Genomic DNA, 57,671 nt, shown 5'->3' with positions numbered 1-57,671 from the left:
CTGCCGCCCTGGTTCTGGAAGGTGCCGGCGGCCAGGCTCAAGTCGGCATTGGCCGCTTCCAGCTTGCCGCCGCTGTTGTCCAAGGTACCGCCAATCGCCAGACGGCTTTTGCCCGTGCTCCCCAGGGCGCGCAATTGCCCGCCCTGGTTGTTCAGGCTGACGGCAGCGATGTCCAGGGTGCTGGCGCTTTCGATCAAGCCACGGTTGTTGAGGGCGCCCAGTAGGCTGAGGTCGACTTGCTGACCGGCGATCTGCCCGGCGTTATCGACGCTGCCGCCACTGAGGCGCACGCGCTGGCCGGCGAATACACCGCCGTTGCCGTTGTTGAAAACATCGGCGTTGATCAGCGCGTCACCCGCCTTGGCCGAGAGCTTGCCCCCGGCGTTGTTCAGGCTGCCGACGGTGAGGTTCAGGCCGGCGTTTTCGCTGTGGATCAGGCCATCGTTGTCGTTTTGCACCAGGCCGCTGGCGTTCAGGGTCAGCCCAGCGTTTGCCGCCAGGGTGCCGCTGTTGCGGTTGTCCAGGCTGGCCGCCAATACCGTCAGCAAGGTTTGGCTGGTGAGTTTGCCACCCTGGTTGTCGAGGGCGGCGACACGCTCGATCGACAGCGGGCCGGCGCTGGCCAGCTTGCCGTTGCGGTTGATCAGGTCGGCCAGCAGGTCGAGGGTCAGCGCGCCGTTGCCGGTGAGGCTGCCGGCGCTGTTGTCCAGGCTGTTGCCGCGCAGGGTGAATGCGGCGGCGCTGTCGATGGCGCCGCCCTGGCTGTTGTTGAGCGCGCCGCTGAGGGTCAGGGTTTGCGCTCCGGCGCTGGAGATCACGCCTTTGTTGCTGTTATCGAGGTTGTCGCCGGTGACGCTGAGGGTGTCGTGGCTGACCACCGCGCCACCCTGGTTATTGACCTGCGCGACGTTGGCCTGCAACGCGCCGTCGCTGATGATTTCGCCCTGACTGTTATGCAGCGCAGCGGCAGTCAACTGGGTGCTGCCGCTGGTCAGCAGGCGGCCTTTGTTGCGGTTATCCACAGTGCTGGCGGTGATGTCCAGGGCCTTTCTGGCACTGATGACGCCGCCCTGGTTATCCACGGTCTGGCTGGCCTTGACGGTGGCGGTACGGCTGGCAACCACACTGGCGTTATTGCGAATATCGCGGGCGTCGAGGCTGACGTCGCCGGTGGTGGTGCGGGTGTTATCGGGATTCACGCCGGCTTCGATGATGCCGTTGTTGGTCAACTGCCCGCCGCTGCTCAGGCGCACCGTGTCGCGGGCGGCGAGGCTTTTCTGGGTGTTCAGGTCGCCGCTGGTTTTCACCGTCAGGGCGGTGCCGGCGTAGGCCGGACCCTGGGCGTCGAGGCTTGCCGCCTTGACGTCAATCGCGCCACTGGCCGCCGCTTGCGCCATGCTCAGGTGCCCATTGGCATCGAGTTGGATATCGCCCGCGCTGGCCGCCAACGTGCCGTCCAGTTTCACCCCGACACCGGCCTCGGTGCCCACCAGCTTGATCGCGCCGGCATACATGCCGCCCAGGGCCGAGGAGTCAATCGCCAACTCCGGCTTGGCGCTGCCATCGTCGGCGCGCGCGGTGGCATTCAAGGTCTGTGCATTGACGTCGTTGCGCCCGGCAATCACGGTCAGGTTGCGGGCATTGATCTGCGCGTTGATCTTGGCCGTGCGGGTGATGATTTCGAAGCGGTCGACATTGCTCGCGTTCAAGCCCTGGCCATCGATGGTCACCGCACCACCATCGACCTGGTAGCGGTCCAGGCGGCCGTTATCGAGGATCGGTTTGCCGGTGGTCAGGGTCACGTTGGGCGTATTGATAAAGCCGCAGCCGTTGCAGGTCACGCCATAGGGGTTGGCGACGATAACCTTGGCCGATTGGCCCGCCACCTCGGTGTAGCCGCGCAGTTGGCTGGGGCTGCCGCCGTTGACTTCATTGAGGATGACATTCGCCGAGCCACCCTTGAGGTTGGGGTTGCCGACGATAATCCCGCCCAGTTGGGTGGACTGCAACGGGCCGCCGGCGTTGTTGAGGATCACGCCATTGGGGCCGACGTTGTAGTCCTTGAAGTGGTTGTGGGACAGGCCGCTGCCATTGGGCGTGGCGATGTTCACCACCGGCACCCCATTGCCCGCCGCGCCCACCGTCGTGCCGGGGCCGCTGACCACAATGCCGTCGGCCTGGGCCAGCAGCGGCTGCCAGAACAGCGCGTTGGCCAGGATCAGCACCAGGCCGCGCTTGGGCAGGCCGCAGAACGCGTCACGACGCTTCAAGGCAGCAGAAGGCAGGCGGGCGAGGAAGGCAAACTGGCGGACGTCCATGTCAAATTCTCGATGCGGCTAGGCGTTGAATTACAGGTAGAAATCCATCCGGAAGTAGATCGGCGCTTCGCGCTCGCTCATCACTGCCGGACGTTCCAAAGAATGGGCAAAGGTCACGCTGGTGCTGACATTCTTGCCACGGGCGAACAGCTCCACGGAGTTGCTGGAAACCCGGCCGTGGACAGTGTCGTTGTAGCGGTCATTGCGGATCACGCCCTGGTCGTAACCCAGGCTCACGCCGTACTCGCCGAAGGCCGGGCGCAACCAATCCACCAGCACCGGCCGCGCCCAGCGCAGGTCGTTGCGCCAGTAGCCGCCGCTGTCACCGTTGAGTTGCTGGTCCTTGAAGCCGCGCACCGAGGATGAGCCACCCAGGCTCATGCGCTGCGGGCTGAACAGTATGTCTTCGCTGCGTTGGCCGGTGGCCAGGCTGGTGAAACTGAACGACTCGCCCCACAAGGTGAACGGCTGCAGGTAGCTGACGGTGGCGGTGTATTTGCGGTAGCGCGAATTGGGCTGACGACTGCCAAACTCGCCGCGTTCGTCCTGGGACTGGGCATCGAGCAGGCCAATGCCATTCTGCATGCCCAAATCCATGTTGACGAAGGCACTGCCGACCCGCCGACCGTGGTTGATGCCGACCTGCATTTCACTCAGGCGAGTGCTGCTGTCCAGGCGGGTGGTGAACACATAGTTATTGGTGCGCAGGTGAGCCAGGCCGACGTTGACCGAGGTCTTGCTCACGTCATCACGATGCACCACGCGCTCGGCGCGCAGTTGGTGGTTCTGGCTGTCACCCGATTGCTTGAAGCTGAACGTATCGGCCTGGCCCAACGCGCGGTAATCGCTCTCGCTGTAGGTGTAGCTGAAGTTCCACCAGCCCCACGGCACGTTGTAATAGAACATGCCGTTTTTCGAAGTTTTCTGGTGATCGCTGATCGCATCATGGCCGCCGCGCAACACCAACTGGTCCGCCAGGCCCAGGGGGCTGTCCCACTCAAGGCCGGCGCCCCACTGCTGCTCGCCAGTGCTTTTTTGCCCGTCGTTATTGCGCGACAAGCTGGCGCGCCAGGGCTTTTGCGGGTTGTTTTTCACCAACACCGAACTGCCGCCGACGGCTTCGCCGGGGGCCAGTTCCATTTGGGCCTGGTTGGATGGCAAGCGGTTGAGCTGGTCGATGGCCTGCTCGATTTCCCGCAGGTTGAGCAGGTCGCCGTTTTGGCCAGGAAAGGCCATGGCCAACTCGCGTGCCGAGAGCTTGCTGTTATCCGCGCCTTGCAAACTTTCGAGCTTGCCTTCGACCACCAGCACCTGCAGATGCCCTTTGGACAAATCCTGCTGCGGCAAGTAGGCACGGCTGGTGACCATGCCCTTGTCGATGTAGTGATCGGTGACGGCCTTGAGCAGTTGATTGAGCTGGGAAACGCCCAGACACTGGTCGATGTAAGGCTTGATCAAGCGCTCACGCTCGGTGGCGGACAGGCTGTCAGCGCCCTTGAGTTCAATGGTCTTGATCGGGAAACAACGGTTATCCACCGGGGCGGTGGGCGCTGTGGGTTTGACTTCCTTGCCGGGCAATTCCTTGAGGTCTTCGAGGCGCCGGCGCTGCTCTTCGAGCAGGCGGTTTTGCCGCTCGCGGATCAGGTCCTGATCGCCAGGCGAAGTCGCGGCCACTGCGCTGTTTGACCCACAGAGGGCGAACAGGGCAATACACAGGGAATACCGAATCCGTGGCAATAACGAAGGCATGTTCGATCCATCGAGTAACAAGGGGCGGCAAACTAACATCGAACTTCCACCCAGCCAAAACTCCCGGCCAGTTGAAGCTAGAAATTAAATCACCCGTAAGCTGCTGATTAATAACGATAAAAACTATCAGCAACAATTAAATGCTTGTATTCGGAATTTTTATTCCGACAAGCGGTATCAGTTTTGATACAGCTTTCGGCACAACTTGAAAGTTGCCATTAGTTAGCCATCAATGTTGTGCCGAGATGGGTTAGTAGCCAAATAAGCGGAAAAGTTCGCGGCTATTGTGTGAATTGGATCCCATTTCTGACGACAGGCATCGCAGCCCCCCCCCTGACACCACCTCCTCACGTGGAACTGGCTTGCCAGCGATAACGGCCGTTACAGCGCCGCCGACTGTCAGTTGCCCAGCGTCATCGCTAACGACCACCGCCGGGTCGGCTCCTAGAGGGTCGCGCACGGGAATGGCATCACAGATCTGCCTTCGCGGCTGTGCCGCCCTCACGAACGCCAAAAATAGCCCCCTTCAACTGTCATGGTCGCAGCACCAGACAGTTTGCTGCCCCCCCTCATCGCCGTACCGGTACATCGCCTGGGATGCTTTCTAATCTGCGGGAGCTCACTAGGCACCGACGCGTCTGCTCTCCAGTTATCCATAAAAACCACAATCAAAAGGGGCTTCAATTGAACAGTGACGTGACGGTTGTCGTAACGGGGGTGACATCTGGCATTGGGCTGGCATGTGCCAGAAAGTTGATCGCGCAGGGCAACAAGGTCGTTGGCATCGGGCGTCGTACCGAACGGCTATCTGCAATAGCCGATGAGCTGCGCGAAAACTTCTATCCGTTGACCAATGATGTTCGGGACAGTGCACAGCTCAAGACTTGCCTGAAAGGCCTTCCTGCTGAATTTGCAGACATTAGCAAACTTATCAATTGTGCAGGCTTGATCCAGGGTCAGGGCACACTGTTGGATGTCTCGGACGAGCATGTATCAACCATGTTGGATACCAACATTCACGGCTTGATCAATGTCACGCGGGCCGTATTGCCAGCACTTATAAAAAGTGGCTGCGGGCATGTGATCAACCTGACTTCGATCGGTGCTCATTATCACTATAAAGGCGGGCACGTTTATGCCGCCTCCAAAGCATTTGTCGATCACTTTGGCCGGTGCCTGCGTACGGAGTTGGTCGGTACTAAAGTGCGCCTGACCAACATCGCGCCCGGCAAAACCCGCTCGGAGTTTGCCCTGGTTCAATGTGCAGGCGACCAGTCCCTGGCTGACCGGGCGTATAGCTCCCTGACGCCACTTGAGCCAATGGATGTTGCAAATTCTGTTCTTTGGGCCCTGCAGCAGCCGCAACACGTCAACATCAACAGTATTGAACTAATGCCTGCCGACCAGGAACTTTCGTACCGGTGAACCTATGAGCCAATCTCTCGCGCACTATTACGTCAGAAACAAACTTACGCATAAACTTATCAGCAAGCGTGTGTTGTCGCCGATATCGCTTTCTCAAATGCCGCCATCCGACTTGGTCAAGGCACTTTGCATCGAAGAAGAAGTTACAAAACTGTCGGCCGTATATGCACAGTTTCAACATTCGGATGATGTGGTTACGGGGCTTCCTCGCTACATGCCCTTTTATCGTTTTATCCAGTCAAAGTTTCCTGGCTTCCAGTGGGAAGTGCGCACACATCAAAACAAGAAAACGCTGGTTCTGAACAAGCCGTATATCAATCAAAGCCGCCCGTCGCTGTTGAACTTGCTGCTCTGTGCGGTAAACGACAACACCGCGACAACGCCAGCCTTGAAAGTACGTTATCCGGCCATGCGAGCGCTGCCAGATGCTCTGGTGGTGGACCTGGAGCAGGCGTTTAAACGGCTGTCATTCGCCCAATCGGCGCCTCACTTTATCGCGCGTTTCGCCGAGACCCTGGCCAAGGGGCTTGCCGGAGAAATCGTCACGCTGGTTTCCCCCGTATGCCCTGATTATGGCTACGAGAACAAAAACGGGCGACTTCGCTACACCTTCGATTATTTGGGCGAAGGCATCGGGCTGGTGGCCGGACGTGTAGTCAAGACCCTGCCCGACTTACAGGCAGTGTTGCAAAAACACGGCATTGAGACACGCATCGCCATCGCAGCCGGGGATTTTGAAGGGTTCGACGAGCGTACGTTGAGCCGCCTCAAGGAAACACGCGAAGGTTTCGCCCACAAACTGCGAGTCAGCCAGCAGAAAATCCTCGACCGCCTGGGGCGGGACACCGAGACGATCATGATCGCCGAGGCAGCGGGTGGGGAGGACATCTGGAACGCGCTGACAGCGCAGGCCCAGCAACGCCTGGCGATCGGAGATAACGGTTGCATCGTCGACAACGATCTGGACTACGCCGCGATCTTGAATGCGAGGCTGGCGCTCTATCAGGCCTGGCATCAGCAGCGCAGTAATGAAGAGTTGATGCAGGTGCTATATGCCCAGGGAGCGGAGTACGCCGCGATTGGCAAAGTGTTTGCCCAGCAGTGGACCAACCCCATAGTAATCGGCGCCGATCACAATCGCATGCAGCCATTCTATTGGCTGTACAGCACCATCCCCGTCCTCTACTTGACCAGGGTCTACTGATGAGTCCGGGGCAAGGTGCACGTCACCACACTCACTACTGTCAGTACGGGCCACGGGGCGATGTTCGAGCGGCCTATGCCCACCTGCCCTTTCAGGGGCTCTGGACGTGGCTGACCGGTAAGGGTCAGGCGCGGACAGCGCAGGTGTTGCAGCGTGAAATGGAGAAGACCGGGGAATGCTACCTGGTGGTTCATCTGTGCTTTACATGGGCCGTGATGATCGCCTTGGTGATGCTCGGCCAGGCCGTTCTGCAGGGTGCTTTTCAACCCGCTACTGCGGTGCTGCTGGTACTGATGGCCTGGGTCTTGATGGTCAATCGCCTGCGTAGCATGCAAGCCACCTTTCACTACCTTACCCACGGTGCCGTACTCAAGGACAAGACACGGGCGCAGCGCTACGCCAGGTTATTTCTGACCACACCGCTGCTCTATCAGGACTGGGACACCTACAACCAGAGCCATGTGCGCGAGCACCACAACATCCGCGTGCTGTGTTCTGACGAGGACCCCGACCAACGCTTTATCCGGGCGCAAGGGTTCTACCCGGGAATGCCTGAAACAGCGTACTGGTTGCGAGTGTGCTGCACCCCGTTTCGCCCTACTTATCTGCTGCGTCAATGGCGGGAGACATGGCTTGACTGCTTCGTGCGTCTTGACCGCCGCGCAGCGCTGTTTCGCTGGTGCTTCTGGGGGGTGGTGCTGGTGCTTTTGTGGGCGACGGGCGGGTTACCTGCTTTCGCATTGATGTACGTGATTCCTCGCGCCGTGCTGTTTGAACACTCCATGTGGCTGCAATTGTTTACCGAGCACCTTTGGTTTTATCAACGGGACGCCCGGCGCAGCGAAAAAGACCACTACGGCCGCCTGACCTGGGGTCGCTACCAGGGCCGCAAACCGCCGGAGCGCGGCATCATCGCCCATCTGATCTGGGGTTTGCAGTGCGTGTGCCTGGACATCCCCGTGCGGATGTATGTGTACCCGCAAGACTTGCCGAACCATGACGCGCATCACCGCCGCCCCAACGTGCACTTCCGGCACATCGCCAACTATCGCGCCAGTCTCGAGCAACAACCCTCGCCCTATGGCCCGTTCCTGGAAGTCTGGGGGTTCATGGCCGGGTTGTATCTGATTCGCGACCACTTGTGCCGAGGTGTGCAGGAGCCTTTCGGCCCTCTCGAAACCACTGTCTCGGACACTCATAACTGCCCGTTCCCCACTTCCACCTCTCAAGGAGCCTGACCATGCAAGAGACGATTCAAGCAGCCAATCAACAGTTGCACACCGACGCCTACGCACGCCTCAAGGCTTCACAACTGTTCTCAGATGAAGATATCGACTACTTGGAGACCGCGTGCCAGGTCATCCCCAAAACCATCATTAAAATCGGCGATGTGGGCGAAGAAAACTTTTTGGCGGTTGGGCGCTTCATGGAAGACCAAAAAGGCCAGTTGCCCGTGTACCGGAACACACCGTATGGCGAACGGGTGGTGGAAATTCTCTCGTCAGGTAAAAGCCGTGAGTTTTTCAACGGCATCATGGAGGGAGAGTGTTTTATCCGCCGTTGCCAATCCAACCTGCTGGAGGCTGGCAACTATATCGGTAAGCACATTGATACCTACAGCAACCTGGAATATCGCTACTCGGTGGTCATTCAGTTCGGCAGGCAATACGAAGGCGGTGAGTTCTTTATCGAGCATGAAGGCCAGGAGTCGCAGTTTAAAACCGGCTATGCCGATGTGCTGATCAATCGCTGCGAAATCCCCCATGGGGTACGCAAGGTACAAAGTGGCACACGTTCATCGTTGGTATTTTTCCTGAGTACCAGCCCCCTGGATAAACCCAACCTCAATAACAAACAGATCTGACCGGCCTGCGCATCCACCCGCATGGGCGGATGCACCACCGGCGAAACCAAAGGAAACGTCCCATGACGCAAACCAATATCGCCAGCTTTCAAGAATCAAAAAACCAGGACTTGCAAGCCTACTTCCTAGGGCTCATTTCGGTCGCAGCTTTCGCGATGACCCTACCGGCGGCCAAGATACTCGCGGGCGATCTGAGCGCCCTGCAAGTCGGTTTTTTCCGGTCGGTGCTGGCAGCGTTTGCGGCAATTCCATTTCTGATTCTCGGCCGAGCCAAGCTGCCCACTCGATCGCAAATCAAACGAATGCTGCTGACATCCACCGGGATCGTTTACGGCTTTCCAATCCTTACCGCCCTTGGCATGCAATACGTTCCCGTGAGCCATGGCGGCGTGGTGCTCGCGGCGCTGCCACTGTCTACGGCTATCTTCGGCACGCTGATCACAGGTACCCGCCCCTCCAAAATGTTCTGGGTGGTGTCGAGCCTGGGTTTCCTGGTGGTCATGACCTATACCGTGATCAACTCGAATGTCTCGGATATCTACATCGGTGACTTGGCACTACTGGGTGCCGTCATGCTGGCCGGCTTTGGCTACGCCCAAGGCGGCGCGCTGTCCAAGGAACTGCCGGGCTGGCAGGTCATGTGCTGGACCCTAGTCATCAGCCTGCCTGTGTTACTTCCGGTCAGCCTCTGGCTGTATGACGGCGAAGCTATTGCCAACCTGCCTGGCCAAGGGGTAGCAGCCCTGCTCTTCCTGGCGCTGGTCAACTCGCTGCTGGGCTTCTTTTCATGGAACCGTGCACTGGCACTGGGGGGCATCCAACGCATTAGCCAGTTGCAGTTGCTACAGCCGTTCTTCACGTTTGCCTTTTCGATCTGGCTGATGGGTGAGCTCTGGAACTGGTTGACCCCGGCCGCATGCGTCGTGGTAATCGTGCTGGTCTGGTTGTCCAAGCGCATCTGAACAGAAGCGTGCGCCGGGCAACCGGCGCGCCCTTTTTCACCTCGCCCAAGGTGATGCTTAGAGGGGCTTGCAGCCCGACAGCCACATCACCTCCCCTAAACGGAGACCTCCCGATGACTGCCTCAAGCTTTTTCCAACCCTTTTTCGAGTTGCAGGAAAGGAACGCCCTGCCTTATGAAACCAACCCGTGTTCGCAGATTCACCGGGCCAACGGTGCGATCGAGTTGCTGGCAATCAAAACGGGGGAGCGGGTGCTGGATATCGGCTGCGGTGATGGCTATTGGAGTGAACAACTCGCTCGCCAGGGTGCGGAGGTGGTGGGGTTCGACTCCAGCCCCGAGAAGGTGAACGCCGCACGCTCGCGCAACCTTGAGGTGAAACTGGGCAATGCCGAAGAGCTCTACTTCCACCAGGAATTCGATGCGGTATTCAGCCATGCCGCCCTACATTGGATGCGTCATGCTGATCAAGTAGCCCGTGGCGCCTTCATGGCACTCAAACCCGGCGGGCGGTTTGTAGGTGAGTTTGCCGGTGCGAAGAATGCCCTGTTGATCCGGCGGGCCATCCATGAGGCCCTGGAACGCAGGTCCGTCGATGCGCAGGACATTGACCCTTGGTATCTGCCCTCCGCCCATGAGTACCAACAGGTGTTGGAGCAGGTGGGGTTCCACGTCACGTTCATCAGTTGGTTCGAGAGCCCGATGGTGCTGGATTACCCCGTCAGCGAATGGATAAAAACCTATGGCAGCCCCTATTTGGCCGCTTTACCGGTAGATGCACACGCGCAGTTTCTGGAGGAGGTCACGGAGGAACTGGCCAGCGACCTGCTGGACTCCAGCGGACATTGGACGGTGGACTACACACGGCTGCGCTTCAGGGCTGAAAAAAAACTGACCCACGGGGTCTGATCTAACCGAGTGCGGCTGATGTCATCCATCAGCAGGCGCCAAGAACACTCCCAGCCGTAAACGGGGTTAACGCTATGCCCATGAAAACCAACGGATTGGCCCTGAAGTCGTTTTACGCAGACGCTCAGGTCTGGTCCGGCCAGGACGGGAAACCGTTGTACTGGATCGACAACATCAGCTTGGCTGTCAATGGATTGGAAATCGCTGAGGATTCATCCATCCAAATGCTCCACGACGATGATGACGTGCAGATCCTTACCGGCAACATCTACTCTTATGAAGACCTGGGAGAGGTAGCAACCCTGGCGGAGTACTTCAAACGCTGGCAACGAAACCTCGACCCGGCGCAACACTCACCGCACGATGCCGGGTCACGCATCAAGCCTTGAGGGTCAGGCGTCTTGTTCAGTCTTGCCTGTGAGCGCAGTTTCACAGTCCAGTTGGGCATCGATGAAGTGCTTGAACCGGATATCGTTGCAATGACTGACATTCAAGCGAATGTACTGATCATAATTGTGCGTGTTACTGAACAGTGATCCAGGCGCCAGGAAAATGCGGGCATCGTGTGCCCGCTCAATCAGGCGGCGTAGATCCACGTGCTGAGGAAACCGCGCCCACAAAAACACCCCCTGCGCACTGGCATCGTCAAACACCACCCCCTTGTTCCCCAACCACTCCCGCGCCCGGACACGCTCCTGCGTCACCCGCTGGCGCAAACCATCCAAATGGTGTCGATAGCGGCCGGACTCCAGGGTGTAGGTCACGATCGTCTCGTCCAGTGATGAACCGCACAACAAGTTGTACATTTTCTGTTCGATCAGCCCCTCGACAAACTTCGCCGGCGCCACCACATACCCAAGGCGCAATGCCGGGCTAAGTACCTTGCTGAATCCGCTGATATAGAAGGTGCGGTTCCATTCATCCAGGCTGCTCAAGCGCAGGGTTTGCCGGGCACATAACGAACCGAAGATATCGTCCTCGACAATATGAAAGTCATACTTCTGCGCCAACGAAAGAATCTTGAAGCCCTTGGCCGGCGAGGTATTGCCCCCGGTAGGGTTGTGGATCAGGGTCTGGGTAAGAAACAGTTTTGGTCGATACTGGATCAACATGGCCTCCATGGCCTCCAAGTCCGGGCCATCTGCCATGCGGGGGACGGTGATGATGTTGAAATCCCGGTCTTTGATCAGCCGCAACTGCAGCAGCAGGTAACTTGGATCCTCGACCAACAGGTAATCACCAGGCTCAAGCATGACACTGCGAATCAGCGAGAACGCATGGGTAGCCCCCACAGTCACCACAATCTGGCTGCTGGAGGCATTGATCTGTATTTCCCGCAGCTGTCGCGCAATCACCGAACGCAACTCCTGCTTGCCCGCAGCAGGCGCCGGGGCACTACAAGACAGCGTGCTGCGAATCAGCCGGCCGGTCACTGATGCCGGAACGGCGTCCGCCAACCAGGCAGGTGGAAAATACCCTGAACTGACAGGAATATCGTATTGGGAAGGATCCAGCGCCCGGTAAAGAAACCCCGCGTGCAAACTGGATGGCGCAATGATCTTGTCCAGATCCTTGGAAACGTCCGGAGCAGTGGGCGCAAGAATGTAGTAACCCGCACCAGGCCGGGACTCGATGACCTGTTGGGCAACGAGATCCTCGTAGGCGCTGCTCACCGTAAAAATACTCACGCCCAATTGTTTGGAAAGCGCCCTGACTGACGGTAAACGGCTGCCTTGCACCCATTGAAAAGATTCGATGCGGCGGATGATTTCGCTGCGAATCTGGTCCACCAACAGTACTTTGCTGCCGCGATCTATCTCGAACATCTCAATCCTTTATAGAAATAATCGCCATTGGTGGTAACTGGCCATCGTAAAGACTGTGATCAACAGTCTCCCTGACAGCACATGCCTGCCCAGCAAACTCTTGGGGCCTTTTAAAGTGGAGTTTTCACCAAATGCACAGAGCTGGCAAATTGTCACAACCTGCTCTCGTTGTGTCAGGTGACGCACCCGCCTTTTTTGATGAAAGAAGAAGCAAATAGGGGGCCAGACAATCAGTAGCGGTTGAATCGTGGTTTAAGCCTGTTTTCCCCAACGGCTGGAAAACCTAGCCTTACGCAATGGCTACGATTTGATTGGGCGACGGTTGAGTCTGCAAAGCACATAAAACGAGCAATAAAAAAGGGCCAGACCCCGATTAAAAATTCAATCGTGGTCTGGCCCCCGGTTTTTTCTACTTAAAACGCGTACCGCGCCTTAACCATCACCCCATCGGCATCAAACCCACTGCGAGCCTGACGGGTGTAGCTGGCGCCGACGCTGAACGCCGAGACCTGATAGTTCACGCCCACGCTGGCCTCATAGCTGTCACGCGCCACCGATGCGCCGGTCACGCTGAACGTCGAACCACCGTTCACAAAACTGGAAGTCTGCGCCACGCGATCCCCCATCAGGTCGTGATAGGCCATCACGGTCGCTTCCGATTGCAGAGTGCCGGCACCCAGCGCCAGGTTGCCTGCCACACGCAGGCCGGCGCCCAGCTCACCGACTTCGTAACGTTGGGAACCGGTGTTCAGCGCCGCCGAAGAGCCCTTCTCATGCAGGCTGTCCATGTGCACGCTGGAGTAACGCGCGGCGACACGCGGTTCGATCAGCACGCTGTCCGACGCTTTGAAGCTGTAGCCGCCGATCACGCTGGCCGACAACGCCTGGCTGTCGTAGCTGCCCTTGGCCGTGGTGCCGGCGATGTGGCGCTTGCTGTCGTTGTCGTTGACGCCATAGCTCAGGCTGCCATCGACAAACCAGTTCTGCAGCGACCAGTTGCCATACAGCGACAGCGCGTTGCCCTGCACCTCAGTCTTGTTGCCCAGGTCCGAATGGATATTGGAGTTGAGGTAGCTGTACGCCACACCCACACGGGTGCTGTCGTTCAAACGCCCGTCCACGCCGACGGCCACGCCGCTGCTGTTGGCCGAGTAACCGTTATCGCCACCGCGACCGTCCTGGTCCATGTTGCTGCTCAGGCCTTGCACCCACACGCCGCCACGCTCGCTGCCATCGCGCTGGCCGGCCAGGCGGTTGAGGATCGCGCCGTTGATCACGGTCTGCCCGGACAAGGCCACGTCCAGCGCGCCACGGTTTACGTCAGGCTTGAGCTGTTCGCCAATCTGCGCCAGTTGCTGGGCGCTGCTGGCGTTGGCCACGGCCTGGAACACCGGATCACTCTCATCCAGTTGCCCAAGCACGTCATTTTTCACTTCGTTAACGGCGGTGATAACCGGCTCAGTGGCGCCGACATTGGTCAGCTCCTCTTGCACCTGCTGATTACTCTTCAAGCCCACCACAGCCTTGACCGTTTGCGCATCAGCCGAGTAACTGAACACGTCCAGCAGCGACGACGTACTGCCGACCGTCAGGCCGTTGTTCTGCACGCTGCTGGCTTGCAGCAAGGTGTATTCGGTGCCGCTGGGCGCTGCGGTGAAATCACCGGGCTTGGCGCTCAAGGTCACCTTCGAAGCCTGGGCAAAATTCGCGGCGCCGCTGACCGTCAGGTAAGGCGTGGTCGGCACCACGCTGTTGGACAGGCGCATATCAACCCCGGCGCCGCTGGCTACATTCAGGTCGCCAGTGATGGTGGTGCCGGCGTCCGACAGGTTTAACGAGCCCGAGTTGATCGATACCGGGCTCTGGATGTACTTACCGGTGAAATCGGCCTGGCCTGCGATGTTCACGCCAGTGACGTTGAGTACATCACCGACGATTTTGCCGCCAGTCCAGTTCAGGCTTGCCAGGTTGGCCGCGTCGATGGCGGTGCCGGAGTTGCTGCGGATTTCGCCGGCTTGCTGGTTGATTTCGAAGGGGGAGGTTTGCTCGTCGATATCTGCATAAATGGCTACGCCATCGGCACTGATGGTGCCTCGGTTGACGATGCCGCGAGAGCCGGGCGCACTGTTCTGAGCGAAAGTTGCTCCGTGGAAGTCAAAAGCATCAGCCTTTTCGCCTTTTGCTTCGATCGTGCCGGTATTGAGGATGTAATCGACAGTGCCGTCATGAAACACCACGCCAGCGGAAGCAGCGCCGTTCGCGGAAATCAGGCCACTGTTTTCGATCCTCAAGGGAGATGTGGAGGTTTCCACCTCGAAAGCCCAGGAGTCGTCGCCCGTCACAGACAACGTACCGGAGTTGAGAATCTTGCCACCTATGCTGATCGGGAAGACGCCGCCTCGGTCAAGCAGCATAGCAAGCGAGTTGACGCCCATCATCCGTATCACGCCAGTGTTGGAAACATCCCCCGCCACCGTGGTGCCATGCAACCGGATGCCATCGCGAAAAGTCCAGGGATTGGATACTGGGGCCGTGGATTGAATGGTCCCGGAGTTGATCACGCTCCCGCCAACATTGGTAGCGCCGATCTCAAAGGCTTGAAACGCCCCGTTACTCTGGGTGATGTCGGCTGCCTGGATAACATCCCCCGTGATGGTGCTACTTCCTGGATTAGCGGTCAGTTGCAGAGATGGGTCCACGGCGAACCCGTGAATGTCGAGCCCTTGACCATCCAAATTAATATTTGCACGATTGATCAACGAGCCCTGAATGCTCGTATCAGCGACACTCACCCCCATCCAATTGCTAATGCCTCGGCTAGCGGTCACATTCGTGGGTTGAGTCACCGTTCCGGTGAGGGTCCGTGATTCACTAAACTTCTCACCGCTCCAGGTGCTCTTGCCTTGACCAACATCCACTTCAACGGCCAGCACTTGAGTGCTGATTGCCCCAACGATTAAAGCCAGCAGGCTTTTTTTAAACGGCTTTGGCTTCATGTAAAACTCCATGTATGACTGGGGCTCCGCTCACGATCTCGCGGCAGCAGGTATAAAACCGAAACAGCCTGTTGAGCCCGTGCACTGAGCGACGACCTGCATCATTTGAGCTGATCAATGGCCTGCTCAATTTCCCGCAGATTGAGCAAGCGTTCGCGGTCATCGCCGAACAGGTTGTCGGCACACAGGCTCTCAAATTGAGCGAGGACCTCATTTTGATTAACAGCCAACCCATTGATTTATAACGAACAACTACTCATCAAACGTTTAAAGGCGCGCAACTCCGTGATTGTCAGTGGGCCGCCGAGGCGAGATAAATAGGAGTATTCCTAAATCTATTGGCGAATTTTCCTACAATAAAAGGTCGCCTTCCCTACGCGCCTAGTTTTCCTGCCCCACCACCAGTTTTAACCCTGGCCGCCGCACCTCACGGGAGTGATGCGCCGTCACCGCCTGCACCCCGCCCTCCTGATCGTTATGAATCACCAACACCCCCGGCCGGCGCAGTTGCTCAAGTTCGCCCGCCGCCAGGCGGAAGCTCTCGCTCAAGCCGTGGTCGCTCAACGCCTTGGTCGCCGCGCGCCGCTGGGCGAATTGCTTGCCGCGTCGTTGTTGGTAGCGCGCCCAGACGATCAGCAACACCGCGTTGAACAAGGCGATCCACAGGTAGATCTGCAAGGTGTTCAGCGCGGCAAAAATCGGTGCATCGATGCGTGGGCCACCATTGCTATCGAGCATCGGCACTAGGCCGCGCACCAGCAGGATCACCAGGCCGGCCCAGGCCATCAGGGTCAGGAAAATATCAATGGCCTGCATCACAGGCCGCTGTGGGGTACGGATCAGGTTCATGGCTTAACTTCCTTGGCAGGTGCCTTGATGCCGCGATCCGGGCTGACCCAGCGCGCGCGTTTTTGATGTTGGCGGAACAGGACTTTGGGGAAGCTGACCAGGGTGGTGAACAGGCTCACCAGCCAGAACACCAGCGGGTACCAGACGGTCCAGAACAGGGTTTTCCACAGGCCGCGCTCGTAGCGCCGGTCAATCATGATGCTCACGGCAAATTGCACCAGGCACACCACCGCCAGCAGCAAGCCGGTGAAGGCCGGCGGCATCAGCGAGCCGACGGCAATCGCCTCGGGCAACGGCACGACTTTCCCTACGCCCCAGAAGATCACCGACAGCAGGAAAGTGAAGGCCCAGCCGGTGGACAGGCAGTACTCGAACAGCAGCGGCCACAGGTAGCGATGGCGCCATTGCCAGATCCCGCGAATATTCTTGAACAGCACTTCGGCGCCACCCTGGGCCCAGCGCAGACGCTGTTTCCACAGGCCGCCGAGGGTTTCCGGCATGAGGATCCAGCACAGCGCACGCGGCTCGTAGAAGATGCTCCAGTGGTCCAGTTGCAGCTTCCAGCTCACGTCGATGTCTTCGGTGATCATGTCGGTGCTCCAGTAGTCGACCCGGTCCAGGGCCGCCCGCCGAAACGCCACCACCACGCCGGACACGGTGAAGATCCGCCCGAAAACCCGCTGGGTACGCTTGATCAAACCAATGATCGAAGAGAACTCGCCCACCTGTACCCGACCAATCAAGGTCGAGCGCGTGCGGATGCGCGGGTTGCCGGTGACCGCGCCAAGCCGTGGGTTGTCGAGCATCGGCGCCACCAGGTAGGCGGCGGCATTGCGGTCGAGCAAGGCGTCGCCGTCGATGCACACCAGGTATTCGCTGCGCGCCGCCACGGCGCCCATGCGCAAGGCCACGGCCTTGCCCTGGTTTTGCGCCAAGTGCAGCACGCGCAAGCGTGGCTCCTGCAGCGCCAGGGCGTCGAGCACAGCGGCGGTGTTGTCGCTGGAGCCGTCGTTGATCGCAATCACTTCCAGGTTGCGATAGCGCTGGGCCAACGCCGCGCCGATGGTCTCGGCGGCGTTGTCGCCTTCGTTGTAGCAAGGGATCAGGATCGAGATCAGCGGCTCGCCTTTGAGCACCGGCGCCGGGGTGTCATCGGACCACGGCCAGTGGCGCTCCCAGTGCAGCCAGAAGTACAGGCCGCCGGCAATCCACAGCCCGGACATGAACAACGGGTAGAAAAACACGAACTCCATCAGGAACTGCCCGGTGACCAGGAAGATCAGGCCCAGGGGCACACCCAACACCAATGCCAACACGAGAAGAGCAAGGATTCTGTCGAACATGAGTCAAGGATTCCATTTGTTGGAAAGGGCCGGACGCACGGTGTTCAGATCCGGCGAATTCTCCAGGAAGTTGTCGGGGTAGTAGCCAAAACTGCTGGCACCCTGGCGCTTGAGCACACCCATCCACTCGGCCATTTGCACGCCGGAAATGTCCGGGGCGGCTGGAGTGCGCCAATCCTTGGCCTGTAGCTCGAAGACCGTGCGCTGCATCGCACCGGGCCGGGCCTTGACCGTGGCCACGAGCTTTTCCAGCCAGGCGTTGGAGTTCTTCAGTGACTGACCTTCCATCAATGGCATCGCCATCGGCGCAGTCCAGTCGTAGTGCTGGAGGAAGTCGTCGAGGTTCTGCGCAAACCAGGCTTCGCTGGCCGGGTTGAGCATCGGCTCGGCGAAGATATTGCGCGCGGTGAGCACTTCCGGGCCGCGCAGGGCGCGGACCTTGGCGGTCAGTTCATGGGTGAAGTCGATCAGGTAGCGGCTCTTGAAACGGGTCCAGCGCTGCATCACTTCAGGGTCGGCGCGCAGCGCCTGGATGCTGCCCGGCAGGCCGTTGGCGGCGTAGGTTTTCAGGGCTTGGGGGCTGGCGTCTTCAAAGTCCGAGAGCACGGCGTCATCGTGGAACAACACACCGTGGATAGCGCTGGTACGGGCCAGGTCTTCGTAGATCTCACCGATGACTTTGCGCACCTGGGGATCGAACGGCGACAGGCGCTGGTACTGTTTCGGGTCGACGGCCACCTTGCCGGTGGCCGGGTCCCAGCGGCTGACGCGGGGTAGCTTGGCATCCAGGGCAAAGCTCAGCACGGGCATCCAGGCGTAGACTTTGACCAGGCCGGCACGGGTATGCAGCTGCCAACTGACACGGTTGAACAGGTCGGCACGCATCGGCAGATGGCGGTTGGGGAAGTACAGCGAACGCGCCAGGCCATCACCCTTGGGGTCGGCGAACGCCTGGAGGAATACAGTGTCGACGCCCATGTCCAGCACACGCTGGACCAGCGCGTCGAGGTTGCGCACCTCCTGCGCCTTGTCCGGGTCGTAGACATGATCGAGGTCCACATGCAGCACCCGCATCGGTGCTTTGACCTGCGCCGAGACCATGCTGTTGGCGAAGTCCTCACCGTACGGGTCGTTGTCCACCAGAAAGCGCGGGCTGCTCATCAAGTTGCCGAGGTTGTCGAGGCCGTCCTCCAGGGTCAGGGCCATCTGGTAACCCTGCTCACCCACCACCGCCAGAGCAGTGCCATCCGCCGCCCCATACGGCCATACCCACACACGCGGGGCCTTGCCGGTAACGGCGCGGATCTTATTGGAAATCGCCGCGACGTCGGCGAGCATCCGCGCCCGGAACTGCGCTTCGGACTCATAACTGCGGGTGACCGGGTCATAGCGCCGGGTGGCGGCGGCCGGTTCCTGGTTGCCCTGGGGGTTGGCCAGCACGCCCTTGTGGCTGGCGTCGGTGTGGGCGGCGATTTCCACCAGGCCCGATTGCGCCACTTCGCGCACTTGTTGCCAGGTCAGAAACTCCCCGCGGTTACGCGGCACGCCGGCAAAATCCACCGGCTGGTTCAACGGCGTGTCGACCCAACTGCCCACTGGCGCCAGCACGGCCGGCCACCGGTAGGCACGCAGGATCGGCATAACGCGGGTGTAAAAGCTCGAATAACCGTCGTCGAAGCTGAGCATGACGGCTTTGGGCGGCAGCTCTGGCCCGCCGGCACGGGCAGCGAGGACCTGGTCGACGCTGACCGCCTGGTAGCCGTTCTCGCGCAGCCAGGACAACTGTTCGATCAGGCGTTCGGTACGCACCGCCACCACTCTCTGGTCGGGGTCACGGTCGTTGACATCGTGGTAGGCAATGCCCAGGAAATGGTTTTTCGGCCACGGCGCTTCGTTGACCGGTTTGAGTCGTTCAGCAGGTGGCGTAAAAGGCGCGGGGGACTGGGCACAGGCACTGCTCAGCAAAAAACCCAGGGCCAGCAGGCAACGGGAAACAAGGGTCATGATCGGACTCTTCTAGAAACGGTAAGTGAGGTCGACGATCAGGCGCACATCGCTTTCGCGCTCACCGTCATAAGGTCGGTTGATCCAGCTCAGGTTGGCGCCGGTTTCCAGTACGTCGTTCCAGCGATAACGCTGGCCGTAACTGAGCAAACCAATGGCACCGGTGGAGTAATCGCGCTGGCTGTAAGTGCCCGCACCGGCCTGGAACTGCTGACTCCACTGGGTTTCGTAGCGGTGATAAAGCACATGGTTGACGCTCACCGTGGGCAGCACGCTGAAGTCTGAGCGCGGGTTGAAATACGCGGCCTCTTCCTTACTGTTGCGGCTGGCGGCGACTTCCAGGCCAAGGTCTACTTGCACGCCCGGCGAGCGGTAGACACCCTCACGGCCGATGAGCGACGCTTCGACACGGTCGTTACCGTCACTGAAGTGGGACGGGCTCAGCGCCAGTTTCCACTCACGGCTCTCGTTGGCGCTCCAGCGGATAAACCCGCTGCCGCCGTTGGCGGTGACGTTGGCATTGAGCGCGCGCAACGGCGTGCTGGCGGCCAGGTAGTCAAGACTGCCCCCGTACTGCCAGTGGTCGTTGATGTCGCGGGCAATCGCCAGGCGTGCGCCCTGCTTGGTGCCTTTGCCGTAGGAGTGATTGGAGACTTCGGCCTCCAGGGTCATATCACGGGTACGCCGCTCCACACCCAGGCGCTGCCAGCGGTGGTGGCCCGTGCCTTCTTCAAAGTCGGCGGTGGCGTAGCCGATACCGCCGAATATCCGCCAGTCTTCATCGATGGGCGGGCTGTAGAGCAGGGTTTCGATCCCCCAGTCACGGCTACCGGCAACCGCCCCGCCGCCATGGCTTTTACCGGTCTCGGCTTCGATACGCAGCTCGGCCATCTCATGCACTTTGCGCAGGCGCTGGAGGCGTTGGACCTGGCGATTGTCCGGGGCGCGGGCGACCACGTCATCGGCGAGCATATCGAGCTGGCGCCACTCCTGCAGATCCAGCGCGTTGTAGCCTTGGGAGACTTCCAGGTCGATATGGCGCGGGTTCTGGTTTTCGGCGTTCTTGAGGGCAATTTCGGCACGTCGCGGCCAGGCGCGGGCGCGGAACATGTCCGCCTGGGCCACGCGCATGCCGACATTGCCGGGCGAGGTGCGCACCAGAGTTTCCAGGCTTTTTTCACTGGTCGGCAGATCGGCGCCGTAGGTCGCGGCCTGGGCCGCCAGTTGCTGGGCGGCCAGCCACGCGTCGTTGGGGTTACCGAGGGGCAGCCCCTTGAGTTCAACCCGAGGCCTTTGCGTGCTCGCCAGGTCGTTTGCGACGGCGCGAGCTTCGCGGGTCTGGTCGTTTTCCAGCAGGGAGTAGTACAGCGCGGTGCTGTCGACCACTTGGTTGCTGGGGTCGGCATCCGACGCGGTCACTGCCTGGCGATACAGCGGCGCGGCCTTCTCGGGCAAACGCTGGTCGAGGTAGGCGGCGGCCACCCAGCGCAGGGCGTAGTTGGGCAGTTGCACGCCTTGAGCTTGCAAGGCTTCGTAGTCGTGGAGCACCTCGGCGGTACGTGCGCGGGCCTTGAGCGCGCCCAGGCGGTCGATGCGCCAGCGCACCACATCGTCATGGGCACTGGCGTCCGGGGTCCAGGTGGCGAGCAATTGGTCGTAATTCTTGAGGGCGCGGTCGGCGATCACAAAGCGTTCGCTTTCACTGCGCGTCGGGAATTCAGCCAGGCGCACGCGTTCGGCAGCCAGGTCGCCTTCCAGGCGGCGCTGGGTCACCGGGTCCAGCAAGCCGGGGTGGCGGGCGCTCAGGCGCAGGGCCGGTTCCGGCATACGTGCACGTTGCAGGGCGATCAGGTATTCGCGCACCACCTCGGGCTGGTTACCGGCGCGGATAAACGCCTGGTCGAATTCGAACAGCGAATCATAGGGCTGCCCGGCACGGGACAACGCATAGCCCAGGGCCATACGCCGCTCGACATTCTCGGGCTTGGCCGCCACCAGGGTGCGGGCACGCTGCACGGCTTCGGCGGTTTTGCCGCCATCGGCCAGGGTCATGGCCAGGCCCAGTTGCAGGTCCGGGTTGCTCGGTTCGCGCAGCAAGGCCTGGCGATACACCGCCTCGGCGGGGGCCCAGCGCTGTTGATTGCGGTAGGTGCGGGCCACGATGGTCAACGCTTGGGTGGTCAGTTGGCGCTGGTGCCCCTGGGCCTCATAGACCTTGAGTACTTCGTCATCCTGGCGCGCCCAACTGGCGATCAACAGGTGATCGCTGACCTGGCCAGAGGTCTGGCGCTCGGCAGGCAATTGGCGCAACAGGTTGAGCGCTGGCGTGTAGTTGCCGGTACGGGCCTGGCGAATCAGGGAATCATAGGCAGGATCGGCCACGGCCAGGGTCGGCAGCAACAAGGCAGCACCGATCAGTAGACGCAGGCGGCTAGGGCCAGAGGGAGAGAAATTACGCAACATGTCGTCAGCTTCCTTACTCGGAAAGCTGTAGCGATAGGTTCGCCTGTACAACACGCATCAGGCCGCCGGTGTCTGATGACCCGGCCAAGCTTTCCTGGGCGCAATATCCCTGAGAGGGATATGGAATAGGACAAATTAGGACAATTGTTCAGAATCGTCCTAAAAGCCAGTGGAGATCAAACGTGGGGCTTGTGTGGGAGCTGGCCTCTGTGGGAGCCGGCTTGCCTGCGATGGCATCACCTCTGTTTCACTGACACACCGAGGTGATGCTATCGCAGGCAAGCCAGCGCCTACACAAACCGTATTCCTACACGGGTCGGGCAGCCTTATTGCGCGCCGCTGACCGCACCCAGCTTGCCCAGTACGCCGCCGATAAACTGCTCGACGGTCATTTTCTGGCCATTGAAGGTCACTTCATTGTTGGCGTAGTGCAGCTTGGCCAGGATGTCGTTGCCTTCCAGGGTCGCCAGTTGCGTGCCCACGGCCATGCCGCTGACCATCTCGCTGGCCATCTGGGCCTGCTGCTCGATGGCTTTGGGGTCAGTCACACCACCGATCTGCGCTTGCAGGGCGGCCACGTCAGCGATCATCGGCTTGGACAGGGTCAGGTTGGCATCCAGCAGCGTGATCATCTGCTTGGCCAGTTCAACCGGCGGCAGCTCCATGGTGGACGGCTTGGTCAGGTCTACCACCAGGTTGAAGCGGCTTTCGCCATTGGCGGTCTTCAGGGACAGATTTTCCAGGGCCACTTGCGGCTTGGCGGCCAGCAGCAGATCAACGTTGGCCTGGGCCAGCACTTGCTCGGCTTCGCTCAGTTGCAGCTCAGGAATCGGTTGGCCGGCAGCCTGGGCAGCCTGCACCGGTTGCATCTTGTCCTGATACAGCTTGGTCAGCACCATGGTCGATGGCACATCGATGTTCTTGACGCTCACGGCCATGGCCGCCGAACCCACGGGTTTACCCTGGTAACCGATCTCGGTGATTTTGTAGTCGACGCGACCGTCCAGGTTGTTGTCCTTGGTATCGCTGCTGTCTTTCTGCTCGAACCCTTTGACGGTCAGCACGGCTTGTTCCGGGCCAAAGGTGAACGTGCTGTTGCTCAACACGACGGTATTCTGGCCGACATAAAAACCAAAGCTGCTCTTGGTCAAGTTACTGGCGAGGGTCAAGCCATTGAGCTCTGCCTGGAACGGTGCCCCCTTGGGGTCGACCAGGGAGACCTTGAGGGCGTCCATGTAACCGTCGACCTTGATCTCTGTCGCCTTTTCGGTGTTGAAGTAGTCCATATTCAGGCCGGAGAAGGTGACGCTGGTGGTGCCGTCCTTGTACTCCAGGGGCAGCAGCTCCAGGTTGCCCGTGACCGAACGGTTGAAACCGATGTTGGCGACGCCTTTGACCGGCGAAACGTCCTTAGTGGCGGCGAACCATTTTTCGGTGGTCGGGTTCTTCTCGAGGGCCAGGTGACTGGTAGCCAGCACTGGCCACCACTTCAGGGTGACCAGGCGCGAGACCGGCAGCGGACCGTGTTCGATACGGTCGACAAACAGCAGTTCGCTGTCTTTGAACTGTTCACCGAACACCGCGCCTTCAGCCTTGAGACGGAAGTGGCCGGTGCTGCTGAACCAGCCGCGATCCAGGGAGACCATCTCCAGGGTCATACGGCCATCGACACCGGCCAGGGAGCGCTCCATCTCCTTGTTGGCGTCTTCGATCGTGGTTTTAAGCACACCTTCCAATTGGCTGCCGGTGTACCAGGCACCGCCGGCACTGACTACGCCGACGGCGGCAACAAAACCCAAAAGTACAACGGCTGATTTATTCATGAAGTGTCCTGATCCAATCCTGTGCGAAGTGGGCTGTCTTCCCTGAACCCCGAAGTGGGGCGTCGGCTCAAGCCCGCCGAAAATCGGGGCAAGGTTAGCACTGGCGGGGGGGCTCGTTGCAATCTCTTGTGGCGAACAACGCGGCCCAGGGGATGGAAATGGAACATTGTGGCGAGGGGGCTTGCCCCCGTTGGGCCGCGTAGCAGCCCCAATAAGACTCACTGAGTTTTATCAGGTCCACCGGACTCAGCCCTGGGTCAGGAGTATTCCATCTCGATTTCGTCGAGCTGGTGATCAAAACTCTTCAGCCGCGCCGTCCAGGTGTACACCAGCACTTCAAACTCGCGGTGAATCACCGCATTGCCCGGCGTATCCGCCTTGGGGTCGTAGAAGTCCAGTTGGTAACGCTCGCGGGCCATGGCGGTGGCGACGTCGGACAGTTCCCGGGCGTTGTTCAGCCAGTGCCGCCCTTCGGCCACTTGTCGGTCGAGTACCACGCATTGTTGCTTCAAGGCTTCGAGGCTTTTTTCCAGGGGCGTGCCGGTCAGTTCGCCCATGACTTCCTGGAAGGTGCGCCCAGGCTGCCAGTAGCTGCCCCAGAAATAGCGGTCGAACACGGTTTCGACCCGGCGCAGGGCCACCTTGGTGTCCCAGATCGCCACCCGCGTCTTGCCTTGTTCGAGGATTTTTTTCTGGGTGCGCTGGCCCTGGTAGGAGGCCCAGGCCACCACGCCAATGGACAACGCGGCGATCAACGCACAGGCGCTGTCGAGGAACACCATGGCCTTATCCAGTTGATGGGCCAACATGACGCCGTAAAAGTAAGTCGCCGATAACAACACCAGTGCGAAGAGCACGCACCAGAACGCGGGAGCATAAGGGTTTTTCATTATTGGAATCCCCATGAGCAACGCAGGCAGTGATCAGCGGGCCATCACGCAAGCCCGTCTGATCAAAGCATAGCAACCGCCTCAGGGTTTGCCGGGTTGTGTGCCTTGCGTTCGTCCGCTTTCCCAGCCGCCGCCCAGGGCCAGGAACAGGTCGATCTGGCTCATCGCCACCTGGGTGTTGGCCTGAGCCAGTTGCGCACGCATATCGGTGTAGGTGCGCGTGGCTTGCAGGTCGGCGAGGAACGACTCGCGCCCGGCCTGGAAGAAGCGGTGCGTCTGGTCGGCGGCCTGTTGCGCCGACTGCTCGGCCTCGGCCAGGGCATCGCGGCGCTGCAGTTGGGCGGTGTATTGCGCAAGCCCGGTCTGGGTCTCACGGATGGCGTTGAGCACCACCCCATCGAAGTGCGCCAAGGCGCCCTGGGTCGCGGCTTCGGCTTCATGGATGCGCGCACGCGAGCCGTTGGACGGCACCGTCCAGCTCAACAGCGGGCCGAAGCCCCAGCGGTTGGCGGCCGGTTTGCCGAGGTTGTCGATAATGCCCACGGTGCCGATGGAGGCGCCGATGCTGATATCCGGGTACAACTCGCCGGTGGCCACGCCAATGCCCGCCGTCGCCGCCGCCAGTCGGCGTTCGGCCTGGCGCACGTCAGGGCGGCGCTTGAGCAGGGTGGCGCCGTCGCCCACCGGCAGCAACTGGGCAATCTGCGGCAACTCGGCGCAATCGCGGGTGCCGGCCGGCAATTGGTCCAGGGGTTTGGCCAGGAGCATCGACAGGCGGAACAAACCGGCCTGGCGCGCCGCCTCAAAGCGCGGCAGTTCAGCGCGCAAAGACTTGAATTGGGTTTGTGAGCGGGTGACCTGGGTTTCATCGCCACGCCCCGCATCGCGCAGGCGCTGGGTCAGGCGCGTGCTCTGGGCTTGCAGGTCCAGAGACTGGCGGGCGATGTGCAGCTCTTCATTGGCCGCACACACCTGGGTGTAGGAGCGCACCACGTCCGCCACCAGGGTGATGCGTGCGGTATCCACCGCGGCTTGGGTCGCGTCGGCATTGGCCTGGGCGCCTTCGATGCCGCGCTGCAAGGTGCCGAACAGGTCGAACTGATAGGAGGTGGTGATGCCGATATCACCGACATTCGCCACCGGCACTTTATTCGCCTGCAAAAAAGCCTCGCCGGACTCCTGCAAACGCTGGGCGCCGAGCTTGACCCCGCCGCTCCAGCCGCCCGCCGATTGCGCTTCCTGCACCTGGAAGCGCGCCCGTTGCAGGTTGGCCGCCGCCACGCGCAGGTCGGTGTTGGAGGCCATGGCCTGGCGCACCAGTTCATCCAGGCGCGGGTCCTGGTACAACTTCCACCAGTCGGCGGGCACCGGCGCCGAGACTACATTATTGCCCTGCCCGGCCAGTTGGCCCTGCAGGTCGCCACGGTTGACGGCGGCTGCATCCGGCAACTGGTAATCCGGGCCCACTACCTGGCAGGCCGACAACAGCAGCCCCAGCCCTGCGGTCGCCAGCAGTTGCTTCATGGCTGGTCTCCGGACTTGGGCTGGTCATCCATGATCGACACGGTGGCCGTGCGCCCGGCAATCATGCGGAAGTCCGCCGGCACATCATCAAAGGCGATACGCACCGGGATCCGCTGGGCCAGGCGCACCCAGCTGAACGCCGGGTTGACGTTGGGCAGCAGGTTGGAGCCGCTGGTGCGGTCGCGGTCTTCGATGCCGGCGACGATGCTTTGTACATGCCCGCGCAAGCGCGCGTTGTCGCCAATCACACGGATATCCACGCTCTGGCCGACATGGATGCCGTCCAGTTTGGTCTCTTCAAAGTAGCCGTCGATGTGGAAGGAATTGCTGTCCACCACCGACAACACCGGGCGCCCGGCGGTCACGAACTCCTGGGCCCGAGGCGCACGGTCGTTGACGTAGCCGTCCACCGGGCTGCGGATCACCGAGCGGTCGAGGTTGAGCTGGGCGCTGTCCACCGTCACCTGCGCCTCGGCCAGGGCCGACTGGGCGCGGGCCACGCGGGACTGGCTTTCTTCCAGTTGCTCGCTGGCCACCAGGTTGCCCAGGCCGCGGTTGCGCCTGGCTTCGCGCTGGGCCTGGGCCAGGGTTTCCTGGCGGTCGGCCACGGCCGCCTGGGCCTGGCGCAGGGCGAGCTTGAAACGGTCCTGGTCCACGGAGAACAGCACCTGGCCCCGGGTCACCAGTTGGTTATCGCGCACATCCACTTGCTGGATCAGCCCGGACACGTCCGGGGCGATCTGCACGATGTCGGCGCGGATATGCCCGTCGCGGGTCCAGGGGGCGAACATGTAGTACATGACCATGCGCCAGACCACGACGCAGGCAAAGGTCACTACCAGCAACGTCAGGACCACACGGCCGATCGTCAAAAAAGGTTTTTTCATGTCATCAGGTATCGACTGAGTGAGTCCACAGCGCCCAGCAACAGCGCGTAGAGAGCCACATTGAATAATGCCCGGTGCCAGACCAGGCGGTAGAAGTGGACGCGGGTCAACAACCCGTGCACCACCAGGTAAAAGCCATACGTAATGCCCATCAGCACCAGCAGCGTGGGCAGGAACACCCCGCTGATATCCAGGTCACCGATCATAGAGGCGCTCCATCGGGTAACGGCGCGTCCATCTCGCCTGTACTGACAAACTCCACGCCGGGCAACAGCGCCAGGCGCAAACCGCTGAGGGCGTGCAGCAGGTGCAGGCGGGTTTCGCCCTCGCCTTGCAGGCCCTGGCCGTTGAGGGCGCGGCGGGTGCGGTCCAGGGTCATCAGCAGACCGCTGGGGGCCGGCAGGCGCTCACCGGCCTTCAGGCACGCTTTGAAGTACTCGCCGACCTCGGCCACCACCTGGTCGAGCAACACTCGCGGCACGCCGAGGATGCGGGGTGCGTAGGCCAGCAGGTCGAGCAGGTTCAGCGCCACGCGCAGCTCGCGCAGGGCGACGCCGGTGTCCTGGCCGGTCATGGCCAGGCGCGGCAGGTGCTGCATCAGGCGGTCGAGCATTTGCACGCCCAGGCGCCGGTGCTCGGCGAGGGTGGCCGGCTGCGTGAGGCCGACAATATCGCGCCAGCTGAAACGGGTCAGGCGCTTGGCCGCCAGCTCAGCACCAAAGGGCCGCGCGATCAGGGTCCAGACAAAGGCAAACAGCAAGCCCACCGGGCCGGCGAGGTTGGAGTTGGCGAAGCTCAGAAAATCCGCGTCGTAGGCGCCCTGGATGCTGATAAAGGACGAGGTGTTGACGATGGTCAGCAGCATGCCCAGGTAGAAACGCGGTTGCACCGTCAGGGTGCCGACCCAGATAAAGGGCACCGCAAACGCCAGCACCAGCATCGGGAAATCATGCAGGTTGGGCAGGATCAGGAATAAGTAGAGGCTGGCGAACAGCACCGACATCGCCGTCCAGAAAAAGAACCGGTAGATCTGCGGCGCCGGGTCGTCCATCGAGGCGAAGAAACTGCACGCCACCGCCGCGAGGATCACTGCGCTGCCACCGTCGGTCCAGCCCAGCAGAATCCACAGCACCGAGGCGACGATGATCGCGCTGACCGTGGAAAACGCAGAGTAGAGCATCAGGCCGCGATCAAGGAACGGCGTCAGCCGGCCCAGGCGCCAGTGGCGATAGACCGCGCGCCACGGGGCCTGGCTTTCACTGTGGATGGCGGCTTGCAGGCTGCGGCAGTCTTGCCACAGGTCGATCCACTCGCCGAGGCGATACAGCGCGTTGGAAAACAGCAACTGATGACGGTCGTCCAGGGCCTCGGCGTCGGGTTGCAGGGCTTCGAGCTGGTCACGCAGGACGCGCCAGCGTTCGACCGGCGCCTCATCAGTGGTGCTTTGCAGCCACTCGGTGGTGGCCGCCAGCAGCGGCGCGAACTTGCCGACCAACTCCGGGGTGCGGCGCTCCAGGGCATACAGCGCGTCATCCAGGGCATCCACCACCGGCAACAGATGGATCATGCGCCCGCGCAGCTCCTTGGTGTTGCGCACCGTTTGCGGCCGCGCGCCTTCGTGGGGCAGTTGGCCGATCATCAATTCCAGGGTGTTAAAAGTCGCGACCATGCCGCCGCGCAGGCTGCTGACTTCCTCGGGCTGTACGTTGCGATTGAGGAAGCGCTGGCTGTAGATCGTCGCGTCGGCAAACCATTTGCGCACCGAGTCATCGAACACCGGTGCCAGGCGCCGTGGCCAGAACATCGCGCCGACCACCGCCGCCACGGCGATGCCAAGGAAGATTTCTTCGGTACGCGCCTCGGCCACATCCCACACCGCCAGGGGGTTATCCACCACCGGCAAGGCGATCAACGGCAAGGTGTAGCCCGCCAGCATCAAGGCGTAGCTGTTGGCGGTACGCAAATGCAGGGACAGAAACAGCAAAATGCCAGTCCACAACGCAATCACCACCACCAGCAGGAACGGTGTCTGCACAAACAGCGGCACGAAAAACACCGCGGCCATCGCCCCGAGAAAGGTGCCGATGGCACGGTACAAGGCCTTGGAACTGGTGGGCCCGACAAACGGGCTGGAGACGATATACACCGTGGCCATCGCCCAATACGGACGCGGCATTTGCATCAGCATGGCGATATACAGGGCAATCATCGACGCCGCGAAAGTGCGCACACCGTAGAACCAATCCCGGGCCGGCGGCATGCCGGTAAAAAATCCGTTCAAGAAGCCACGACCAACGGTGGGTGGTTGGCTGCTTCAAAAGCATGCAGCACGCGCAACGCGGCTTCCAGATCGGCAGGGGCCATGTCTGCCAGCACTTCATGGCGCAAGCGCACCAGCTGGGCTTCGACCGCCTGCACCAACTCGCGGCCGCGCTCGGTCAGGCTCAACGCCTTGGCGCGGCGGTCGTGCAGGTCTTCGCTGCGGCACACCAGGCCGGCACTGCACAGTTGGTCGAGCAGGCGTACCAGGGACGGGCTTTCCATCCCCGAAGCCTGGGCCACCTTGACTTGATGCACGCCGTCGCCGAGACGGCCGATCATCAGTAAAGGCACCGCACAGGCTTCGGAAATACCGTAGCTCACCAGCGTGGCCTGGCAGATTTTGCGCCAGTTACGGGCGCCCGCCACCATGCTGCTGCTGAGGCTCATATGAAGGGTTTCGAGGGTTTGAGGCACGAGGTCATTCGCATACAGTTAGTTTGCTAACTATCAATATGGTGGAGGAATGGAATCTCGTCAAGTTTTGATACAAATTCACAGATAGGCGGTGGGCCCCCTATAACGCGCCGCCTCTGTGGGAGCTGTCGAGCCTTGGCGAGGCTGCGATGGCGGTAGCACTGCTGGCATTGATGTTGGCTGATCCACCGCTATCGCAGCCTCGCTCGGGCTCGACAGCTGCCACATTCGAATGAGTTCACTTAAGCACGGCTGCTGCGCAACAGCACATTCAACTCATCCACCACTTCCGCCCAATCCGCATCCTCCAGAATTTCTTCGCGTAGAAACGCCTTCTGGCTACCCGTCCAGAAAAACGCATCTTCGAGTTTCAACTCCGGCTTGAGCGGCGAATGCACCGCAACAAAACGCTCAATGCTGGTGGCGTCATCGGGCAGCCCGAGCTGTTTGAACAACGACGGCAGGCTGTGAACAGGCGATTGCATGGCAGCTCCAAAAAATAAGGGATTGCCCTCAGTCTAGACCGATAAAACCCACAGATTGGCAGCCATTCGTGCAACATTTTGCAATGTTCACGCTATCATCTTCACCTTTCGCCCAGCGGCATTCACGGACTCCCGGAATAAGGACAATTCATGCGCATCGGTCTTCTGTCATCCCTGACCCTGGCACTGTGTGCCGCCTTTTCCCTGCAGGCCCAGGCCAGCGGCGACGACTCGTGCTACCCCGACTGGCGCGTGTCCCAGGATTCGCTGACCGCCTGCAGCAATATGCCATTCCTGAGCCCCGGCAATGACAGCCGGACCAACCTGCGCCTGTTGCTCGCGGCAAAAAAGAACGCGCCCCTGACCCCTAATGCGCTGGGTGAAGATGACCTGGCCCAGGGCTTCGGCCCGGTGCCGTTCCCGGTGTATCGCCTGGTGCCGCACCCGCCCGAAGGGCAGACAGGCGAAGAGCAAGGCACGGAGCTTGCGCAACTGTTGGCCTCGCTGGGCATCCAGCGCGAGGCCACGGCGGCGGCAGGCGATCAGTTTTTGTGGGGCGAAGGCAGCCGCTGCCGCAGCAACAATGTGCAGAGTGCCACCGACTTTGTGCGCCAAGTGATCAAGGCCGACGTGCCGGCGAATGAGCGAGTGCTGCTGGCCAATGCGCGCCTGAAATTGCTCGGCACCTGCGACTGGCAGGGGGAAGTGCTGCTGGAGCCGCAGTTGATCACTTCCACCCAGGGTCGCGAGCTGACCACCTACCTGCTCGCCGCTTCCGACTTTTACAGCGGGCGCTTTGTGTATGCCGAGCGCGGGTTTGCTGCGGTGACCCTGACCACACTGCCATGGCTCAAAGAAACGGCGGTGTACATGATCGCCCGCGCGTCGCTCAACCATGCCCAGGAAAACGCCTTCGATGAATACGGCCTACCCCAGCGCCAGGCTGTGGATAAGTCCGCGCTGGACGAAGCCGAGCACAGTTTCCTCAGCTACCTGAAAACTTATCCACAGGGTGAGTACGCCCCTTCCGCCCGTGGCCTGTTGCGCCGGGTGCACTGGTTGGCGGGCGATGCGAGCAAGCTGGCGGACGATTATGCCTGGCAACTGACCGAGGCCAGCGATGCCGAGCGCAATGGCTCCATTGATGAGCTAGTGGAAGAAACCGACAACAAGCTGCTGACCAGCTACGCCGAGACCATCCGCAACCCATTGTTGCTGGCGATCAACGACCTGATGTGGATGCGCGCCAACAACCCGCCCAAGCTGACCCGCGCCACCCTCGACGGGCAAAAGGCCGCGTTTGCCAACGAGCCGGCGCTGTACGACTACTTGCAGGCGGCGTTCGCCCTGTATGTCGAGCACCAGCCAGACAACGCGTTGAAACATCTGCCACAAGAGCTGCCGTCGAGCCTGGATTACTTGGCCTTCAGCCAGCAAACCCTGCGCGGCCTGGCCCTGGAAGCCAAGCAGGACTGGAAAGGCGCCGAGGCGCTGTGGCTGCAACTGCTGCCCCTGGCCAAGCAGCCCTTGCAGCGCGACCAACTGGAACTGGCCCTGGCGATGAACTACGAACGCAGCGGCCAATTGGCCAAGGTGTTCGCCGCCGACTCGCCGATCCAGACCAAGCAAGTGCGCTATATCCTGCTGCGCAGCGTGGCCGGGCCCGAGTTGCTGCGCCAGCAGATCAGCCAGGCCAGTGACCCGCTGGAGCGCAGTACCGCGCAATTTGTCTTGCTCTACAAAGACCTGCTGCGCGGCCAGTTCGCGACCTTTGCCGAGGACTTGCAGCAACTGCCGGCCTCGCCTGCCGCCGACAAGATCGGCACCAGCCTGGGCTATGTGTACAACGGCGGTCAGGCACTGACGTTGTTCCGCTGGAGCGGCGACAAGGCCGCCTCCGGCTACACCTGCCCGACCATCGCGCAAACCGCCAGCACCTTGCAGAGCGAGCCGAAAAACCCCCACGGCCTCAACTGCCTGGGTGAGTTCATCCTGCGCAACGGCCTGGATGGCATGCCCCTGGAAGAAGTGCGCTCGGCCGGTAGCCTGGGCAGCACCGCATCGGCCTTCAAAGGCGAAACCTTCTCCCGGCTCGAGGGTTACAAACAAGTAATCGCCAACCCCAAGGCGCCCCGTGACGACAAGGCCTATGCACTGTTCCGGGCGATCAACTGCTATGCGCCGTCGGGCTACAACAGCTGCGGCGGCGAAGATGTGGACAAGGCGGTGCGCAAGGGCTGGTTCCGCCAGTTGAAAACCGGGTTTGCCGACACCCAGTGGGGCAAGTCGCTGCAGTACTACTGGTAAGCCGGTGAAAGGTTTCTGGCTGGCGCTGCTGGTACTGGCGAGCCCGGCCTTCGGCGCGGTCGATGCCCGCGACTATGAGGCCTTCTGGCTGTGGAGCGGGGTCGCGCCACAGCCGGTGCTCAAGCAGGCCAAGACGCTGTACATCCTCCAGGGCCAGATCAACTCGACCCGCCGCCAGCCCTCACGCGGCGTGCAGTTCATCGCCCAGGGCATGAGCGTGCCGCGCATCCGCCAGGGCGAAGTGTGGATTGTCTACCGCGCCCACACCTTGCGCTGGCCAGAGCCGGTCTACACAAAAATGCTCGGCCAGGTGCAACGCTGGCGCGCAGCGGGCAACCCGGTGGTGGGCATCCAGATCGACTTCGACGCCCGCACCCAGTACCTGCATGAATACGCCGACTTCCTCAAAGACCTGCGCCAGCGCCTGCCAAAGGATTTGCGCCTGAGCATCACCGGCCTGATGGACTGGAGCAGCAACGCCGACCCGGCCGCCATCGCCCAGCTCAAGGGCGTGGTGGATGAAGTGGTGGTGCAGACCTATCAGGGCCGCCACAGCATCCCCGATTACGCGGCGTACCTGCCACGGATGAACCGGCTGGGAATGCCGTTCAAGATTGGCTTGATCCAGGGCGGGCAGTGGCAGGAGCCGGGGTATTTGCAAGGAAATGAGTGGTTTCGGGGGTATGTGGTGTTTTTGCAGAATCCGGGTTGACCCCCTGTAGGAGCCGGCTTGCCGGTTCCTACAGGGGGTAGCGTCTTACCAGTCGTAAGTCAGGCTCGACACCACCGTACGCCCTTCGCCGTAGTAGCAATCCAGATCGCTGGTGCACTGCGACACATAGGTTTTATTGGCAAGGTTCTGCACATTCATCGCCAACTTCACGCCTTTAAGCTTGAGAGCCGAGGCGCCCAGGTCGTAGCTCAGGCTGGCATCGTAGACGGTGTAGGACGGCACCGTGAACGCGCCGGCAACGTAGTCACCCATGCTGCTGCGCGTGTAGCGGGCCCCCAGGCCTGCGCCGAGACCAGCCAGCGGGGTGTCACCGATCACGGTGTAGTTGACCCACAACGCGGCCGTCAGGGGTGAGATACCGGCCGGGTGGCGGCCTTCGCGACCTTCGTTGTCCTTGGTGTACTTGATGTCGTTGCGCGCCGCCGAAGCGACCACATCCCAGGAATCGTTCAGCACCGCCTTGGCTTCGAACTCGACGCCGCGCGAACGCATGGCGCCGCTCTGGCTGCTGAAGTTACTCGGCGGGTTGGCCGTCAGGATGTTTTCCTGGTCCAGTTGATAGACCGAGACCTGCACAAAACTTTCCTGGCCCGGTGGCTGGTACTTCACCCCGACTTCGTACTGGTTGCCGGTGGACGGGTCGAAAGGCTTATGGTTTACATCGGTGCCGGACAGCGGCAGGAAGGACTCCGAGTAACTGATAAACGGCGCCAGGCCGTTATCGAACAGGTACACCAGGCCCGCACGGCCGGTGAAGGCCTGATCCTTGCTGCTGGTGCGATCGTCGCTCAGCGGCGCCTTGTTGACCACATTGGCCCAGTCATAGCGCCCACCCAGCACCAGTGCCCATTTGTCCCACTTGATCTGGTCCTGCACGTACAGGCCGGTCTGGGTGATGGTGTTGTCCCAGCGATACGGCTGGCCGAAATTCAGCGGCTGGCCATACACCGGGTTGAATAGATCAATGATCGGTGGGGTGCGGTCGTAGAGGCCGAGGAACCTGGAGTTGAAGTGGTAGTAATCCAGGCCCACGATCAGGGTGTGGGAGAACTCGCCAGTGGTGAATTCGGCCTGGGCGATGTTATCCACGCCAATCACTTTGTTGTTCTGCCTCCAGTCCACGCCGAAACGTTGCAGGTAGCGTTGATCCATGGCGCCAGTGGTCGGGTTGGCGACAAAGCGGTAGCCGTGCAACGGCGCCACATAGCGGTCGTCCACTTCGGCATAGCGCGCGTTTTGCTTGAGGGTCCAGGTGTCGTTCAAGCGATGGGACAACTCGTAGCCGAAGGCGAATTGTTCGCGGTTGTACTTGTTGACGCCCGGCTCGCCGATAAAAACATCACGGTCGATCTTGCCGTTGGGGTTGCGCCAGACCGTGCCGGACGCGGGCAGGCCCTGGGCCTCGGGCAAGCCCTTGTCTTTCTGGTACTGGGCGAACAGGGTCAGGCTGGTGTCGTCGTTGGGCCGCCAGGTCAGGCTTGGCGCAATGAATTGGCGGCGGTTTTCGAAGTAGTCGATCTCGCCTTGCTCGTCCTTGAGGCGCCCGGTAAGGCGATAGAAAAACTGCCCTTGATCATCCAGCGGACCACTGAGGTCGATGGCCGCGCTTTTGTGCTCGTAGGTGCCGGCTTCGAGTACCACCTGGCGCACCGGGGTCTCGCTGGGACGCTTGCTGACCATATTGACGATGCCGCCGGGCTGGTTGTGCCCGTACAGCACCGACGCCGGGCCTTTGAGCACCTCGATGCGCTCCAGGGAATAGGGCTCGATCTGCAACGCTCCGCCGGTACTGCCGCCGCCATAAGGCAGGTGTAGACCATCGAGGTACAAGGGTGTCGGCGAGAAGCCACGGGATGTCGGTTCGTCGAACAGCTTCACCCGGTCGGAGAAGCCGCCGGCACTCATGCCAGGGGTGTAGAGCAGCGCCTGGGTCACGCTTTGCGCGCCGCGCGCCTTGATTTCGGCGGCGCTGATCACGTTGATGGTCTGGGGGATTTCCACCAGCGCCGCATCAGTCTTGCTGCCGGTGGCGCTGCGGGTGGCGACGATGCCGTCGACCGGGCCCCAGGCGTTTTCCTGGTGCTGCTGGGCGCTGATCTGGGTCGCCCCCAGTTGCATCGCGCCGTCCCCCGCGAGGGCCTGCACCGACCAACCGCTCCCCGCCTGCATCGCCACCAGGCCGCTGCCGGCCAACAAGCGCTCCAAGCCCGGCCCGGTGGCATAGCGCCCCTGCAAGCCAGAGCTGCGCTTGCCGGACGTCAGTGACGCATCCACCGAGAGCAAAATCCCCGAAGCGCTGGCGAAACGGTTCAACACCTGGTCCAGGCTGCCGGCAGGGATGTTGTATTGGCGCAAGGCTTCGCCGGCGCTCTCCTGGGCCTGGACCAGGGTCGGGACAAGCGGCACAGTCGCCAGCACACTGACAAACAGGCCACGACGCAGGGCGCGGGCCAGGGGTTGGATTGGATGGTGCGGCATTGCAGGACTCCCCGTGAGAACGCTTCTTGATTGGCTTTCAAGAGGTAACCCGGACGGGATTGGAAAACCGACAAAGAAAAATGGAAAAAAATGCGGCCACTGACTTTCCACACCAAAACACCCATCAATGTAGGAGCTGGCTTGCCTGCGATAGCGGCGTATCAGTGACAGATGGGCCAACTGACCCACCGCTATCCCAGGCAAGCCAGCGCCCAAAGTTGATCGAGTCAAACCCTGGCTTTGAGGGTGACCCAATAGCGGGTCACCGCCTGTACCCGCACCGGCAGTGAGCGCTCAAGGGCGGCGAGGATCGCGTCGGTGTCATTCAGCGGAAACACGCCGGTCAGTAACAAGCCGGAGATGGCCTCGTCACAGCGCAACAACCCCGGGCGATAGCGACTCAGCTCAGCCACAAACCGCCCCAGTGGCTGGCGTTCGGCAATCAGACGGTGCTGGGTCCAACTGCTGGCGTTGGCATCCAGCGCGGTCACTGCCGAGGTCTGTGTCGCACTGAACCACAGTCTGTCACCCGCCTTCATCAGCACCGGCACACCCTGCACCGGGCGGACCTGTAAGCGCCCTTCATAGAGGTCGACGCGGCTGCCGTCGTGCAGTTCGCGCACGGCAAAGCGGGTGCCCAGGGCCTGGATATCGCCCGCGGTGGTTTCGACGATCAGCGGCCGGGATGGGTCGTGGCCGCTGGTCAGCAGGATCTCGCCGCGAATCAAGCGGATGCGCCGCTCAGTGGCACTGAAGCGCAGGTCGACGGCGCTGTCGCTGTTGAGGTCCATCTGGGTGCCGTCGCTCAGGGTCAGGTGGCGAATCTCGCCGGTGGCGGTGCGATGCTCGGCAAACGCCGCCTGCCACGGCTGGCTGCCCTGGACCAGGTAGCCGCTGCCGCCGGCCACCAGCAACAGCCCAAGCAGTTTCAACGCCGCCCGACGCTGGGGGTCCGGCGCGTCACGCAACACCGCGCGGGCGCTGTCGGCGGGGACGCCGCCCAAGGTCTGCTGCAACTGCTGCAAACGCTGCCAGGCACGACGATGCTCCGGGTCGGCGGCCTGCCAACGGGCAAAGGCCTGGCGCTGGGCCCCGTCGAGTTCGCCGCCCCATTGCAGCATCAACCACTCGCTGGCCTGCTCGACCACAGCCTGGGCAATCGGCGCGTCATGGCGGGCTCTCATTCTTCGTAGACCACCTGGTAGCAGGCGATGATCGCGCGGGTCATGTACTTCTGCACCGAGCTGACCGTCACCCCCAGGCGTTCGGCGATCTGCGCGTAGGTCAGGCCTTCGAACTGCGACAGCAGGAACGTGCGGCGCACGTTCTCGGGCATGCGGTCGAGCATGGCGTCGATCTGCATCAGGGTTTCGAGGATCAACGCGCGGGTTTCCAGGCTCGGCGACTCGGGTTCCGGCAAGTGGGCAATGCTTTGCAGGTAGGCGCGCTCGATGCGCAAGCGGCGCCATTGGTCGATCACCAGGTTGCGGGCGATCTGCGTCAGGTAGCTGCGGCTTTCTTGGGCACCGGGAAAACGCCCCGACACCAGCAGGCGCAGGAAGGTGTCTTGCGCCACGTCGGCGGCGTGCTCGCGGTCGCCCAGGCGCTTGCGCAACCAGCCTTGCAGCCAGCCATGATGGTCGCGGTACAGGAGATGAAGCTGTTGCTGGCCGTCAGTCGCGGTGTCCATGAATTGCTCGGATACACTATTGAGAGCAATTATCATTACAGCTTGTATCGCGACTGGCAAAAAACTTTATCTGTTACCGCCCGGCGGTCTGCACCGGATACACCGACTCCCAGCCCCCGCCCAGCGCCTTGTACAAGCCGACCATGGCCAGGGACACGCCGGTGGAGCTTTCCACCCATTGCTCCTGGGTCGCCAGCAACGCGCTCTGCACCGTGAGGACGTTGACGAAATCCACCACCCCTTCGACGTATTGGTGCTGGGCGGTGTCCAGGGCGATCTGGTTCTGGCGCACCGCTTCGGCCAGGCTGTCACGGCGCAGTTGGCTGGCGTTGTAGCGGGTCAACTGGTCGTCGATTTCATGCCAGGCGCGCAGCACAGTCTGCTGGTACGCCAAGGCCGCTTCCTGCTGCTGGGCTTCGCGCAGGTCGAGCATGCCCTGCAGGCGGCCACCGTTGAACAGCGGCAGGCTCAGCGACGGGCCGAAAGCAAAGGTGCGCGAGCCCCAGGAGCCCAGATCCGACAATTGCATGGCTTGGGAACCGAGGCTGCCCGACAGGGTGATCCGTGGGTAGAAGTCACCTTTGGCCACACCGATGCTGGCGGTCGCCGCATGCAGGCGCGCCTCGGCCTGGCGGATATCCGGGCGGCGCTGTGCCAGTTGCGACGGCAGGCCAATCGCAACCTGGCGCTGGGTCTGGGGCACCGCGGCGTCCGGCGACAGCTGCGCATGCAAGGCTTGCGGAGCCTGGCCCATCAAAAGGCTCAGGGCATTGATCAACTGGTCCTGGCGCTGTTGCAAATCCGGCAGGCGCGCTTCGATGGCGGCTACTTGCGCAGCGGCTTCAGCGACATCCAGGTGAGTGGCCACGCCATCGGCCAAACGCAGTTGCGAGAGCTTCAGGCTACGGCGCGCCACGTCGAGGTTTTGCTCGGTGACCGCACGGGTGCTTTGCACGCCGCGCAGTTGGATGTAGTCCTGGGCGGTCTCGGCCAGCACCGATAGCAGCACCGTGCGGCGGTCGTTTTCCGCCACTTGCAGGGTGGCGTCGGCGGCTTCGGTTTCACGCCGTACCCGGCCCCAGAAGTCCAGTTCCCAGGAGGCGGCGAAACCGGCGTCCCACAGGTTGAAGGCCGAACGGCCGTTGTTGCCGGATGGATCGCTCAGGCCGTTGGCGCTATTGCGTTTGCGCCCGTAGTTGCCATCGGCGCTGAGCTCTGGATAGCGCCCGGCGGTCGTCACCTGGCGTACTGCGCGGCTCTGTTGCAAGCGGCTGCTGGCCAGTTTCAGGTCGAGGTTGTCGGTCAATGCCCGGCGCACCAGGGCTGACAGTTGCGGGTCGTGGAACACATCCCACCACTGTTCTTCCAACGGGTCGCTGACCGCGCGGCTGGCGGCCTGGCGGCCCTGGGGCTCGGCCCATTGCGTCGCTGGCTGGGCATCGGGCCGTTTAAAATCTGGGCCGACGGTGCAGGCACCCAAGCTAATCAGGCTGAGAGTAAGCAGCGCGAGTTTTCTCATTGCTGCGCCACCTCACGTTGCTGCGCAGTGGGATGGGTATTGACGCTGGCCTCCACCGACATCCCGACCCGCAGGCGATGGACCTGTGCCTGACCCGGCTCCAGGATGATTTTCACCGGGATGCGCTGCACCACCTTGGTGAAGTTGCCGGTGGCGTTGTCTGGTTTGACCGAGGCGAAGGTCACGCCCGTGGCCGGCGCCAGGCTTTCCAGGTGGCCGTTGAGGACTTCACCGTCGAGGCTGTCGACCCGCACTTCAACCGCCTGGCCGGCGTGCATATGGGACAGTTGGTTTTCCTGGAAATTGGCCACCACATAGGCGTCGGCCAACGGCACCACGGCGAGGATCTTGCTTCCCGGGGTGACAAAGGCGCCGACCCGTACCGCCCGCTCGCCGACCATGCCATCCACCGGCGCGACAATGCGCGTGTACGACAGTTGATAGCTGGCCATTTCCAGCGCCGCCTGGGCGCGTTTCAAGCCACCTTCGGCGGCATCGCGCTGGGCGCTGAGAATCTCCACCTGCTTGCGTTCGGCGGCCAACACCGCCGTGGCGTTGGCCAGGCGTGCGGTGGCCTGGTCGATGCGGGTCCTGGCTTGCTGGGCGTTCTGCACCGTACCGGCGCCGACACCGGCGAGGTGGTTGTAGCGGTTCAATTCGTGCTCGGCAAAGGCCACTTCGGCGCGATCGGCGGCCACCGTGGCCTGGGCCTGGGCGATCACCGAGCTTTGTCGCTCAAGGGTGGCCACCGCATTTTTCAGCTGGGCCTGGGCCATCAGGGTCTCGGCATCGGCGGCCTGGGCGGCGGCGCGCAAGTCACGGTCGTCGATCAGCGCCAGCAACTGCCCGGCCTTGACCTGTTGGTTGTCTTCCACCAACACCTCTTTGATAAACCCGGCGACCCGTGGCGCCACCAGGGTGTAGTCGGCGGCGACGAAGGCGTCGTTGGTGGTCTGGCGCTTACTGCCAAACACACCCGGCGCCAGCAGGTACACCAGCACGCCCACGGCGAATAGGCTGATAACAGTCACGGCAATCTGGTCTTTGCGTTTCATAAAAATCCTTGGTCTGCGTCAGCAATCAAGCGGGTGCGCGCGGCGGAAAAATCCGCGTCGGCATCCAGAAAATCAGGAGGATCAACGCCACCGCGACACCGGCCATGACGTAATAAAGATCCGAAGAAGTCAGCACTACGGCCTGCTGGTGCAGCCGGTGGGCCAGGCCCGTGGCGTCGCTGTCGGCCAGGGGCGAGTTGCCCAGGGCGTCCACCAGCATGGTCGAGTGGAAATGCAGGCGGTGGGTGGTCAGCACCTCGATCACCCCGGTGGCGACCACCGCCGCCAGGCCCTTGACCGTGTTGAACCAGGCCGAGGCAAACGGCCCGTCGGCGGGCACGATGCTGCCGGTGGACAACATCAACAGCGGCAACACCGCCATCGGCTGCCCGAAGATTTGCAGCAGTTGCAGCACGTAGAACTCATCACGAATCCACGCCGAGGTCAGTTGCGCGCCGCCGATGCACGACAAGGTCAGCATGCCCAGGCCAATCCCCAGCACCCAGCGGCAGTCGACCCAGCGCAGGTTGCACAGGGCAGCCACCAGGGGCAGCGCGATCAGTTGCGGCAGGGCCATGATCAGCATCACCGGCGCGGTTTGCAGCGGCCGGTAGCCCTGCACCTGCGCCAGGTAGCTGGACGGCAGGATGATCACCGCCTGCAACACCACCAGCACCCCGGCCAGCACGATCAGGGCAAAGGCCAGGTTGCGCAGGCCAAGCATCTGCAGCTTGAAGAACGGCATCGGGTGTGACCACTCATTGAGCATGAACAGCACCAACAACAGCACCCCGCCTATCAGCAGCGTGGTGATCAGCGGCGACTCGAACCAGTCCAGGCGGTTGCCCTGCAAGATGCCGATCACCAGCATGCAGATCGCCGGGAAGCCCAGCAGCAGGCCGCGCCAGTTGAACTGCTTGAGGCGCTCCAGGCGCAACGGGTCCTGGGGCAAGCCATAGGCCACGGCGGCCATGGCCAGCAGGCACGGCGCGACGATCTGCCAGAACGCCCACTGCCAGCCGACGTATTCGGTCCAGAGTGCTGCCAACGGCGTGCCGAGGCTGGGGCCGAAGGTGGCGGTCAGGGCGTAGCCGGCCAGGCCGTAGAGTTTGACGTTGGCCGGCAAAAACCGCAGGGCCACGGTCATCAGCATCGGCGGCAACGCGCCGCCGGCCAGGCCTTGCAGGGTGCGCAGCACCAGCAGGCTTTCGTAGTTCGGCGCCAGCGGGCAAAGCACCCCCAGCAGGGTAAACAGGCCGATGGCCCACAGGGTGAAACGGCGCAGCGAAAACGTCACCGAACACCATGGGGCAAAGGCCATGGCCGAGACGGAGGTGGCGGTGTAGGCCGCGACCAGCCAGGTGCCTTCGTCAAACCCGATGTACAGCGCACCGCGAATATCGGCGAGGGCGACCTTGGTCACCATTTCGTTCAGGCCCGAGACCAGCACCGCCAGCAGCACGCCGACCAGGCCGATGATGATCCGTGGGCCGAACACAGGGGGGCTGACGGCGGCGGGTTTGGCGGTGGCCAAGGGCGCGGGGGCAGCGAGGGACGTCATGAAAGTACAACTCGGCAATAGAATACCCGAGCAGTTTAATAAGGCTTAGACATGACGAAAACTGACTTATCGGAAGGTTATAACTGCACCAGGCGCAATGATTGAATGTGGGAGGTGGCTTGCCTGCGATAGCGGTGTGTCAGCTAAGGCATCTGTCACTGACACACCGCTATCGCAGGCAAGCCAGCTCCCACACAAGCCAGGCTAGCTCCACACATTTTGATCGTGGTCGTCAGGTGGGTTGGGCTTCGCGCCAGGTCGCGGCGCAGCTTTCGCGCATGGTTTCGCGCAGCCATTTGTGCGCCGGGTCTTTGTCGAAACGCGGGTGCCAGGCCTGGGTCAGGACCAGGGTCGGCAGGGAAATCGGCAGGGTAAATGCGCGCAGTGGCAGTTTCAGGCGATTGGCGCTGTAGAGCGCTTCCTTGGGCACCGGCAGTATCAGGTCGGAGTCAGGCAGCATAAACATCGCACCGTGAAAACCCGGCGCGATCATCGCCACCCGGCGTTCCAGGCCCTGGGCGCTGAGGGCGGTGTCGATCGGTCCTCGGGCGATACCGCGCCGCGAGATGCTGATATGGGAATAGCTGGCAAAGCGCGCAGCGGTGATTTCTTCGTCGAACAACGGGTGGCCTTCGCGGGCCAGGCCGACGAAGGTGGTGGAGAACAGGTTCTGCACCTTCACTTCCGGGGTAATCGGCATGGTGTTGCCGACGCGCAGGTCCAGGCGCCCTTCGCGCAAGGCTTCGTCATCGCTGTCGCCTTCCGGGACAAAGCGCAGCTCGCAATGGGGCGCCACCCGCTCCATGGTGTCGAATAAACGACCACCATACACGCCGACAAAAAAGTCATTGGCGCGCACGCTGAACCGCCGGCGCAAGGTGCTCAGGTCGACCTCGTCCGCCGAGCGGAACAACAACGCCGCCTGCTCCACCACGTTGCGCACCTGGCCTTGCAACTCCAGGGCCTTGGGCGTGGGCACCAGACCGCGACCGGCGCGCACCAGGATCGGATCGCCCACCGCTTCGCGAATGCGCGTCAGGGTGCGGCTCATCGCCGCCGGGCTCAGGTTCATCCGCCGCGCGGCACCCACCACGCTGCCCTCGTCGAGCAAGGCGTCGAGGGCCACCAGCAGGTTCATATCCGGTAATTGCATGCCAAGCACTCGTGATGGGTTTGGAGTACAGCGCACGCAATCGTAGCAGGCTTTTTAGCGCTGCATGCCCCAGCGCTTCACGGTGACGCGCTCGAGGGTATCGAACACCAGGTTTTCCACGAGCAGGCCGATCAGGATCACCACCGCCAGCCCGGCAAATACCTTGTCGGTGTACAGCTCGTTACGGTTCTGGAAGATGTACCAGCCCAGGCCGCCTTTGCCGCTGGTGGCGCCGAACACCAATTCGGCAGCGATCAACGTGCGCCAGGCAAAGGCCCAGCCGATCTTCAAACCGGCGAGGATCGACGGCAGCGCCGCCGGGATCAGGATAAACAGCACAAAGCGCATGCCCTTGAGACCGTAATTGCGCCCGGCCATGCGCAGGGTTTCCGACACCCCCATAAACCCCGAGTAGGTGTTGAGCGCCAAGGCCCACAGCACCGAGTGCACCAGCACAAAGATCAGGCTGTTCTGCCCCAGGCCAAACCACAGCAACGCCAAGGGCAACAGGGCAATCGCCGGCAGCGGGTTGAACATCGAGGTCAGGGTGCTCAGCAAGTCACGGCCCATCTGGGTCGAGACTGCCAGGGTGGTCAGGGCAAATGCCAGGACAATCCCGATCAGGTAGCCCTTGAGCAGCACCACCAGGGAAATGCTGACCTTGCCCAGCAACTCGCCACTGGCAATGCCGTCGTAGAAGGCGTGGAAGGTCTGCAAGAAGCTGGGCAGCAGCAGATCGTTGTTCTGATAGCGCGCCGCCGCCTCCCAGAGGATCGCCAGCACGATCAGGATCAGGCCCTTGCGCAGCCAGCCTTGTTGCCACAGGCGTTGGCGCAGGGGTAAAGCGCGCTCCACGGGCACGCCGGGCAGCGGTTGCAGGGTGATTTCATATTCCTGGCGCATGGGCACGGTCCTTCAATAAGCGATGCGGATATCGGCGAAATCCAGTTCGGTTTCTGCCTCGGGCGACTCATCGAACAACAGGCGATGAATACGCCGCGCCGACGCCTGGAACGCCACACCGCCGAGGCTGTGCAGGTCGTATTGATGGCTGTGGATTTCGGCGCGCACGCGCCCTGGATGGGGCGACAGCAGCAGGATGCGGTTGCCCACCACCAGTGCCTCTTCGATGGAGTGGGTGACGAACAACAGGGTGAAGCGCACCTCTTCCCACAGCAGCAGCAGCTCCTCCTGCATCTTGCGCCGGGTCAGGGCATCGAGGGCGGCGAAGGGCTCATCCATCAACAGGATTTTCGGCTGCATGGCCAATGCCCGGGCAATCGCCACCCGCGCCTTCATGCCACCGGACAGGGTGTGCGGATAGGCGTCGGCAAAGGCGCTCAAGCCAACCTTGTCGAGGTAGTACAACGCCCGCTCCTCGGCCTCGCGGCGCTTGAGGGTCTTGGACGCCAGCAACGGGAACATCACGTTCTGCTTGACGGTTTTCCAGGGCGGCAGTTGGTCGAACTCCTGGAACACCACGATGCGATCCGGGCCCGGTTGCTCGACCTTCTGCCCCAGCAGGCGAATCTCGCCTTCACAGGGTTTGATAAACCCGGCCACCGCCTTGAGCAACGTGGACTTGCCGCAGCCCGAAGGCCCCAGCAGCACGAAGCGGTCGGCCGGGTCGATCTCGAAACTGACCTGGTGGGTGGCCCGCACCACCCGTTCGGGGGTGCGGTATTCCAGGCTGACGTGATCCACCGCGAGCAAGGCTTGGGCGGTAATCAGGTTGCTGGCCGTGTGGCCTTGCAAGGGCGCGTTCATCTCAGCTCCCTTGCAGCGGCTTGGCATCCTGGAAGAAGTAATCCTTCCACGATTCGGGTTTGTGCTTGATCGCGCCCACGCGGTAGAGGAATTCGGCCAGCGGATAGGTGTTTTTCGGGGTGACACTGAATTCAAACTGCGGGTTATCGATGATTTTCAGCAACGCGGCACGGTCGATCTTGGCCTTGGTTACCCGAATGTAAGTGTCGGCGGCGGCGCCCTTGTCGTTCTGGGCGAATTGCGCGGCTTCGGTCAGGGCATCGACAAAGGCTTTGTAGGTTTTCGGGTTGTCATTGCGAAACTTCTCGGTGGCGAACAACACGGTCGGCGAGTTCGGCCCCAGCAGGTCATAGGTGTTGAGCACCACATGCACGTTCGGGTTGGCCAGGGCCTGGTCCTGGAACGGCGGGTTGGAGAAGTGCCCGGTCAGCTCGGTACCGCCGGCGATCAGCGCGGCCGTGGCGTCCGGGTGCGGGACGGCGATGGTGTACTTGTCCAGGCGATTGAACTCCTTGTCGCCCCATTGCTTGGCCGCGGCGTATTGCAGGAACCGCGACTGCACGGAAACGCCCACGGCCGGCACGGCGATGCGGTCTTTCTCGGTGAAGTCGGCGATGGTCTTGACCTTGGGATTGTTGCTGACCAGGTAGTACGGGAAGTTGCCCAGGGAGGCCACGGCCTTGACGTTTTGCTTGCCGTGGGTGCGGTCCCAGATGGTCAGCAGCGGGCCGACACCGGCACCGGCGATGTCGATGGAACCGGAGAGCAGCGCGTCATTGACCGCCGCGCCGCCGGACAACTGGGTCCAGTCGACCTTGATGTCGATGCCTTGCTGCTTGCCGTATTTCTCGATCAGGTTCTGGTCGCGCACCACGTTGAGCAGCAGGTAAACGATGCCGAACTGCTCGGCAATGCGAATCTCGCCTTCGGCCTGGGCGACAGTCGGGGCAACCAGACTGCCGGCCAACAGGCTGACGCCAAGGCCCACAGTCGCGGCCAATCGTGCAAAGGGGGTTTTCCTAGACATGGTCATGCTCCGAATCAGAAGGGGGCGTCGCCCTGGATAGTGGTGCGAAACAGCTTGCGGCGCAGGTGGCTGGGGCAACCGGCGGCCAGGTGGATCAGCGAGCGGTTGTCCCAGAACACCAGGTCGTGGGGCTGCCAGCGGTGGCGGTAGATGTTTTGCGGATGGATGCTGTGGGCGAAGAGCTGGGCCAGCAGGTCGCGGCTTTCGTCTTCGGGCAGGCCGACGATGCGCGTGGTGAAGCCCTCGCTGACGAACAGTGCCTTACGGCCGTTTTCCGGGTGGGTACGCACCACGGGGTGCACCACTTCGGCGACCTGGGCCAGTTGCTCGGGGGTCAGGGTTGGGCGCCAGTTGCCTTCGAATTTGGTTTCGCTGTAGCGCGCGGTGTAGGAATGCGCAGCGCTGCGGCCTTCCACGGCTTTGCGCAGATGCTCGGGCAGCTGGTCCCAGGCTTTGTGCATGTCGGCAAACAGCGTATCGCCGCCTTCGGACGGCAGCTCCTGGGCGTGGAGCATCGAGCCCAGGCTCGGCAGTTCCTTGTACGACAGGTCCGAGTGCCAAAACTTGCCCGCATCACCCAGGCCGATGGATTGGCCGTTCTCGATGATGTTGGAAACGATGAGGATTTCCGGGTGGTTGGCCAGCAGGAACTGTTTGAGCACATGGATCTGCAACACGCCGAAACGGCGGCTGAAGGCGATCTGTTGCTCGGGGGTGATGCGCTGGTCGCGAAACACCACCACATGGTGGTCCAGGTGCGCACGGTGGATGCGGGCGAAATCCTGATCGTTGACCGGGCGCGACAGGTCCAGGCCGATGATCTCGGCGCCTACGCTGCCGGGGAATGGGCGGATGTCGAAGGTTTGGGCGGTGGGCAAGGCGGCTGTGGCGGTGGACATGAGATCACTCCCTGGCAGTCAGGAGAGTGACTTTATAGATATAAGAATCGGAATTTAAATATCGTTAGAGAATAACGATATGGCCTTTTTGCGGTAGGGCTGAGGGATGGGGTGAAGTTGAGGGCCCCTTCGCGAGCAAGCCCGCTCCCACATTCGACCGATTTCCAACATAGGAATGCGGTTGAGTGTGGGAGCGGGCTTGCTCGCGATGAGGCCCGCCCAGACACTGAAGATCAACGCTCCTGCAGCGACTCCGCCCGGGCCTTGATGATGGGCTTGAGCAGGTAGCTGAGGATGGTTTTCTTGCCGGTAATGATATCGACCGAAGCGACCATGCCGGGGATGATGATCAGCGGCTTCTCATCGGTACCCAGGTGGCTGCGGTCGGTGCGCAAGGTGATCATGTAGTAGGTGGTTTTCTTGTCTTCGTCGGTGATGGTGTCGGCACCGATGCGCTCCAGCTTGGCCTTGAGGCCGCCGTAGATGGTGTAGTCATAGGCGGTGAACTTGACCACGGCCTCTTGTCCCGGGTGCAGGAAGGCAATGTCTTGCGGGCGGATCTTGGCTTCCACCAGCAGGGTGTCGTCCAACGGGACGATTTCTACCATGTCGCTGCCCGGCTGGATCACCCCACCGATGGTGTTGACCAGCAGTTGCTTGACGATCCCGCGCACCGGCGAGGTGACCAGGGTCCGGCTCACCCGGTCTTCGAGGGCTTTGCCGGTGGCCTGGGCCTTGTTCAAGTCGGTGCGGGCTTCGTTGAGCTCGGTCAGGGCTTCACTGCGATACTTACCGCGAGTCTCGTCGATCTTGCGCTGTACTTCCTTGATCGCCGAGTCGGCACGGGGGATGGCCAGGGTAGTGGCGTCCAGTTGGCCACGGGTTTCCATTTCTGCGCGCTTGAGGCGCAGTACTTCCACCGGCGACACCGCACCCTGGGCGACCAGGGGTTCGGACATGTTGATTTCCTGGCGCTGCAACGACAGCTGGTTACGGTACTGGCTCTGTTTGGAGGTGTACTCGCGCATTTCTTGCTGGCGCTGGGTCAGTTGCTCCTGCAAGCCGCCGATTTCGTCCTTGAACTGCTGGCGCCGGCTTTCGTACAGCGACTGCTCGTTGATGGCCTGGGTGGGCGCAGCGGCCCGCACATCTTCAGGGATGTTCAACGGCCGGTCTTCGACCTGGGCGCTCAAGCGCTCGATACGCAACAGCAGGGACAGGCGCTGGGCCTCGGTTTCCCCGGCGTTGGAGACAAAACGTGTGTCGTCCAGGCGAATCAGCGGCGCGCCGGCTTCGACGATCTGCCCTTCCTTGACGAACAGCTCGGCAACGATGCCGCCTTCCAGGTTCTGGATCTTCTGCAGCTTGGAGGAAGGAATGGCCTTGCCGTCACCGCGCGTGACTTCGTCGACCTTGGCAAAGCCGGCCCACAGCAACATGCACAGGAAAAACCCGATGATCCCCCAGATAGTCAGCCGCACCACGCGCGGGGCATCTTCGATCAGGGCCTTCTTGACCTCTGGCAGTGGCTGGCCGTCCAGCGAATCGGAACCGATAAAGTAACGACGGACTGCGTCCTTGAATTTACGCAACACTGATCTGCCCCTTCTTCAACGCTTCCATCACTACGGCTTTCGGACCATCGGCGAGGATTTGCCCACGGTCGATGACCAACAAGCGGTCCACCAGGGACAACAGCGACGCCCGGTGTGTCACCAGCACCACGGTCTTGTTTTCCACAACGGATTGCAGGCGCTGTTTAAGGCGTTCTTCACCGGTGTTGTCCATGGCGCTGGTCGGTTCGTCCAGCAGCAGGATAGGCGGGTTGAGCAGCAGGGCACGGGCCAGGGCGACGTTTTGTCGCTGACCGCCAGAGAGGTTCTGGCCTCGCTCGCCCACTTGCAGTTCGTAGCCTTGCGGGTGCAGACGGGCAAATTCGTGGACGCCGGCCAGTTCGGCGGCTTGCAGCACCACTTCGTCTTCAACGTAGCGGGCGCCGGAGACCAGGTTGTCGCGCAGGGTGCCGGCCAGTAGTTGAATGTCCTGAGGCACATAGCCGACGTTGTGGCGCAGTTCGCTGACGTCGATCTGGCGAATGTCCACACCGTCCACCAGCAAGGCGCCGGAGTCGGGCTGGTAGAGGCCGACGATCAGTTTGGCCAGGGAGCTTTTGCCCGAACCGCTGCGCCCGATGATGCCAATTTTCTCGCCGGGCTTGATCACCAGGTTGATGTTCTTGAGCGCCATGTTCTGCTGGTTGGGGTAGGTAAAGTTCAGGCCCCGGCACTCGATGGCACCTTGCAGGGTGCGGCGGCTCAAGGGGCGCTCTTCGAAGTTGCGCTCCTGAGGCAGTTCCATCATCTGGTCGGTGGAGACCATGGTGACTTTGGCCTGCTGGTAGCGGGTCATCAGGCCCGACAGCGACGCCAGGGGGCTGAGGGCGCGGCCACTGAGCATGTAGCAGGCAATCAGGCCGCCCATGCTGAGGTTGCCGCCGATGATCTGGTAGACCCCGAAGACAATCATGATCACACCCGCCAGTTGCTGGATCAGCAGGGTGATGTTCATCGACAGCCCAGAGAGCATTTTCACCCGCAATTCAAGGCGGCTGAGGGTGCCAATGGTCTGCTCCCACTGGTACTGGCGCTCGCTTTCAGCGTTGTTGACCTTGACCGCATCCAGCCCGGCCAGGGTTTCGATCAGGCTCGACTGGCGCTCAGAGGCCAGGGCCATGGTGCGTTCCATGGTGGCGACCAGCGGTTTTTGCAGCAGGTAACCGATGCCCAGGGCAATCGGGAAAGCCAGCATGGGGATCCACACCAGGTGCCCGCCGAGGATGGCGATCACCATGAAGATCAGCAGGGTGAACGGCAAGTCGATCAGGCTGGTGAGGGTCAGGGACGCGAGGAAGTCGCGCAGGCTCTGAAACTCGTGGATGTTCTGGGCGAAACTGCCGACCCGCGCCGGGCGGTACTTCATCGACATGCCGACGATCCGCTCGAACAGCGTGGCCGAGATGATCAGGTCGGTTTTTTTGCCGGCCAGGTCCAGGCACAGACTGCGCAAGCTCTTGAGGACCAGGTCGAAGACGTAGGCGATGAAAATACCGGTGGCCAGCACCCACAGAGTGGCGGTGGCCTGGTTCGGCACCACGCGGTCGTAGACGTTCATCACGAACAGCGGCGCGGCCATGGCAATCAGGTTGATCAGGAAACTGGCAGCGATGGCATCGGCGTAGAGCCAGCGCGAACGCTTGAGGGTGTCGCGAAACCACGAACGGGCCCGAGGGATCAGGGTGCCGTGGCTGACATCGAATTTGTGCTGGGGCTGGGCAAAAAACACTTTGCCGATGTAGTCATCGGCCAAGGCTTGACGCTTGACGATGGTTTCACCGCCATCGCTTTCGCTGAGCAGCACCTGGGCCTCGTCTTCACCCTGCCAGCCGAGCAGCACGGCACTCCGGCCGTCCTTGAGCAACAGCAGCGCCGGCATGGCAATCGCAGGGATCGAATCGAGTTTGCGTTGCAGCAGCCGGCCTTGCAAACCGGCGCGGGCCGCGGCCCGGGCCAGCAAATCGGCGGTCAGCTGCTGTGACGGCAATGGCAGACCGGTGGTCAGCATTGCCGCACTGGCAGGCTTCTGGTGCAGGGCGCAGAGAGCCAACAACCCGTCGAGTAACGGGTCGTCGTGCAATGTGCGTGGATCATGACTGAGATGGACTCGACTAACTTCTGATTCCACGCGGGCTCTCTCAACTAACGGATGGGTCTATAAGGAATAGCTCAATTCATCCCCGGCAGTTGAACTTTCGGCTTCACATCGTTCTGGACGACGGAGGCCATCGGTGCGACCACTCCCTGGCTCTTGAGCAACTCGCCCATGGTCGCCTTGATTCGGTACTGAGTAAATAACTGAACGTTTTTTATCTCTTCCAAACGACGCGAAGCGGTGAACAGTTCGTTTTCACTGTCGAGCAAGTCGAGCAGGGTCCGCTCGCCCAGGCTGAATTGCTTCTGGTAGGCGCCGCGTACTTTGCTGCTGTGGTCGACGTATTGCTGGGCAATCGGCACCTGGGCATTGGCGTTGTTCATGGCGTTCCAGGCCAGGCCCAGTTCTTCGTTCAACTGGCGCAAGGCGTTGTTGCGGATATCCAGGGCCTGGTTGGACTGGTAGGACTTGGACTCCAGCTCGGCTTTGTTGCTGCCACCGGCGTACAGGTTGAAGCGCATACGCAGCATAGCTTCCCAGCCATTGTTGTGGCTGGCGTCGCCGTCGATGTTGTTGTCGGCGTTGCGGCCCAACTCGGCGTCGAAGCGTGGGTAGAAGGAAGACTTGGCGGCTTCGTATTGTTTTTCGGCGGCGGCGATGTCGGATTCGGCCGAGCGCAGGATCGGGCTGTTATCCAGCATCTGGCGACGTGCTTCGTTCAGGTCTGCAGGCAGCATCGCCATGAAGCTGGGCGGGCGCTCCAACTGATCGGCTTCCTGGCCGACAGCGCTCAGGTAGTTGGTCTGGGCATCGGCCAGGTTGGTCTGCTCGGTGATCACGTTGTTGCGGGCCTGGGCCAGACGGGCTTCGGCCTGGTCCAGGTCAGCCCCGCTGCCGACGCCGCGCTGGGTGCGCAACTTGATCTGGTCGTAAATGCGCTCGTGGTTACGCAGGTTGTCTTCAGCCAGGCGCACGAATTCACGACGGGTCAGGACGTCCAGATAAACCTGAGCTACCGTTAATGCAGTGCGCTCGGAAGTGCCAAGCAACGAAAACGCGCGGGAGTTAACGGTGGCTTGTTGACGCCCAACTTCACTGGAGGTGGCAAAACCGTCAAAAACCATTTGCTGCAGACGCAGGCTCGACTCACCGCGATTGAGGGTGTCCCAATGGCCACCACGGGCACGGGTGGACGAGCTGTCGGTGCCTTCACGGCCATAACCGGCGTTCAGGTCGACACGGGGCAGGTAACCACCCTTGGCCGCACGCAACTGATAGTCAGCCGCGATACGAGCATTGACACCTGCCTGAATCTCAGGGTGCACATCCAGCGCTTGCTGCATGGCCTGGGGCAGGGTTTGGGCTTGAACGAAACTGGCGGCGAGAACGAACGGTATTGCCTTAAGCAGGTGCAAACGCATTTAAGAATCCCCAGGACTTCTTGTCTCAAGTCACAGCAACTTGGCGTGCTGCGTTAGAAAATGGCTACCGTAATGACCGTACGTCGGAAAGTTCAAAAGCGGAACTGGTTCACACATGTAGGACGGTTCGCCGCGTGAATATCAATGTGACATTAGCGAGGCGATTGTTTAGGATGGCGCCAAGAAGGTCAATAGTTTGGCATAAAGTAAATAGCCAAAAAATACAGCCAATTATTTGACGTCATTCGTTTTATAAACTACGCACCTCCCAGGCTGATGAATCCCATCGGATCTCAGCCCTAGGAACACCCACAGAATGGATCGCCGGAGAAATCTTCAATGAGCAGTGTTGTTGCCATCGTCAAAAGCATTGTTGGCCAAGTTTTCGTCATTTCTCCGGAAGGGGCCCGCCGGGTGCTTGTTGAAGGTGATCGCCTTTTCGCCGGCGACCAGATAGACACCGGTATGTCGGGCGCAGTCAGCCTGGAGCTGGCCGATGGCCGTACTCTGGACCTGGGCCGTGACACCCAGTGGAGCGCCACCGCGCCCGACTCCAGCACGGACCTGGCACAAGCCACCGCACAGGCTGCACCTTCGGTTGCCGAACTGCAGCAGGCAATCGCCGCCGGCGCTGACCCGACCACCGACCTGGAAGCCACCGCCGCAGGCGCGGCAGCTGCTGGCACCGGCGCGGCGGGGGGCGGTCACAGCTTTGTGATGCTCGATGAGACCGCAGGCTCGGTTGATCCGACCATTGGTTTCCCGACGGCTGGCCTGGGTTTCGGTACCAATGCGTTGACCAACGAACTCGGCGGGCAGCCGACCGACCCGCTCACGGCAGCACCTTTGCCGTCGACCCTGTCCCTGAGTGCCACCCCGACCATCACCGAAGCCGGCGGCGTGCTGACCTACACCGCCACGGTGACCCAGCCGTCTACCAGCAACCTGACCGTCACCCTGTCCAACGGCGCGGTGATCACCATCCCGGCCGGCCAGGTGACTGGCTCCGTGAATGTGCCCCTGGCGCCTAATGACAGCCCGTACATCGACCCAGGCCAGATCAGCGTCACCGTCACTGGCACCACCGGCGGTAACAACCTGATCGTGACCGTCGACCCGACGCCGGCCGTCACCCAGATCACCGACACCATCGACACCACCACCGTGACCCTGACAGCAGGCGAAACGGTGACCGAAGGCGGTCAGATCACCTACACCGCGACCTTGACCAACCCGGCGCAGACGCCCGTCACCATTACCTTGAGCAACGGCTCGGTGATCAACATCGAGGCAGGTAAGTCCACCGGTACAGTGGTGGTCGAGACACCGGCCAACGACGTCTACAACAATGGCAGCACGGTCAGCACCACCATTACCGGGGCAACCGGTGGCAACTTCGAAAACCTGGTGCCCAACGCCACACCAGCCGTCACCACGATTACCGATTCGGTCGACGACACCGGCGTGACCCTCACCGCCACTAACACCGTCACCGAAGGCGGCCAGATCACCTACACCGCGACGCTGACCAACCCGGCGCAAACCCCGGTGACCGTGACCTTGTCCAACGGCTCGGTGATCACCATCAAGGCCGGCGAGTCCGTCGGTACCGTGGTGGTCGACACCCCGGCGAACGACGTCTACGTCAACGGCAGCACCGTCACGACGACCATCACCGGCACGACCGGTGGCAACTTTGAAAACCTGGTGCCCAACACCACGCCAGCCGTCACCACCATCACCGATTCGGTCGACACCACCACCGTAACCCTGACTGCGCCAGGCGATGTCAGCGAAGGCGGCCAGATTACCTATATCGCCACGCTTTCCAATAAAGCCGACACTGACGTTACGCTGAAACTGGATAACGGTTCGACCATCATCATCAAGGCGGGTGAAACCGTCGGCTCCGTCACCGTCGATGCTCCAGGCGATGATGTTTTTGTCGACAAAAGCACGCAAACCGTAAAGATCGTCGAGACTACTGGCGGTAACTTCGAAAAACTGGAAGTGGCCGGTAATGGCGCTACCACCACCGTCAACGACACTATCGACAAGGTCGATGTGGTCCTGACTGCGACTACCACCGTGGGCGAAGGCGGTAATATCGTCTACACCGCGTCGCTGGTGGACAAGGCAGGTAACCCGGTCACCAACACCACCAATCCGTTGACCGTGACGCTGGACAATGGCCAGACCATCACCATTGGTGTCGGCCAATCCGCTGGCACTGCCACCACTGTTGCGCCGAACGACGTGTATGAGGGCAACCAGACCGTCACCACCGCTATCACCAATGTGACCGGCGGCGCGCATTTCGAAAACCTGGTACCTGGCACCACGCCGGTCAACACCACCGTGACCGACACACCCGGCACCACCGACACCACCACCATCACCCTGACCGCACCAGGCGAGGCCGACGAAGGTGGCAACATCACCTACACCGCGACCTTGAGCAACAAGGCCGGCAGCGACCTGACCCTGACCTTGAGCAATGGTGACGTGATCATTATCGCCAAGGGCGAGACGACAGGCCAGGTGACGTCCAAGGCACCGAGCGACGACGTATTCAAAGATGCAGGTCCGATCAACGTCACGATCAATCCGGACATCGTGGGTGGTGGCTTCGAGAAGCTTGATATCGCACCGGGTGGGGCGACGACGCAGATCAACGACACTATCGACAAGGTTGATGTGGTCCTGACCGCCACCAAAACTGTGGGTGAAGGCGGCGAGATCGTTTACACCGCTACCTTGGTGGATAAAAACGGCGCGCCGGTGACTAACATCACCAGCCCTGTGACCGTGACCCTGGATAACAACCAGGTCATCACCATTGGTGTGAACCAGTCGAGCGGGACTGTCTCGGTTGTGGCACCGGATGATGTGTACAAAGGCGACCAGACTGTTACTACCGGCATTAAAGAAGTCACCGGTGGCGAGCACTTTGAAAACCTGGTTCCAGGTACTGACAAGGTCACTACGACTGTTACTGATACCCCAGGTACCGATAACACCACGACAGTGACGCTGACTGCTCCGTCGGAAGTGAGTGAAGGTGGCCAGATCACTTACACCGCCACCTTGAGCAACAAGGCTGACACTGACGTCACCTTGACACTCGATAACAAACAAACCATCACCATCAAGGCCGGTGAAACTGTCGGCACCGTGACGGTAGATGCTCCAGGCGATGACGTGTTCGTTGATAAGAGCACCCAGACTGTCCAGATTACCGGGACTGACGGCGGCAACTTCGAGAAGCTCGTGGTTGCTGGCAATGGCGCGACTACCACCATCAACGACACCATCGACAAAGTCGATGTGGTCCTGACCGCCACTAAAACTGTGGGTGAAGGCGGCGAGATCGTCTACACCGCCACCCTTGTGGATAAAAACGGCGCGCCGGTGACCAACATCACCAACCCTGTGACTGTGACCCTGGATAACAACCAGGTCATCACCATCGGTGTGAACCAGTCGAGCGGGACTGTCTCGGTTGTGGCACCGGATGATGTGTACAAAGGCGACCAGACTGTTACTACCGGCATCAAGGAAGTAACTGGTGGCACGCACTTTGAGAACCTGGTTCCAGGTACCGATAAAGTCACCACGACTGTTACTGATACCCCAGGTACCGATAACACCACGACAGTGACGCTGACTGCTCCGTCGGAAGTGAGTGAAGGTGGCCAGATCACTTACACCGCCACCTTGAGCAACAAGGCTGACACTGACGTCACCCTGACACTCGATAACAAACAAACCATCACCATCAAAGCGGGCGAAACAGTCGGCACCGTCACCGTTGATGCCCCTGGCGATGACGTGTTCGTCGATAAGAGCACCCAGACCGTCCAGATCACAGGGACTGACGGCGGCAACTTCGAGAAGCTCGTGGTTGCTGGCAATGGCGCGACTACCACCATCAACGACACCATCGACAAAGTCGATGTAGTGCTGACCGCCACCAAAACTGTGGGTGAAGGCGGCGAGATCGTCTACACCGCTACCTTGGTGGATAAAAACGGTGCGCCAGTAACTAACATCACCAACCCTGTGACTGTGACCCTGGATAACAATCAGGTCATCACCATTGGTGTGAACCAGTCGAGCGGGACTGTCTCGGTTGTGGCACCGGATGATGTGTACAAAGGCGACCAGACTGTTACTACCGGCATTAAAGAAGTCACCGGTGGCGAGCACTTTGAAAACCTGGTTCCAGGTACTGACAAGGTCACCACGACTGTCACTGATACCCCAGGTACCGATAACACCACCACCGTCACCCTGACCGCGCCAAGCGCCGTCAACGAAGGCGGCACCATCACCTACACCGCCACCTTGAGCAACAAGGCTGACACTGACGTCACCTTGACCCTCGATAACAAGCAAACCATCACAATCAAGGCCGGCGAAACTGTTGGTACCGTCACCGTTGATGCTCCAGGCGACGACGTGTTCGTCGACAAGAGCACCCAGACCGTCCAGATCACCGGCACCGACGGCGGCAACTTCGAGAAGCTCGTGGTTGCTGGCAATGGCGCGACTACCACCATCAACGACACCATCGACAAAGTCGATGTAGTGCTGACCGCCACCAAAACTGTGGGTGAAGGCGGCGAGATCGTTTACACCGCCACCCTTGTGGATAAAAACGGCGCGCCGGTGACCAACATCACCAACCCTGTGACTGTGACCCTGGATAACAACCAGGTCATCACCATCGGTGTGAACCAGTCGAGCGGTACTGTTTCGGTTGTGGCTCCGGATGATGTGTACAAAGGTGATCAAACCGTCACGACCGGTATTAAAGAAGTCACCGGTGGCGAGCACTTTGAAAACCTGGTTCCAGGTACTGACAAAGTCACCACGACTGTCACTGATACCCCAGGTACCGATAACACCACGACAGTGACGCTGACGGCTCCTTCGGAAGTGAGTGAAGGTGGCCAGATCACTTACACCGCCACCTTGAGCAACAAGGCTGACACTGACGTCACCCTGACACTCGATAACAAACAAACCATCACCATCAAGGCCGGCGAAACCGTCGGTACCGTCACCGTTGATGCCCCTGGCGATGACGTGTTCGTCGACAAGAGCACCCAGACTGTCCAGATCACCGGGACTGACGGCGGCAATTTCGAGAAGCTCGTGGTTGCAGGAAACGGCGCAACGACGCAAATCAACGACACCATCGACAAGGTCGATGTGGTCCTGACCGCCACTAAAACTGTGGGCGAAGGCGGCGAGATCGTCTATACCGCGACCTTGGTGGATAAGAACGGCGCGCCGGTGACCAACATCACCAGCCCTGTGACCGTGACTCTGGATAACAACCAGGTCATCACCATTGGTGTGAACCAGTCGAGCGGGACTGTCTCGGTTGTGGCTCCGGATGATGTGTACAAAGGCGACCAAACGGTTACTACCGGCATCAAGGAAGTCACCGGTGGCACGCACTTTGAAAATCTGGTTCCTGGGACTGACAAGGTCACCACGACTGTTACTGATACCCCAGGTACCGATAACACCACGACAGTGACGCTGACGGCTCCGTCGGAAGTGAGTGAAGGTGGGAAAATCACCTACACCGCTACGCTTTCTAATAAAGCGGATACCGACGTCACCCTGACGCTGGACAACAAGCAAACCATCACCATCAAGGCCGGCGAAACCGTCGGTACCGTCACCGTTGATGCCCCTGGCGATGACGTGTTCGTTGATAAGAGCACCCAGACTGTCCAGATCACCGGGACTGACGGCGGCAACTTCGAGAAGCTAGTGGTTGCCGGCAACGGCGCGACAACGCAGATCAACGACACCATCGACAAGGTCGATGTAGTGCTGACCGCCACCAAAACCGTGGGTGAAGGCGGCGAGATCGTTTACACCGCCACCCTTGTGGATAAAAACGGTGCGCCAGTAACTAACATCACCAACCCTGTGACTGTGACTCTGGACAACAACCAGGTCATCACCATCGGTGTGAACCAGTCGAGCGGGACTGTCTCGGTTGTGGCTCCAGATGATGTGTACAAAGGTGATCAGACCGTTACTACCGGTATTAAAGAAGTCACCGGTGGCGAGC

At 61.2% G+C, this 57,671-nt stretch carries 41 protein-coding genes (1 of these 41 running past the window's edge); 10 read left to right on the top strand and 31 right to left on the bottom strand.

The genetic code is table 11. The features are described 5' to 3' along the window. Positions 1-2,318, bottom strand: the beginning of a protein-coding gene (locus PSFL_RS16650; protein ID WP_397470288.1) for a hemagglutinin repeat-containing protein. It extends 6,712 nt beyond the left edge of the window; only the first 2,318 of its 9,030 coding nucleotides appear in the window; its start codon is at positions 2,316-2,318; the stop codon falls past the left edge of the window. Positions 2,319-2,348: 30 nt separating this feature from the next. Next, positions 2,349-4,067: a ShlB/FhaC/HecB family hemolysin secretion/activation protein gene (locus PSFL_RS16645; protein ID WP_057957957.1), complete on the bottom strand. Its 1,719-nt coding sequence runs from the start codon at positions 4,065-4,067 to the stop codon at positions 2,349-2,351. 684 nt (positions 4,068-4,751) lie between these two features. Here PSFL_RS16645 and PSFL_RS16640 point away from each other — a divergent pair. From PSFL_RS16640 to PSFL_RS16610, 7 genes are all read left to right on the top strand, one after another. After that, complete coding sequence (locus PSFL_RS16640; RefSeq protein ID WP_198831065.1) at positions 4,752-5,492, top strand: SDR family NAD(P)-dependent oxidoreductase; 741 nt, start codon at positions 4,752-4,754, stop codon at positions 5,490-5,492. A gap of 4 nt (positions 5,493-5,496) precedes the next feature. Beyond that, positions 5,497-6,696, top strand: a complete 1,200-nt coding sequence (locus tag PSFL_RS16635) for a hypothetical protein (protein ID WP_169990441.1) — start codon at positions 5,497-5,499, stop codon at positions 6,694-6,696. Further along, the gene (locus PSFL_RS16630; protein ID WP_397470287.1) at positions 6,696-7,934 is read left to right on the top strand and encodes a hypothetical protein; all 1,239 of its coding nucleotides are present in this window, start codon (positions 6,696-6,698) and stop codon (positions 7,932-7,934) included. Before PSFL_RS16635 ends, PSFL_RS16630 begins: the two co-directional genes overlap by 1 nt. Positions 7,935-7,936: 2 nt before the next feature. Continuing rightward, positions 7,937-8,560 (top strand): 2OG-Fe(II) oxygenase, encoded by a 624-nt coding sequence (locus tag PSFL_RS16625; protein ID WP_057957953.1) that lies wholly within the window; start codon positions 7,937-7,939, stop codon positions 8,558-8,560. Positions 8,561-8,622: 62 nt separating this feature from the next. Beyond that, complete coding sequence (locus PSFL_RS16620) at positions 8,623-9,522, top strand: DMT family transporter (RefSeq protein ID WP_057441728.1); 900 nt, start codon at positions 8,623-8,625, stop codon at positions 9,520-9,522. Positions 9,523-9,635: 113 nt separating this feature from the next. Beyond that, positions 9,636-10,430 carry a class I SAM-dependent methyltransferase gene (locus PSFL_RS16615; protein WP_397470286.1) on the top strand — a complete coding sequence of 265 codons (795 nt, stop codon included), beginning with the start codon at positions 9,636-9,638 and terminating at the stop codon, positions 10,428-10,430. A 224-nt stretch (positions 10,431-10,654) separates the two neighbouring features. Continuing rightward, on the top strand, positions 10,655-10,819 hold the full coding sequence (locus PSFL_RS16610; protein WP_198831067.1) for a hypothetical protein: 165 nt from the start codon (positions 10,655-10,657) through the stop codon (positions 10,817-10,819). Positions 10,820-10,822: 3 nt separating this feature from the next. Here PSFL_RS16610 and PSFL_RS16605 read toward each other — a convergent pair whose 3' ends face one another. The 15 genes from PSFL_RS16605 to PSFL_RS16535 all read right to left on the bottom strand — a co-directional run bounded on the left by PSFL_RS16605 (position 10,823) and on the right by PSFL_RS16535 (position 30,256). Further along, positions 10,823-12,256: a PLP-dependent aminotransferase family protein gene (locus tag PSFL_RS16605; RefSeq protein ID WP_289141299.1), complete on the bottom strand. Its 1,434-nt coding sequence runs from the start codon at positions 12,254-12,256 to the stop codon at positions 10,823-10,825. Between the two features lie 413 nt (positions 12,257-12,669). Next, the gene (locus PSFL_RS16600; protein ID WP_397470285.1) at positions 12,670-15,252 is read right to left on the bottom strand and encodes an autotransporter outer membrane beta-barrel domain-containing protein; all 2,583 of its coding nucleotides are present in this window, start codon (positions 15,250-15,252) and stop codon (positions 12,670-12,672) included. Between the two features lie 101 nt (positions 15,253-15,353). Continuing rightward, the gene (locus PSFL_RS16595) at positions 15,354-15,482 is read right to left on the bottom strand and encodes a hypothetical protein (RefSeq protein ID WP_170059505.1); all 129 of its coding nucleotides are present in this window, start codon (positions 15,480-15,482) and stop codon (positions 15,354-15,356) included. 151 nt (positions 15,483-15,633) lie between these two features. Then, positions 15,634-16,101 carry a poly-beta-1,6-N-acetyl-D-glucosamine biosynthesis protein PgaD gene (gene pgaD / locus PSFL_RS16590; RefSeq protein WP_057438951.1) on the bottom strand — a complete coding sequence of 156 codons (468 nt, stop codon included), beginning with the start codon at positions 16,099-16,101 and terminating at the stop codon, positions 15,634-15,636. Beyond that, a complete protein-coding gene (gene pgaC / locus PSFL_RS16585; protein WP_057438950.1) occupies positions 16,098-17,444 on the bottom strand; it encodes a poly-beta-1,6-N-acetyl-D-glucosamine synthase in 1,347 nt (448 codons plus the stop codon). Before pgaC ends, pgaD begins: the two co-directional genes overlap by 4 nt. Before the next feature lie 3 nt (positions 17,445-17,447). After that, positions 17,448-19,448, bottom strand: coding sequence for a poly-beta-1,6-N-acetyl-D-glucosamine N-deacetylase PgaB (gene pgaB, locus PSFL_RS16580; RefSeq protein ID WP_397470284.1), 2,001 nt, complete (start codon positions 19,446-19,448; stop codon positions 17,448-17,450). Positions 19,449-19,460: 12 nt separating this feature from the next. After that, the gene (gene pgaA / locus PSFL_RS16575; RefSeq protein WP_397470283.1) at positions 19,461-21,911 is read right to left on the bottom strand and encodes a poly-beta-1,6 N-acetyl-D-glucosamine export porin PgaA; all 2,451 of its coding nucleotides are present in this window, start codon (positions 21,909-21,911) and stop codon (positions 19,461-19,463) included. Positions 21,912-22,237: 326 nt separating this feature from the next. After that, positions 22,238-23,734, bottom strand: a complete 1,497-nt coding sequence (locus tag PSFL_RS16570) for a YdgA family protein (RefSeq protein ID WP_057957945.1) — start codon at positions 23,732-23,734, stop codon at positions 22,238-22,240. 257 nt (positions 23,735-23,991) lie between these two features. Further along, a complete protein-coding gene (locus PSFL_RS16565) occupies positions 23,992-24,624 on the bottom strand; it encodes a hypothetical protein (RefSeq protein WP_057438948.1) in 633 nt (210 codons plus the stop codon). A gap of 81 nt (positions 24,625-24,705) precedes the next feature. Next, positions 24,706-26,148: an efflux transporter outer membrane subunit gene (locus PSFL_RS16560; protein WP_169960020.1), complete on the bottom strand. Its 1,443-nt coding sequence runs from the start codon at positions 26,146-26,148 to the stop codon at positions 24,706-24,708. Then, positions 26,145-27,035: an efflux RND transporter periplasmic adaptor subunit gene (locus tag PSFL_RS16555; RefSeq protein WP_120731187.1), complete on the bottom strand. Its 891-nt coding sequence runs from the start codon at positions 27,033-27,035 to the stop codon at positions 26,145-26,147. Before PSFL_RS16555 ends, PSFL_RS16560 begins: the two co-directional genes overlap by 4 nt. Beyond that, positions 27,032-27,241, bottom strand: a complete 210-nt coding sequence (locus PSFL_RS16550) for a DUF1656 domain-containing protein (RefSeq protein ID WP_057438946.1) — start codon at positions 27,239-27,241, stop codon at positions 27,032-27,034. The genes PSFL_RS16555 and PSFL_RS16550 overlap by 4 nt, the downstream gene beginning before the upstream one ends. Further along, complete coding sequence (locus PSFL_RS16545; protein WP_057957942.1) at positions 27,238-29,316, bottom strand: FUSC family protein; 2,079 nt, start codon at positions 29,314-29,316, stop codon at positions 27,238-27,240. Before PSFL_RS16545 ends, PSFL_RS16550 begins: the two co-directional genes overlap by 4 nt. Next, complete coding sequence (locus PSFL_RS16540; protein ID WP_057438945.1) at positions 29,313-29,744, bottom strand: MarR family winged helix-turn-helix transcriptional regulator; 432 nt, start codon at positions 29,742-29,744, stop codon at positions 29,313-29,315. The genes PSFL_RS16545 and PSFL_RS16540 overlap by 4 nt, the downstream gene beginning before the upstream one ends. A gap of 269 nt (positions 29,745-30,013) precedes the next feature. Next, a complete protein-coding gene (locus tag PSFL_RS16535; RefSeq protein WP_057957941.1) occupies positions 30,014-30,256 on the bottom strand; it encodes a DUF2789 domain-containing protein in 243 nt (80 codons plus the stop codon). A gap of 150 nt (positions 30,257-30,406) precedes the next feature. On the opposite strand from PSFL_RS16535, the gene PSFL_RS16530 reads away from it, so the two are divergent. Both PSFL_RS16530 and PSFL_RS16525 read left to right on the top strand, forming a co-directional pair. After that, on the top strand, positions 30,407-32,563 hold the full coding sequence (locus PSFL_RS16530) for an outer membrane assembly lipoprotein YfiO (RefSeq protein ID WP_397470282.1): 2,157 nt from the start codon (positions 30,407-30,409) through the stop codon (positions 32,561-32,563). Between the two features lie 4 nt (positions 32,564-32,567). Beyond that, positions 32,568-33,275: a DUF3142 domain-containing protein gene (locus tag PSFL_RS16525; RefSeq protein WP_170059511.1), complete on the top strand. Its 708-nt coding sequence runs from the start codon at positions 32,568-32,570 to the stop codon at positions 33,273-33,275. 45 nt (positions 33,276-33,320) lie between these two features. Here the strand turns inward: PSFL_RS16525 and PSFL_RS16520 are convergent, their stop codons facing one another. The 14 genes from PSFL_RS16520 to PSFL_RS16455 form a co-directional block, all read right to left on the bottom strand. Beyond that, complete coding sequence (locus tag PSFL_RS16520) at positions 33,321-35,774, bottom strand: TonB-dependent siderophore receptor (protein ID WP_397470281.1); 2,454 nt, start codon at positions 35,772-35,774, stop codon at positions 33,321-33,323. A gap of 227 nt (positions 35,775-36,001) precedes the next feature. After that, complete coding sequence (locus PSFL_RS16515) at positions 36,002-36,958, bottom strand: FecR domain-containing protein (protein ID WP_397470280.1); 957 nt, start codon at positions 36,956-36,958, stop codon at positions 36,002-36,004. After that, positions 36,955-37,464: a sigma-70 family RNA polymerase sigma factor gene (locus tag PSFL_RS16510; protein ID WP_273871362.1), complete on the bottom strand. Its 510-nt coding sequence runs from the start codon at positions 37,462-37,464 to the stop codon at positions 36,955-36,957. The genes PSFL_RS16515 and PSFL_RS16510 overlap by 4 nt, the downstream gene beginning before the upstream one ends. 73 nt (positions 37,465-37,537) lie before the next feature. Next, positions 37,538-38,983 carry an efflux transporter outer membrane subunit gene (locus tag PSFL_RS16505; RefSeq protein WP_120731179.1) on the bottom strand — a complete coding sequence of 482 codons (1,446 nt, stop codon included), beginning with the start codon at positions 38,981-38,983 and terminating at the stop codon, positions 37,538-37,540. Next, a complete protein-coding gene (locus PSFL_RS16500) occupies positions 38,980-40,038 on the bottom strand; it encodes an HlyD family secretion protein (protein ID WP_057438939.1) in 1,059 nt (352 codons plus the stop codon). The genes PSFL_RS16505 and PSFL_RS16500 overlap by 4 nt, the downstream gene beginning before the upstream one ends. Before the next feature lie 25 nt (positions 40,039-40,063). Then, the gene (locus tag PSFL_RS16495; protein ID WP_057438938.1) at positions 40,064-41,599 is read right to left on the bottom strand and encodes an MFS transporter; all 1,536 of its coding nucleotides are present in this window, start codon (positions 41,597-41,599) and stop codon (positions 40,064-40,066) included. Positions 41,600-41,831: 232 nt separating this feature from the next. Next, entirely contained in the window at positions 41,832-42,752 is a 921-nt protein-coding gene (locus tag PSFL_RS16490; protein ID WP_057444856.1) for a LysR family transcriptional regulator, read from the bottom strand. 54 nt (positions 42,753-42,806) lie between these two features. Then, positions 42,807-43,655, bottom strand: a complete 849-nt coding sequence (locus PSFL_RS16485) for an ABC transporter permease (protein ID WP_057438937.1) — start codon at positions 43,653-43,655, stop codon at positions 42,807-42,809. A gap of 12 nt (positions 43,656-43,667) precedes the next feature. After that, entirely contained in the window at positions 43,668-44,519 is an 852-nt protein-coding gene (locus PSFL_RS16480) for an ABC transporter ATP-binding protein (protein ID WP_169960025.1), read from the bottom strand. A gap of 1 nt (position 44,520) precedes the next feature. Further along, on the bottom strand, positions 44,521-45,546 hold the full coding sequence (locus PSFL_RS16475; RefSeq protein ID WP_057438936.1) for an ABC transporter substrate-binding protein: 1,026 nt from the start codon (positions 45,544-45,546) through the stop codon (positions 44,521-44,523). A gap of 14 nt (positions 45,547-45,560) precedes the next feature. Continuing rightward, complete coding sequence (locus tag PSFL_RS16470) at positions 45,561-46,445, bottom strand: TauD/TfdA family dioxygenase (RefSeq protein WP_057438935.1); 885 nt, start codon at positions 46,443-46,445, stop codon at positions 45,561-45,563. 233 nt (positions 46,446-46,678) lie between these two features. Then, the gene (locus PSFL_RS16465; protein WP_115129340.1) at positions 46,679-48,037 is read right to left on the bottom strand and encodes an HlyD family type I secretion periplasmic adaptor subunit; all 1,359 of its coding nucleotides are present in this window, start codon (positions 48,035-48,037) and stop codon (positions 46,679-46,681) included. Further along, entirely contained in the window at positions 48,030-50,186 is a 2,157-nt protein-coding gene (locus tag PSFL_RS16460) for a type I secretion system permease/ATPase (protein WP_057438933.1), read from the bottom strand. The genes PSFL_RS16465 and PSFL_RS16460 overlap by 8 nt, the downstream gene beginning before the upstream one ends. Positions 50,187-50,227: 41 nt before the next feature. Beyond that, positions 50,228-51,574 carry a TolC family outer membrane protein gene (locus tag PSFL_RS16455; protein WP_057438932.1) on the bottom strand — a complete coding sequence of 449 codons (1,347 nt, stop codon included), beginning with the start codon at positions 51,572-51,574 and terminating at the stop codon, positions 50,228-50,230. Positions 51,575-51,913: 339 nt separating this feature from the next. Between PSFL_RS16455 and PSFL_RS16450 the strand changes: the two genes are divergently transcribed. Further along, positions 51,914-57,671: retention module-containing protein (locus PSFL_RS16450; protein ID WP_397470279.1), on the top strand; the 5,758-nt coding region annotated here is incomplete at its 3' end.

It is taken from the genome of Pseudomonas sp. DD1, assembly GCF_044510355.1.
Taxonomy (GTDB): Bacteria; Pseudomonadota; Gammaproteobacteria; order Pseudomonadales; family Pseudomonadaceae; genus Aquipseudomonas; species Aquipseudomonas shahriarae.
The sequence above is the reverse complement of the archived record's forward strand: the minus strand, read 5'-3'. Positions and strand labels throughout refer to the sequence as shown.

Excerpts from the sequence above, each read along its gene's own strand:
- PSFL_RS16470 (WP_057438935.1), bottom strand. The coding sequence starts at position 46,445 with ATGTCCACCGCCACAGCCGCCTTGCCCACCGCCCAAACCTTCGACATC.
- PSFL_RS16500 (WP_057438939.1), bottom strand. The coding sequence starts at position 40,038 with ATGAAACGCAAAGACCAGATTGCCGTGACTGTTATCAGCCTATTCGCC.
- PSFL_RS16455 (WP_057438932.1), bottom strand. The coding sequence starts at position 51,574 with ATGCGTTTGCACCTGCTTAAGGCAATACCGTTCGTTCTCGCCGCCAGT.
- PSFL_RS16505 (WP_120731179.1), bottom strand. The coding sequence starts at position 38,983 with ATGAGAAAACTCGCGCTGCTTACTCTCAGCCTGATTAGCTTGGGTGCC.
- PSFL_RS16645 (WP_057957957.1), bottom strand. The coding sequence starts at position 4,067 with ATGCCTTCGTTATTGCCACGGATTCGGTATTCCCTGTGTATTGCCCTG.
- PSFL_RS16635 (WP_169990441.1), top strand. The coding sequence starts at position 5,497 with ATGAGCCAATCTCTCGCGCACTATTACGTCAGAAACAAACTTACGCAT.
- PSFL_RS16600 (WP_397470285.1), bottom strand. The coding sequence starts at position 15,252 with ATGAAGCCAAAGCCGTTTAAAAAAAGCCTGCTGGCTTTAATCGTTGGG.
- PSFL_RS16555 (WP_120731187.1), bottom strand. The coding sequence starts at position 27,035 with ATGAAAAAACCTTTTTTGACGATCGGCCGTGTGGTCCTGACGTTGCTG.
- pgaD (WP_057438951.1), bottom strand. The coding sequence starts at position 16,101 with ATGAACCTGATCCGTACCCCACAGCGGCCTGTGATGCAGGCCATTGAT.
- PSFL_RS16530 (WP_397470282.1), top strand. The coding sequence starts at position 30,407 with ATGCGCATCGGTCTTCTGTCATCCCTGACCCTGGCACTGTGTGCCGCC.
- PSFL_RS16510 (WP_273871362.1), bottom strand. The coding sequence starts at position 37,464 with ATGGACACCGCGACTGACGGCCAGCAACAGCTTCATCTCCTGTACCGC.
- PSFL_RS16565 (WP_057438948.1), bottom strand. The coding sequence starts at position 24,624 with ATGAAAAACCCTTATGCTCCCGCGTTCTGGTGCGTGCTCTTCGCACTG.
- PSFL_RS16560 (WP_169960020.1), bottom strand. The coding sequence starts at position 26,148 with ATGAAGCAACTGCTGGCGACCGCAGGGCTGGGGCTGCTGTTGTCGGCC.
- PSFL_RS16540 (WP_057438945.1), bottom strand. The coding sequence starts at position 29,744 with ATGAGCCTCAGCAGCAGCATGGTGGCGGGCGCCCGTAACTGGCGCAAA.
- PSFL_RS16490 (WP_057444856.1), bottom strand. The coding sequence starts at position 42,752 with ATGCAATTACCGGATATGAACCTGCTGGTGGCCCTCGACGCCTTGCTC.
- PSFL_RS16610 (WP_198831067.1), top strand. The coding sequence starts at position 10,655 with ATGCTCCACGACGATGATGACGTGCAGATCCTTACCGGCAACATCTAC.
- PSFL_RS16495 (WP_057438938.1), bottom strand. The coding sequence starts at position 41,599 with ATGACGTCCCTCGCTGCCCCCGCGCCCTTGGCCACCGCCAAACCCGCC.
- PSFL_RS16535 (WP_057957941.1), bottom strand. The coding sequence starts at position 30,256 with ATGCAATCGCCTGTTCACAGCCTGCCGTCGTTGTTCAAACAGCTCGGG.
- PSFL_RS16615 (WP_397470286.1), top strand. The coding sequence starts at position 9,636 with ATGACTGCCTCAAGCTTTTTCCAACCCTTTTTCGAGTTGCAGGAAAGG.
- pgaB (WP_397470284.1), bottom strand. The coding sequence starts at position 19,448 with ATGACCCTTGTTTCCCGTTGCCTGCTGGCCCTGGGTTTTTTGCTGAGC.
- PSFL_RS16620 (WP_057441728.1), top strand. The coding sequence starts at position 8,623 with ATGACGCAAACCAATATCGCCAGCTTTCAAGAATCAAAAAACCAGGAC.
- PSFL_RS16515 (WP_397470280.1), bottom strand. The coding sequence starts at position 36,958 with ATGAGAGCCCGCCATGACGCGCCGATTGCCCAGGCTGTGGTCGAGCAG.
- PSFL_RS16605 (WP_289141299.1), bottom strand. The coding sequence starts at position 12,256 with ATGTTCGAGATAGATCGCGGCAGCAAAGTACTGTTGGTGGACCAGATT.
- pgaA (WP_397470283.1), bottom strand. The coding sequence starts at position 21,911 with ATGTTGCGTAATTTCTCTCCCTCTGGCCCTAGCCGCCTGCGTCTACTG.
- PSFL_RS16550 (WP_057438946.1), bottom strand. The coding sequence starts at position 27,241 with ATGATCGGTGACCTGGATATCAGCGGGGTGTTCCTGCCCACGCTGCTG.
- pgaC (WP_057438950.1), bottom strand. The coding sequence starts at position 17,444 with ATGTTCGACAGAATCCTTGCTCTTCTCGTGTTGGCATTGGTGTTGGGT.
- PSFL_RS16485 (WP_057438937.1), bottom strand. The coding sequence starts at position 43,655 with ATGCGCCAGGAATATGAAATCACCCTGCAACCGCTGCCCGGCGTGCCC.
- PSFL_RS16475 (WP_057438936.1), bottom strand. The coding sequence starts at position 45,546 with ATGTCTAGGAAAACCCCCTTTGCACGATTGGCCGCGACTGTGGGCCTT.
- PSFL_RS16520 (WP_397470281.1), bottom strand. The coding sequence starts at position 35,774 with ATGCCGCACCATCCAATCCAACCCCTGGCCCGCGCCCTGCGTCGTGGC.
- PSFL_RS16630 (WP_397470287.1), top strand. The coding sequence starts at position 6,696 with ATGAGTCCGGGGCAAGGTGCACGTCACCACACTCACTACTGTCAGTAC.
- PSFL_RS16480 (WP_169960025.1), bottom strand. The coding sequence starts at position 44,519 with ATGAACGCGCCCTTGCAAGGCCACACGGCCAGCAACCTGATTACCGCC.
- PSFL_RS16625 (WP_057957953.1), top strand. The coding sequence starts at position 7,937 with ATGCAAGAGACGATTCAAGCAGCCAATCAACAGTTGCACACCGACGCC.
- PSFL_RS16570 (WP_057957945.1), bottom strand. The coding sequence starts at position 23,734 with ATGAATAAATCAGCCGTTGTACTTTTGGGTTTTGTTGCCGCCGTCGGC.